At 72.7% G+C, this 57,671-nt stretch carries 44 protein-coding genes (1 of these 44 running past the window's edge); 25 read left to right on the top strand and 19 right to left on the bottom strand.

Translation table 11 applies throughout. The annotated features are described in order from the left end of the window. Positions 1 to 129 precede the first annotated feature (129 nt). Genes ACGFU6_RS33970 through ACGFU6_RS33980 form a run of 3 tightly spaced genes read right to left on the bottom strand, consistent with a single transcriptional unit; the run spans position 130 to position 2,836 of the window. Positions 130 to 891 carry an amino acid ABC transporter ATP-binding protein gene (locus tag ACGFU6_RS33970; protein WP_393616421.1) on the bottom strand — a complete coding sequence of 254 codons (762 nt, stop codon included), beginning with the start codon at positions 889 to 891 and terminating at the stop codon, positions 130 to 132. Further along, positions 888 to 1,841: an amino acid ABC transporter permease gene (locus ACGFU6_RS33975; protein WP_393616422.1), complete on the bottom strand. Its 954-nt coding sequence runs from the start codon at positions 1,839 to 1,841 to the stop codon at positions 888 to 890. The genes ACGFU6_RS33970 and ACGFU6_RS33975 overlap by 4 nt, the downstream gene beginning before the upstream one ends. Before the next feature lie 29 nt (positions 1,842 to 1,870). After that, positions 1,871 to 2,836, bottom strand: a complete 966-nt coding sequence (locus ACGFU6_RS33980; protein WP_393616423.1) for an ABC transporter substrate-binding protein — start codon at positions 2,834 to 2,836, stop codon at positions 1,871 to 1,873. A gap of 528 nt (positions 2,837 to 3,364) precedes the next feature. On the opposite strand from ACGFU6_RS33980, the gene ACGFU6_RS33985 reads away from it, so the two are divergent. The 4 genes from ACGFU6_RS33985 to ACGFU6_RS34000 all read left to right on the top strand — a co-directional run bounded on the left by ACGFU6_RS33985 (position 3,365) and on the right by ACGFU6_RS34000 (position 6,526). Then, positions 3,365 to 4,585 (top strand): NADP-dependent malic enzyme, encoded by a 1,221-nt coding sequence (locus ACGFU6_RS33985; protein ID WP_123523613.1) that lies wholly within the window; start codon positions 3,365 to 3,367, stop codon positions 4,583 to 4,585. Positions 4,586 to 4,739: 154 nt separating this feature from the next. Next, positions 4,740 to 5,711: a zinc-binding dehydrogenase gene (locus ACGFU6_RS33990; protein WP_393616424.1), complete on the top strand. Its 972-nt coding sequence runs from the start codon at positions 4,740 to 4,742 to the stop codon at positions 5,709 to 5,711. A 33-nt stretch (positions 5,712 to 5,744) separates the two neighbouring features. Beyond that, on the top strand, positions 5,745 to 5,954 hold the full coding sequence (locus ACGFU6_RS33995) for a sigma factor-like helix-turn-helix DNA-binding protein (RefSeq protein ID WP_123523611.1): 210 nt from the start codon (positions 5,745 to 5,747) through the stop codon (positions 5,952 to 5,954). Then, entirely contained in the window at positions 5,954 to 6,526 is a 573-nt protein-coding gene (locus ACGFU6_RS34000) for a Clp protease N-terminal domain-containing protein (protein ID WP_393616425.1), read from the top strand. Before ACGFU6_RS33995 ends, ACGFU6_RS34000 begins: the two co-directional genes overlap by 1 nt. 114 nt (positions 6,527 to 6,640) lie before the next feature. On the opposite strand, the gene ACGFU6_RS34005 is transcribed toward ACGFU6_RS34000, so the two are convergent. Together ACGFU6_RS34005 and ACGFU6_RS34010 are read right to left on the bottom strand one after the other, a co-directional pair. After that, entirely contained in the window at positions 6,641 to 7,657 is a 1,017-nt protein-coding gene (locus tag ACGFU6_RS34005) for a helix-turn-helix transcriptional regulator (RefSeq protein WP_393616426.1), read from the bottom strand. 1 nt (position 7,658) lies between these two features. Beyond that, a complete protein-coding gene (locus ACGFU6_RS34010; RefSeq protein WP_393616427.1) occupies positions 7,659 to 8,516 on the bottom strand; it encodes a DUF4097 domain-containing protein in 858 nt (285 codons plus the stop codon). 174 nt (positions 8,517 to 8,690) lie between these two features. Here ACGFU6_RS34010 and ACGFU6_RS34015 point away from each other — a divergent pair, with 174 nt between their 5' ends. After that, positions 8,691 to 9,536: a hypothetical protein gene (locus ACGFU6_RS34015; RefSeq protein WP_393616428.1), complete on the top strand. Its 846-nt coding sequence runs from the start codon at positions 8,691 to 8,693 to the stop codon at positions 9,534 to 9,536. Between the two features lie 14 nt (positions 9,537 to 9,550). On the opposite strand, the gene ACGFU6_RS34020 is transcribed toward ACGFU6_RS34015, so the two are convergent. Beyond that, the gene (locus tag ACGFU6_RS34020) at positions 9,551 to 9,736 is read right to left on the bottom strand and encodes a DUF6104 family protein (protein ID WP_064729792.1); all 186 of its coding nucleotides are present in this window, start codon (positions 9,734 to 9,736) and stop codon (positions 9,551 to 9,553) included. Between the two features lie 309 nt (positions 9,737 to 10,045). Between ACGFU6_RS34020 and ACGFU6_RS34025 the strand changes: the two genes are divergently transcribed. The 13 genes from ACGFU6_RS34025 (at position 10,046) to fxsT (ACGFU6_RS34085) (ending at position 31,704) form a co-directional block, all read left to right on the top strand. Continuing rightward, complete coding sequence (locus ACGFU6_RS34025) at positions 10,046 to 10,642, top strand: CU044_2847 family protein (RefSeq protein WP_393616429.1); 597 nt, start codon at positions 10,046 to 10,048, stop codon at positions 10,640 to 10,642. Positions 10,643 to 10,698: 56 nt separating this feature from the next. Next, positions 10,699 to 12,708, top strand: coding sequence for a trypsin-like peptidase domain-containing protein (locus tag ACGFU6_RS34030; RefSeq protein ID WP_393616430.1), 2,010 nt, complete (start codon positions 10,699 to 10,701; stop codon positions 12,706 to 12,708). A 147-nt stretch (positions 12,709 to 12,855) separates the two neighbouring features. After that, positions 12,856 to 13,878, top strand: a complete 1,023-nt coding sequence (locus ACGFU6_RS34035) for an AAA family ATPase (RefSeq protein ID WP_393616431.1) — start codon at positions 12,856 to 12,858, stop codon at positions 13,876 to 13,878. Between the two features lie 7 nt (positions 13,879 to 13,885). Continuing rightward, entirely contained in the window at positions 13,886 to 17,344 is a 3,459-nt protein-coding gene (locus tag ACGFU6_RS34040; protein WP_393616432.1) for an SAV_2336 N-terminal domain-related protein, read from the top strand. A 185-nt stretch (positions 17,345 to 17,529) separates the two neighbouring features. Further along, positions 17,530 to 17,745, top strand: coding sequence for an FxSxx-COOH cyclophane-containing RiPP peptide (gene fxsA, locus ACGFU6_RS34045; protein WP_393616433.1), 216 nt, complete (start codon positions 17,530 to 17,532; stop codon positions 17,743 to 17,745). A 186-nt stretch (positions 17,746 to 17,931) separates the two neighbouring features. Beyond that, positions 17,932 to 19,194, top strand: a complete 1,263-nt coding sequence (locus ACGFU6_RS34050) for an FxsB family cyclophane-forming radical SAM/SPASM peptide maturase (RefSeq protein WP_393616482.1) — start codon at positions 17,932 to 17,934, stop codon at positions 19,192 to 19,194. Then, positions 19,191 to 20,582, top strand: coding sequence for an aKG-HExxH-type peptide beta-hydroxylase (locus ACGFU6_RS34055; protein ID WP_393616434.1), 1,392 nt, complete (start codon positions 19,191 to 19,193; stop codon positions 20,580 to 20,582). Before ACGFU6_RS34050 ends, ACGFU6_RS34055 begins: the two co-directional genes overlap by 4 nt. A gap of 80 nt (positions 20,583 to 20,662) precedes the next feature. Then, positions 20,663 to 23,656 carry an FxSxx-COOH system tetratricopeptide repeat protein gene (gene fxsT / locus ACGFU6_RS34060; RefSeq protein WP_393616435.1) on the top strand — a complete coding sequence of 998 codons (2,994 nt, stop codon included), beginning with the start codon at positions 20,663 to 20,665 and terminating at the stop codon, positions 23,654 to 23,656. An 83-nt stretch (positions 23,657 to 23,739) separates the two neighbouring features. Beyond that, a complete protein-coding gene (locus tag ACGFU6_RS34065; RefSeq protein ID WP_393616436.1) occupies positions 23,740 to 24,153 on the top strand; it encodes a CU044_2847 family protein in 414 nt (137 codons plus the stop codon). Continuing rightward, positions 24,150 to 25,088 (top strand): AAA family ATPase, encoded by a 939-nt coding sequence (locus tag ACGFU6_RS34070; RefSeq protein ID WP_393616437.1) that lies wholly within the window; start codon positions 24,150 to 24,152, stop codon positions 25,086 to 25,088. Before ACGFU6_RS34065 ends, ACGFU6_RS34070 begins: the two co-directional genes overlap by 4 nt. A gap of 4 nt (positions 25,089 to 25,092) precedes the next feature. Next, positions 25,093 to 27,045, top strand: a complete 1,953-nt coding sequence (locus ACGFU6_RS34075) for a hypothetical protein (RefSeq protein WP_393616438.1) — start codon at positions 25,093 to 25,095, stop codon at positions 27,043 to 27,045. Continuing rightward, a complete protein-coding gene (locus tag ACGFU6_RS34080) occupies positions 27,038 to 28,333 on the top strand; it encodes a CHAT domain-containing protein (RefSeq protein ID WP_393616439.1) in 1,296 nt (431 codons plus the stop codon). Before ACGFU6_RS34075 ends, ACGFU6_RS34080 begins: the two co-directional genes overlap by 8 nt. Then, positions 28,330 to 31,704, top strand: coding sequence for an FxSxx-COOH system tetratricopeptide repeat protein (gene fxsT, locus ACGFU6_RS34085; RefSeq protein ID WP_393616440.1), 3,375 nt, complete (start codon positions 28,330 to 28,332; stop codon positions 31,702 to 31,704). The genes ACGFU6_RS34080 and fxsT (ACGFU6_RS34085) overlap by 4 nt, the downstream gene beginning before the upstream one ends. Before the next feature lie 81 nt (positions 31,705 to 31,785). Here fxsT (ACGFU6_RS34085) and ACGFU6_RS34090 read toward each other — a convergent pair whose 3' ends face one another. The 6 genes from ACGFU6_RS34090 to ACGFU6_RS34115 form a co-directional block, all read right to left on the bottom strand. Beyond that, positions 31,786 to 35,637, bottom strand: a complete 3,852-nt coding sequence (locus ACGFU6_RS34090) for a multifunctional oxoglutarate decarboxylase/oxoglutarate dehydrogenase thiamine pyrophosphate-binding subunit/dihydrolipoyllysine-residue succinyltransferase subunit (RefSeq protein WP_393616441.1) — start codon at positions 35,635 to 35,637, stop codon at positions 31,786 to 31,788. A gap of 257 nt (positions 35,638 to 35,894) precedes the next feature. Then, positions 35,895 to 36,971 carry an ATP-binding protein gene (locus ACGFU6_RS34095; protein WP_393616442.1) on the bottom strand — a complete coding sequence of 359 codons (1,077 nt, stop codon included), beginning with the start codon at positions 36,969 to 36,971 and terminating at the stop codon, positions 35,895 to 35,897. Beyond that, entirely contained in the window at positions 36,968 to 37,705 is a 738-nt protein-coding gene (locus ACGFU6_RS34100) for a response regulator transcription factor (RefSeq protein ID WP_014154105.1), read from the bottom strand. The genes ACGFU6_RS34095 and ACGFU6_RS34100 overlap by 4 nt, the downstream gene beginning before the upstream one ends. Before the next feature lie 234 nt (positions 37,706 to 37,939). Then, positions 37,940 to 38,632, bottom strand: a complete 693-nt coding sequence (locus tag ACGFU6_RS34105) for a spermidine synthase (RefSeq protein ID WP_393616483.1) — start codon at positions 38,630 to 38,632, stop codon at positions 37,940 to 37,942. A gap of 143 nt (positions 38,633 to 38,775) precedes the next feature. After that, the gene (locus ACGFU6_RS34110) at positions 38,776 to 39,594 is read right to left on the bottom strand and encodes a nucleotidyltransferase (RefSeq protein WP_393616443.1); all 819 of its coding nucleotides are present in this window, start codon (positions 39,592 to 39,594) and stop codon (positions 38,776 to 38,778) included. A 50-nt stretch (positions 39,595 to 39,644) separates the two neighbouring features. Beyond that, entirely contained in the window at positions 39,645 to 40,259 is a 615-nt protein-coding gene (locus tag ACGFU6_RS34115; protein WP_393616444.1) for an isochorismatase family protein, read from the bottom strand. Between the two features lie 207 nt (positions 40,260 to 40,466). Between ACGFU6_RS34115 and lon the strand changes: the two genes are divergently transcribed. Then, complete coding sequence (gene lon / locus ACGFU6_RS34120; protein WP_393616445.1) at positions 40,467 to 42,893, top strand: endopeptidase La; 2,427 nt, start codon at positions 40,467 to 40,469, stop codon at positions 42,891 to 42,893. A gap of 99 nt (positions 42,894 to 42,992) precedes the next feature. Here lon and ACGFU6_RS34125 read toward each other — a convergent pair whose 3' ends face one another. Both ACGFU6_RS34125 and ACGFU6_RS34130 read right to left on the bottom strand, forming a co-directional pair. Then, positions 42,993 to 43,673, bottom strand: a complete 681-nt coding sequence (locus ACGFU6_RS34125) for a polysaccharide deacetylase family protein (RefSeq protein ID WP_260255878.1) — start codon at positions 43,671 to 43,673, stop codon at positions 42,993 to 42,995. A gap of 383 nt (positions 43,674 to 44,056) precedes the next feature. Further along, positions 44,057 to 44,911: a lysozyme gene (locus ACGFU6_RS34130; protein ID WP_393616446.1), complete on the bottom strand. Its 855-nt coding sequence runs from the start codon at positions 44,909 to 44,911 to the stop codon at positions 44,057 to 44,059. A gap of 224 nt (positions 44,912 to 45,135) precedes the next feature. Between ACGFU6_RS34130 and ACGFU6_RS34135 the strand changes: the two genes are divergently transcribed. Continuing rightward, positions 45,136 to 45,633 carry a MarR family winged helix-turn-helix transcriptional regulator gene (locus ACGFU6_RS34135; RefSeq protein ID WP_393616447.1) on the top strand — a complete coding sequence of 166 codons (498 nt, stop codon included), beginning with the start codon at positions 45,136 to 45,138 and terminating at the stop codon, positions 45,631 to 45,633. A 68-nt stretch (positions 45,634 to 45,701) separates the two neighbouring features. On the opposite strand, the gene ACGFU6_RS34140 is transcribed toward ACGFU6_RS34135, so the two are convergent. Next, the gene (locus ACGFU6_RS34140; RefSeq protein WP_393616448.1) at positions 45,702 to 46,487 is read right to left on the bottom strand and encodes a hypothetical protein; all 786 of its coding nucleotides are present in this window, start codon (positions 46,485 to 46,487) and stop codon (positions 45,702 to 45,704) included. A 363-nt stretch (positions 46,488 to 46,850) separates the two neighbouring features. Here ACGFU6_RS34140 and ACGFU6_RS34145 point away from each other — a divergent pair, with 363 nt between their 5' ends. Genes ACGFU6_RS34145 through ACGFU6_RS34165 form a run of 5 tightly spaced genes read left to right on the top strand, consistent with a single transcriptional unit; the run spans position 46,851 to position 52,573 of the window. Next, on the top strand, positions 46,851 to 49,790 hold the full coding sequence (locus ACGFU6_RS34145) for a nitrate- and nitrite sensing domain-containing protein (protein WP_393616449.1): 2,940 nt from the start codon (positions 46,851 to 46,853) through the stop codon (positions 49,788 to 49,790). Continuing rightward, positions 49,787 to 50,266, top strand: coding sequence for a roadblock/LC7 domain-containing protein (locus ACGFU6_RS34150; protein ID WP_123523582.1), 480 nt, complete (start codon positions 49,787 to 49,789; stop codon positions 50,264 to 50,266). The genes ACGFU6_RS34145 and ACGFU6_RS34150 overlap by 4 nt, the downstream gene beginning before the upstream one ends. Next, on the top strand, positions 50,263 to 50,676 hold the full coding sequence (locus tag ACGFU6_RS34155; protein WP_393616450.1) for a DUF742 domain-containing protein: 414 nt from the start codon (positions 50,263 to 50,265) through the stop codon (positions 50,674 to 50,676). The genes ACGFU6_RS34150 and ACGFU6_RS34155 overlap by 4 nt, the downstream gene beginning before the upstream one ends. Further along, positions 50,657 to 51,307: an ATP/GTP-binding protein gene (locus ACGFU6_RS34160; protein ID WP_393616451.1), complete on the top strand. Its 651-nt coding sequence runs from the start codon at positions 50,657 to 50,659 to the stop codon at positions 51,305 to 51,307. Before ACGFU6_RS34155 ends, ACGFU6_RS34160 begins: the two co-directional genes overlap by 20 nt. A gap of 30 nt (positions 51,308 to 51,337) precedes the next feature. Then, positions 51,338 to 52,573 carry a styrene monooxygenase/indole monooxygenase family protein gene (locus ACGFU6_RS34165; RefSeq protein WP_393616452.1) on the top strand — a complete coding sequence of 412 codons (1,236 nt, stop codon included), beginning with the start codon at positions 51,338 to 51,340 and terminating at the stop codon, positions 52,571 to 52,573. A gap of 53 nt (positions 52,574 to 52,626) precedes the next feature. On the opposite strand, the gene ACGFU6_RS34170 is transcribed toward ACGFU6_RS34165, so the two are convergent. The 4 genes from ACGFU6_RS34170 to ACGFU6_RS34185 form a co-directional block, all read right to left on the bottom strand. Further along, a complete protein-coding gene (locus ACGFU6_RS34170; protein WP_393616453.1) occupies positions 52,627 to 53,817 on the bottom strand; it encodes an NlpC/P60 family protein in 1,191 nt (396 codons plus the stop codon). Between the two features lie 162 nt (positions 53,818 to 53,979). Continuing rightward, on the bottom strand, positions 53,980 to 56,739 hold the full coding sequence (locus tag ACGFU6_RS34175; RefSeq protein ID WP_393616454.1) for a PQQ-binding-like beta-propeller repeat protein: 2,760 nt from the start codon (positions 56,737 to 56,739) through the stop codon (positions 53,980 to 53,982). A gap of 122 nt (positions 56,740 to 56,861) precedes the next feature. Beyond that, positions 56,862 to 57,128, bottom strand: a complete 267-nt coding sequence (locus ACGFU6_RS34180) for a hypothetical protein (RefSeq protein ID WP_393616455.1) — start codon at positions 57,126 to 57,128, stop codon at positions 56,862 to 56,864. A 17-nt stretch (positions 57,129 to 57,145) separates the two neighbouring features. Further along, positions 57,146 to 57,671 carry the 3' portion of a TetR/AcrR family transcriptional regulator gene (locus tag ACGFU6_RS34185; protein WP_393616456.1) on the bottom strand. 227 nt of this gene lie beyond the right edge of the window, so only the last 526 of its 753 coding nucleotides appear in the window; its start codon lies beyond the right edge, outside the window — the gene reads right to left on this strand; its stop codon occupies positions 57,146 to 57,148.

The raw sequence follows: 57,671 nt of genomic DNA on the forward strand, positions 1-57,671 counted from the left end.
CGTTGGCCCCGCCGGCCGCTGCTCCCCAACACCGCCCCCCCCCCCGCCCGGGCGCCCCCCCCCCCCCCGGGGGGGGGGGGGGGGCCCCCCCCGGGCCCCCCCCCCCCCCCCTCCCCTCCTCGTACCGTCCTAGAGCACCTTGGACAGGAACGACTTCGTCCGGTCGTGCTGCGGGTTGGTCAGTACGTCGCGCGGGTGGCCCGATTCGACCACCACGCCGTCGTCCATGAAGACCAGCGCGTCCCCCACCTCGCGGGCGAAGCCCATCTCGTGGGTCACGACGATCATCGTCATGCCGTCCTCGGCGAGACCGCGCATGACGTCCAGGACATCGCCCACCAGCTCCGGGTCGAGCGCCGACGTGGGCTCGTCGAAGAGCATCAGCTTCGGCTCCATGGCCAGTGCGCGGGCGATGGCCACCCGCTGCTGCTGGCCGCCGGAGAGCTGCGAGGGGTAGCTGTTCGCCTTGTCGGACAGGCCGACCCGGTCCAGGAGCTGGGTCGCCCGCGCGCGGGCGACGGCCTTGGACTCGCGCCTGACCTGGACCGGGGCCTCCATGACGTTCTCGATCGCCGTCATGTGCGGGAACAGGTTGAAGCGCTGGAACACCATGCCGATGTCCCGGCGCTTCAGGGCGACCTCGCTGTCCTTGAGCTCGTAGAGCTTGTCGCCCTTCTGGCGGTAGCCCACCAGCTCGCCGTCGACGGACAGCCGGCCGGCGCTGACCTGTTCCAGGTGGTTGATGCACCGCAGGAACGTCGACTTGCCGGAACCGGACGGGCCGATCAGACAGAAGACCTCGCGCGGGGCGACCTCCAGGTCGATGCCCTTGAGGATGTGCGCTGCGCCGAAGGACTTGTGGACGCCCTCGGCCTTCACCATGGCGGTCATGCCATGCCTCCCTTCGGGCGGCCCAGCGACAGCAGGTTGGCCCGGATCTTCTGCATCGGGGTGGGCGGCAGGCTGCGGCTGGAGCCTCGGGCGTAGTACCGCTCCAGGTAGTACTGCCCGACGCTCAGCACCGAGGTCATGATCAGGTACCAGGCCGCGGCGAGGAAGTACATCTCCACGGGTGACCCCGAACCGGATCCGATGTCCTGGGCGTATTTGAAGAGTTCGTAGAACTGCACGGCGGCCACCAGTGAGGTGGTCTTGAGCATGTTGATGACCTCGTTGCCCGTCGGCGGCACGATCACCCGCATGGCCTGCGGGATCACGACGCGTCGCAGGGTCTTGGCGTGGCTCATGCCCAGCGCGTGGGACGCCTCCGTCTGGCCCTCGTCGACCGAGAGCAGGCCGGCCCGGCAGATCTCCGCCATGTACGCGGCCTCGTTGAGGCCGAGGCCGAGCAGCGCCGTCAGCAGCGGCGTCATGAAGCTCGACCAGTAGTCCTTGTAGATCGGCCCGAGGTTGATGTACTCGAAGACCAGCCCCAGGTTGAACCAGACGAACAGCTGGACCAGGACCGGGGTCCCGCGGAAGAACCAGATGTAGGACCACGCGATCGACGAGGTCACCGGGTTCTTCGACAGGCGCATGACGGCCAGCAGGATGCCGCCGACCACGCCGATCACCATGGACAGGGCGGTCAGCAGCAGGGTCTGGCCGACGCCCTTGATGATCCGGTCGTCGAAGAAGTAGTCCGGGATCGCGCCCCAGTTGATCTTGCCCTGGCTGAAGGCGTAGATGATCGCGGCCAGTGCGGCGATGGCGATGACCGCCGACACGTACCGGCCGTAGTGCCGGACCGGGATGGCTCTGATCGCCTCGGGCGCGGCCACCGGGGTGGGTGGAGTGGGCGGCTGCTCGTCGGCCGGGCCCGGCTTCTCGGTGTCAATCACGGCTGATGCCTCTCAGTGCCGTAGCCCGGTCACGATCCGCCGTTCAGCTTGGCCTCGGTGACCGCACCGGCCTCGACGCCCCACTTGGCGATGATCTTCTCGTACTCGCCGCTCTTGATGATCGCGTCCATGGCCGCCTTGACGGCCTTGGTGAGCTGGTCGTTGCCCTTGGCGATGGCGATGCCGTACGGGGCCGCCTCGACCTGGTCGCCGACGATCTGGAAGTCCTTGCCGCCGCCCGAGGTCTTCACCGCGTACGCGGCGACCGGGAAGTCGGAGGAGCCGGCGTCGGCGCCGCCGGAGCGCAGCCGGGTCTGGGCCTCCAGGTCGTTGTCGTACGGCTCGATGGCGATCTTCTTGCCACCGGTGCACTTCTTCGACTCGGACTTGGCCAGGTCGTGCGAGACGGTGTTGCGCTGGACGGCGATCTTCTTGCCGCAGAGGTCGGACCAGGCCTTGATCCCCTGGTCGTCACCCTTCTTGGTGTAGATCGAGACGCCGGCGGTGAAGTAGTCGATGAAGTCGACGCCCTCACCGACCTTCTTCTTCGTCTCGGGGTCGATGCCCTCCTGGCGCTCCTTGGTGTCGGTCATCGCCGACATGGCCAGGTCGTAGCGCTTGGAGCGCAGACCCGTGACCAGCGTGTCGAACGTGCCGTTCTCGAACTGGAACTCCACGCCCAGCTGCTTGCCGAGGGCCGCGGCGAGGTCCGGGTCGATGCCGACCGTCTTGCCGGACTTGTCCTTGAACTCGACCGGCGGGTACGCGATGTCCGAGCCGACCTTGATGACGCCCTTGGACTTGATCTCGGGCGGGAGGAGGTCGGCGGGGGAGGCGGCGGCGCCGTCGCTCGCCTTCGTGGAGGCGGAGTCGCTGGAGTTGTTCTTCGTCTGGTCGCCACAGGCGGTCAGCAGCATGGTGCCGGCGACCGCGATGGCGCCGACCGCTGCGATCCGGGACTTCGCGGTCGTACGACGAGTCTTGCTTGCGGTCATGATCGGGTTCCTCCGGCAGATGAGGGTGGTGTTGCCAGGCGGTGTGGCACACGTCGTCGGGTGTCGCCGCCGTGTGCGATTACGGCATCTTGCCATTCGGACCAGCGCAATCAGGGGGCCGGTCATGTCAAAATCGGGTAACGGGCGATCCCCGATCCTCACGAGGCCGGTACACCAAGGCCGGACCTTCTATGGGGTTTCTTTCCTGCGGCCGCAGAATCTGCGGTGCGTCTCGGTCGGTGGACACTCATTCTTCGCGAGGCGGGCTTTGTCCAGATATTGGGCTATGAGTCACGTCACCGAGCGGGTATGGACTCGTCCATGACCCGGTCCGTCCGGTATGAAAGACGTTTACACCCCTCATCCGGGGCTCAGGGCGCGTGTGCGGCGCGCCCGCGCGTACGTACCTCTCTCCCCCTGCCGTGGCGGGCCAACCGCCTGGCGCAGGGCACGTACGCGGTGCCCGCCCACCCCTCCTCAACCAGGAGTGGCCACCCTCAAACGATGAAGACTTAAGGGGTCAACACCATGGCAGCGGAGATCGTCAATCCTCGCAGCGACAGCAGTACGGACAGCACCGGCAGTGCGACCGACGAGCCGTTCGATCCGGCCTTCGCCCTCCACCGGGGCGGGAAGATGGCCGTGCAAGCCACCGTCCCGATCCGGGACAAGGACGACCTCTCCCTCGCGTACACGCCCGGTGTGGCGAAGGTGTGCAGCGCGATCGCGGAGAATCCCGAACTCGTCCACGACTACACCTGGAAGTCGCAGGTCGTCGCCGTCGTGACGGACGGCACCGCGGTGCTGGGGCTCGGGGACATCGGACCCGAGGCCTCCCTCCCGGTGATGGAGGGCAAGGCGATCCTGTTCAAGCAGTTCGGTGGCGTCGACGCGGTGCCGATCGCGCTCGCGACCACCGACGCGGACGAAATCGTCGAGACCGTCGTCAGGCTCGCCCCGTCCTTCGGCGGCGTGAACCTGGAGGACATCTCGGCCCCGCGCTGCTTCGAGATCGAGCGCAAGCTCCAGGAGCGGCTCGACATCCCGGTCTTCCACGACGACCAGCACGGCACCGCCGTGGTCACGCTCGCCGCTCTGCGCAACGCCGCGAAGCTGTCCGGGCGCAGCCTCGGGGATCTGCGCGCCGTCATCTCCGGCGCGGGCGCGGCCGGCGTGGCCATCGCCAAGTTCCTGCTGGAGGCGGGGCTCGGGGACGTCGCGGTCGCCGACCGCAAGGGCATCGTCAGCCGGGACCGCGAGGACCTGACCGACGTCAAGCGGGAGCTGGCCGCGCTCACGAACAAGGCCGGCATCTCCGGGCCGCTGGACACCGCCCTGGCCGGCGCGGACGTCTTCATCGGCGTCTCCGGCGGTACGGTCCCGGAGCCGGCCGTCGCCTCGATGGCACCCGGCGCGTTCGTCTTCGCCATGGCGAACCCGAACCCCGAGGTGCACCCCGACATCGCGCACAAGTACGCGGCCGTCGTGGCGACCGGGCGCTCCGACTACCCGAACCAGATCAACAACGTGCTGGCGTTCCCCGGTATCTTCGCCGGCGCGCTCCAGGTGCGGGCGTCCCGGATCACCGAGGGCATGAAGATCGCCGCGGCGAACGCGCTGGCGGACGTGGTGGGCGACGAGCTGGCCGCCGACTACGTGATCCCGTCGCCGTTCGACGAGCGGGTCGCCCCGGCGGTCACGGCGGCCGTCGCCGCGGCGGCCCGTGCGGAGGGTGTGGCCCGGCGCTGACGTTCTGAGGCGGGGGTCGGGGGGCGCCGCCCCTTTCGGGGGCGCGCCCCCCGGACCCCCGCTCCTCGATCGCCGGTGAGGCTTGTTTTTGCGCGGCGCGTGTCACACCCGCAGCCGGTTACACCGGACCGCCGCCCGGCCTATCGTCGGCCCCATGTTCGCCGCCTACGCATCCCGCCTCGACCGCGACCACCCCCTCAACGGCCTTGAGCTGGGCGAACGCCCCGCTCCTGGCGTCCGTCCGGGCTGGACCACCGTCAACGTCCGGGCCGCCTCCCTCAACCACCACGACCTCTGGTCCCTGCGCGGCGTCGGCCTCGCTGAGGACAAGCTGCCGATGATCCTCGGCTGCGACGCCGCCGGGACCGACCAGGACGGCAACGAGGTGGTCCTGCACTCCGTCATCGGCCAGACCGGACACGGGGTCGGGCCGGACGAGCCCCGCTCCATCCTCACCGAACGCCACCAGGGCACCTTCGCCGAGCAGGTCACCGTCCCCACGTGGAACGTGCTGCCCAAGCCGAAGGAGCTCACCTTCGAGCAGGCCGCCTGTCTGCCCACCGCCTGGCTGACCGCGTACCGGATGCTCTTCACCAACGCCGGGGTACGGCCCGGCGACTCCGTGCTCGTCCAGGGTGCCGGCGGCGGTGTCGCGACCGCCGCGATCGTGCTCGGCCGGGCCGCCGGACTGCGGATCTACGCCACCAGCCGCGACGAGGCCAGGCGCAAGCGGGCCGTCGAGCTCGGCGCCGTCGAGGCGTACGAGCCCGGCGCGCGACTGCCCCACCGCGTCGACGCCGTCATCGAGACGGTCGGCGCCGCGACCTGGTCCCACTCCGTCAAGTCCCTGCGCCCCGGCGGCACGCTGGTCATCTCGGGCGCCACCAGCGGCGACCGTCCCTCGCACGCCGAACTGACCCGGATCTTCTTCCTGGAGCTGAAGATCGTCGGCTCGACGATGGGGTCCAAGGACGAACTGGAGGACCTGCTGGCGTTCTGCGCGACCACCGGGGTGCGGCCCGTCATCGACGAGGTGCTGCCGCTGGACCGGGCCCGGGAGGGCTTCGAGCGCCTCGCCTCGGGTGACCAGTTCGGGAAGATCGTGCTGACCGTCAACCAGGATTGACGCGCGAGGGCGTGTCAATGTAAGTTGACAGCTATGACCGAAGCGACGGAACTCGCCGCACGCGCCGGCGACCACGACCCCCGGGTGGGGCTGCGGTCGGTCGCCGCGCTGCGACGACTGCTGGAACAACTCGAAGCCGTACAAGTCAGAAGCGCCCGGGTCCAGGGCTGGTCGTGGCAGGAGATCGCGGCCGAACTGGGCGTCAGCCGCCAGGCCGTGCACAAGAAGTACGGGAGGCATTGATGTTCGAGCGATTCACCAAGGGCGCCCGCGCCACCGTGACCGGTGCCGTCACCCGTGCCGACCGGACCGGGGCGGGCCCGGTCACCGAGGAGCATCTGCTGCTCGCGCTGCTGGACCAGGAGGGCGGCCGGGCCTCCTTCGCCGCCGCCTCGCTGGGTCTCGCGGACCGCAGGGCGTCGGTGGAGGCCGCACTGGCCGAAGCGCGCAGGCGGGGCGGCATGACGAAGGCCGACGCCGACGCCCTCGCGGGCATCGGCATCGACCTCACCGCGATCGTCTCCCGCGTCGAGGAGGCGCACGGCGAGGGGGCCCTGCGGGACGGGCAGGCGGACCGCCGCAGACGGATCGGCGGCCGGTTCACCCGCGGGTCCAAGACGATCCTGGAGAAGTCCCTGCGCATCGCGCTCGGCCGGGGCGACGGGTTCATCGGCGAGGAACACCTGCTCCTGGCCCTGGCCGCGTCCCCCGGTGTCGTCGCCGACGTGCTCGCCGAGCACGGTGCGAGCTACGCGGCGATCGAGCGCGCGCTCTACGGGGACGGCGGCGCGCGGCAGGACCGCAGGGCGGGCTGAGGGAGGGGCGGCCCGGGTTCTCCCCCGGCCGCCCCTCGCCTCCGCGTCCCCCCTCGCCTCCGCGTCCCCCCTCGCCTCGGCGTCCCCCTGTGTCGCCCCTCGCCTCCGCGTCCCCTACTTCGTGCCGCCGTCGGGGTCCTTCCGCAGCAGCGCCCCGATGTGGGCCGCCGCCGTCGACAGGTGGCGGCGGGCGTCCGTGAGCTGCTCCTCCGTCACCCCCCGGTCCCTGGCGGCGTCCCGGATGTCGTCGCGGAAGCGGTCGAGCAGGCGGTCCAGATCGCGTGCCGGGTCACCCGTACCGCCCGAGTCCTTGCCCCAGTCCGGGTCGGCGCCGGCGGGCTCGGGCTCGGTGCGGGGAGGCCGGCCACCGGTGCGGGCGAAGCCGCCCAGCTGGCCGGTGATCTCCGCCAGGCCCTCCCGTACTCCGGCCGGCCAGTCGCCCCGGGCGAAGTGCTCCTGGACCTGGCGGGCGGCGTTCTGCATCTGCTCGCGCGCCCGGTCCTGGGCCTCCTTGGCCTGGCGGCGGGCCTGCTGGGCGTCCTCGCGGGCGCGGCGCGACTCGTCCTTCGCCCGGCGGGCCTGCTCCTTCCACTCCTGTCTGGCCTTGCGCAGTTCCTCCTTCGCGGTCCGCCACGCCTCCTTGTCGCTGAGGTCGGACAGATCGCCGAGGCCGCCGAAGTCCCCGAATCCGCCGAAGGGGGACTCCTTGCCGGCCTTCCCGCCCGGACGGGAGCCGGTGGTGTGCCGGGACTCGTCGGCGGCGGCGCGCATGTCGCTGCGCAGCTTGCCGGCCGCCCCTCGCACGTCGTCGCGGATCTCGGCGGCCAGCTCGGAGACCGACTCCCGGATCTCCAGCTCCAGATCGGCGAGCTCGCCGGTGCGGCCCGCGAGTTCGGCGCGGCCGGCGTCGGTGATCGAGTAGACCTTGCGGCCGCCCTCGGTGGCGTGGGTGACCAGGCCCTCGGCCTCCAGCTTGGCCAGCCGCGGGTAGACCGTGCCGGCCGATGGTGCGTACAGCCCCTGGAAGCGCTCCTCCAGCAGCCGGATCACCTCGTAGCCGTGGCGGGGCGCCTCGTCGAGCAGCTTCAGCAGGTAGAGGCGCAGGCGGCCGTGGGCGAATACGGGGGGCATGTCAGAGCACCTTTCCGGTCGGCTCGGCGTCGTGCGCGTCGTCCTCCGCGGGTGGGCGGCGGAGGAGGGCGATGGATCCCGAGACCGTTGTCGCCTTCAGTGTCCCGGTCCCGGAGCCGAGCGTGCCGGTGATCCGCTTCGCGCCCCACTGGCCGTTGACCCGGAGGTCCTCGAAGCCGTTGGAGACGGAGCCGCTCGCGGTGTTCGCCTCCACCTTCGCGTCCGCCGGGTGCGGCAGCCGGATGGCGACCTCGCCGGAGACGGTGGTGAGCCGGATGTCCGTCGGCTGCCCGGTCGCGTCCAGGTCGAGCACCATGTCGCCGCTGACCGACTCGGCCTGTACGGAGGTGCCGGCGCCCTCGATGACCGTCAGATCGCCCGAGACCGAGTGGAAGCGCAGGTCACCGGTGACGGCCTGGGCCTCCACGTTGCCGGACACGGTCTCCGCGCCGACCGGGCCGGCGAGCCCGACGAGGGTGGTGTCGCCGGTGACGCCGCGTACGTCCGTACGGCCGCGGATTCCGGAGACGAACGCCCCGGCGCCGACCACGCCGACCTCCACGCGCGATCCGGCGGGGACGGCGAGGGAGACGGCCGCGTTGCGGTGCCAGCCCTTGCGGTCGAACCACTTGAGGAGGCCCTGCCAGGCCAGGTCCTCGTAGGTGACGGTGAGGACGCCGTCCTGCTGGGTCACGGTCAGCGGCGGTCCCTCGATCCCGGTGACCTCGAGCCGCGTGGTCGGTTCGTCGGTGCCGACGACATTGACCGTGCCGTTGACGATGCGCACCCTGAGTGCCGTCACGGGTTCGTCGAAGGTGAGTTTCTGAGGCTCGGCGATGGCCCACGTCGACTCAGGCATGGATCTGACCTCCCGGGAGCGCGAACGACGCAACATATCGCGTCTCTTGCGGAACACGATATATCGCGGATCGGGGAAGTCAAGGCCGGCCGGGCCGGACGGTGAGGTGAGGCTGGTAGGCCAAATCGCCTTAAAGAGTGATGAATCAAGCTGAACTGTCTTACGGTGTGACGCATGGACGCGACATCACCCGTGGGCGCACTGCTGCTGTGCCGGTCAGAACCCGATGCCGTACGGCCGGTCGCCCACCTGCTGCGCGAACGGATGCTGCTCGCGCCCGCCGGGGACGGGTGGAGCGTCCTCGTGCCCGAGGGAACGCCCTGGCAGGACCGGCGTGAACGGGGCGCGGGGGAGTCCGCCGAGCCCGTCGACCGGGTGCTGGGCGGCTGGGCCGCCGCACTCGCGGTCGGCTCCACCTGGCCGGTCCTCGCGCTCTGGTGGGACGGCGACCGGGCCGGGTACACCCTGGCGGGCGGCTTCCGCCGGCCGGTCGGCTACGTCTGGCTCGCGGACGGGACCCCGGTGGGCGAGGACGAGGCGATGCGTACGTTCGCCGAGCGGCTCGGCCTCGATCCCGTACCGGACGTCCAGGCGCTCGAAGCCCTCACCCGCCCCGACCCTCAGGCGGACGCCCGCACCCGGCTGCGCGGGCTGCTCGCCGTCCTCACCCGCATCGGGCTGACGCTCCCGGCCGGCCTGGACCCCGGCGAACCCGCCGCCGCGCTGACCGCCGGAGCGGGTGCCGGGCCCGAGGCCGAACGGATCGCGTGGGCCGGCTGGCGCGATGCGGTCAGGGTCGAGCTCGACGCGGTCGAGAACAGCCGCATGGGCCCCTGGATGCGCGGGCCCCGGGCCCGCGCCCTGGCCGGCGCCCAGCTGGCCGCCGGACTCCCGCTCGCCCTCTGGGGGGCCGGCCGGCGCAGCGGCGGCTGGGTCTTCGCCGGGGCGTTGCTGATGGCGCACGGCGCCCTCGGCCTCGCGTACGACCGGATCAGGGGCGAGGGGCCGGACGGGGCCTGAACGTCCGGTGCTGATCAGTCCTCGTCTTCGTCCTCGTCGTCCAGCCGGGCCAGCCAGGTGGCAAGGCGCTCGACAGGCACCTCGAAGTCGGGGTTCAGATCGACGAAGGTGCGCAGCTGCTCGGCGAGCCACTCGAAAGTGACCTCTTCCTCGCCTCGCCGCTTCTCCAGCTCCTCGATACCGCGGTCGGTGAAGTACATGGCGCAAGTTTAGTGAAGCGCGTTGGCCCCGCACGCCGCAGGTCGTCGTGAAGCCCGCCACGCGCCATGCCCCGAGAGGCCTCGTGGAGGACGCCACCGTACGCACCCGCCGCCCGGCGTCCGGGTGCGGCCTGACGGGTCCCTCCGGGCCCTTTCCCCGCTGGGCGGCCGACCCGAACGCAGGAGGGCGCTCCCGGCCGTGCGGACCGGCCGAGAACCGGCCCGCCGAGCATCTGCGTCATGTCCAACTACCTCGCATCGGCCGACTACGGCCGTTAACCTGCGGGTAGTTGGGGAACGGGGGGTGTCATGAGCGACAGTGTGGCCCGTATTACGCGCATTGAGATGCCGGACGGCACGCCGGTCTGGGCCCGGATCTCGGGAGCCGAGGAGCTGGACGGTCCGGCACCCGGGTCCGGTCCGACGTACACGGACACCGGGTTCGGTGACATCGCGGACCAGGTGCAGGCCCGGGTCGAGAGCCTGCAAGGCGTGGTGACCAGCGTCGCGCGTTCGCTCGCCGTGCCGCTGCGCGCCGTGCGGCCGGACGAGGTCAGCGTCGAGTTCGGGATCGAGCTCACCGCCAAGTCGGGCCGGATCGTCGGGCTCCTCGCGGACGGCGAGGCCAAGGGAGCCATCAAGGTCACGCTCACCTGGAACGGCGGCGGACCGCCCGTCGACCCGCCCCCGCCCGCGCCTGCCCCCGTACCCGCGCCTGCCCCCGTACCCGCGCAGGCCCCCGTGCCCGCCGGGACACCGGCGTACCCGCCACCGGTTCCGTTCGCGCCCCCGGGAGCCCCGCCGGTCGCACCGGCGCCCGCGCCCCCCGGCCCGCCCGCCGGTGCGTCCCCCGGCGCCCCGGCGCATCCGGACGGGGCGGACGACACCGACGGCGGCGGGGCATGAGCCCCGAGGGCGACGGGGGCGCAGAGGGGGGCCCGGGGCAGTCGGAGACTGCTCTCATGGGCCTCGTGCATGACGCGACCGTGCGCATCCATCGCGCCGGGGCCGGGTATGCCCATGACGGACCCGGCGGGGAGTTCCTGGGGAGCGGTTTCTTCATCGCCCCGAGCTGGATCCTCACGTGTGCGCACGTGGCGATGCGGGGGGAGGGGGGCGTGGTGAGCGTGTGGTTCAAGAAGGACCGCTACAGCACCGAACTGAGCGAGGTGCCGGGCAAGGTCGTCGTCGCGATGCCCGGCGCCCGCCCGCAGGGCCTCACCGGCTGGCCGGCTCCCGACCTCGCGCTCATCAAGCTCCAGCGGCCCGTCGATCACACCTGCGTGTACGTCACCGAGCGCTCCGAGGCCATGCTCCGCAGCCGGGAGATCCACTGCGTGGGCTGGGCGCCCTCGCAGGGCGGCGGGCTGCTGAAGCGCAGCGGCGTCTGCGTGGTGAAGGGGTCCTACGGCGCGTCGGACGACGCCGAACAGGTCGTCCGGCTCGACGGGGACTGGCTGGAGCCGGGCATGTCCGGCGGGCCCGTGGTCGATCTCGCCCGGGGGGAGGTGGTCGGGGTGATCAAGTCGCGGCTCGACAACCACCAGGGCGGAACGGCCGTGGGGATCGAGCGGCTGCGCACCCTGAAGGTGCTGTCCGCGCCCGTGGAGACCGAGGCCGACGACACCTACCAGTCCGTCTTCCACGCCCACGACCGCTACCACGCGGACCGGCACAAAAGCCCGGCCAGCACCGGGCGGACCTGGGCCGACGTGCAGAGCGAGCTGGCCTCCCCGCCCGGCGGCGTGCTCGGCCCCAAACGGCGGACCGTCCTGCTGGGGCGGCTCGCCGAGTTCCCGCCCCCGGTCAGCACCCGCGCCCTGCTCCTCATCCTGGACGCCCTGCCCGGCGTCCACTCCCGTGACCACCGCCCGGCCCCCCGCGGCTGGCGCGACGGTCTGGGCGCGCTGTACGACACCCGCGCCCGCGACCGGGACGCCCCGCTCGAACTGGTCCTGCGGTACTGCATGGGCGTCCTCGCGGCCGACCGGCCCTTCGACGTGCCCTCCACCAGGACCGCGGCCAAGTCGCTGTGGGAGTGGGTGAACCGGATCGCGGAGGAGGAGCTCTCCCGGGACTTCCGCCGGCAGCTCGCCATGGAGTGGGCGGCCGTCCGGCTCCGCCTGGAGGAGAACCGCCGCCGCGCCGCCGTCCGGACGGGCGAACCCGTCCGCCACGGCGAACGCCCCTGTGTCCTGCTGGCGCTGGAACCCCAGGGCTGGGCCCGGGACCGCTACGACTGGCGGATCGGCGTCGTCCGCCACACCGGAGAGATGCTGCCCGTCGACGAGGACAGCCAGGGCGCCGTGCTCGACCCGCTGCCGGACCGGCTCGCGGCCGCGCTGACCGAGGCCTTCCGGCAGTGCGACGAGCCGGGCAGTCCCGCCCTGCTGCAGGTCGCCGTCACCCCCGCGCTGTTCGGCCTCGATGTCGACCGCTGGGAGCTCCCCTCGGACGGGCTGCCGCTCGGCGTCCTGCGCCCGGTGGTCCTGCGCAGCTCGGTCCACGGGCCGGCCGAGGAGCGCCTGGCCCGCTGGAAGCTCACCCCGGGCGCCGCGACGCGGGCCGAAGTCGTCGACTGCGAGAACGAATTGCGGGTACGAGTACCGGAGGTCGCGCAGCTGCGCACCCTGGCCAATGACAGCGTGCCGGTGCTCTGCCGTTACGGCAGCCGGCCGGACCCCGAGATCACGGCCGGGGCGGTCCGGGTGCTGGAGACCGGCTTCGGAGTGGCCCTGCTGCAACGGCGGCCGACGGAGACCGACACGGTCTGCCGGGAATTCCACCGACGGGTGACCGAGGCCGTGTCCGACGCCCGGTCCCGTGACGGACTGCCTCTGAAAATGCTGGAGTTGAGAAAAGCAGTGAGTGCGGAACGTACCGAGACGTACTGGTCCGACGGAATCACCCTGTTCTATGACGATCCGCACCATCCGCTGCCCGGTTCGGACGAACTCCTGGAGGCGCCGTGACCGGACGCGCCGTTCATCACCCGAAGGACCACGCCGGTCCCCTTACGGGGGGTGCGCCTGATCGCTACGGTAAGGCACGTTCGACGGCTGCCGTCCCCGGCGGACCAGCTGCCGTCCCCGGCGGACGAGTGACACAAGGACCACGCTATGAGTGAACCCAGTGAGTGGCTCATCTACCGCGGAATCGGTGAACCGCACGACGGATTACCACAGTTGCCGCCCCCGCCGCCCTGGCGTGACTTCTCCGGCGGCCGGGGCGTCCCGGCGGACGGGAGTGACTCGGCCGACCGCCGGCTCGGCATCCCGGGGCGCGTCGCGGAGGAGCACCGGCCGGGCGCCGAGGAGCTCGAAATGATCAACGCCGCGCTGTATCTGCGGCGGCCGCTGCTCGTCACCGGGGACCCGGGGGCCGGGAAGAGCACCCTGGCCCACTCCGTCGCCCGCGAACTCGAATTCGGCAAGGTGCTGCGCTGGCCCATCGTCAGCCGCTCCACGCTGCTGGACGGCCTCTACCACTACGACGCGATCGCCCGGCTGCAGGACGTCCAGATCGCCTCGCACGCGGCTGCGGGCGGCGGCGCCGGATCCGACTCGGCCCAGAACGTGGGCAGTTACATCCGGCTCGGCCCTCTCGGCACCGCCCTGCTGCCCTCGGACCGGCCCCGGGTGCTGCTCATCGACGAGCTCGACAAGAGCGACATAGACCTGCCGAACGACCTGCTCAACGTGCTGGAGGAGGGCGAGTTCGCCATCCCCGAGCTGGAGCGGATCGTGGACCGGCTGCCCGACGGCGAGGCGGACGTGCTGGACCACGACGGCAACAAGGTGCGGATCAAGGGCGGCCGGGTGCAGTGCCGGGCGTTCCCGTTCGTCGTCCTCACCAGCAACGGCGAGCGGGACTTCCCGGCACCCCTGATGCGCCGCTGTATCCACCTGGAGCTCGACCGCCCCGACCACAAGCGCCTGGCCTCCTTCGTCAAGGCCCATCTGGGCGAGGAGGCGGCCCGCTCCAGCGAGGACCTCATCACCCGCTTCCTGGAACGATCGCGCAGTGAACTCCTCGCCACGGACCAGCTGTTGAACGCCATTCATCTCACCCAGGCCGCTGCGCCGGCCGGCCGCGACCGGCTGGCCGAACTGCTCATCCAGCGGCTCGACCGGCCGAGGTGAGGTACTGATGCCCGGGGCGGACGACGCCGTCGCACGGCCAGGCGCGGCCGGTGCCTCGGAGCCGTATGCCTCGGAGCCGTACGGCGCGGAGCCGCTGCAGGAGCTGGTGGCCCGGCTGCGCGGGGCCGGGCTCGACCCCGATGCCGAGCAGCTCTGCGACGCCCTCTGGCTGGCCCGGCTGACCGGTCCGCCCGGCGGCCCGGAGCAGGAGCCGGACGAGTCGGGGGCGCCGGCCGCGGACGTCCGGAGCCACCCGGAGCAGGACGGTCCGGGCGTCCGGGACCGGCCGGGCGCGAAGGGCGGCCGCGCCGCGGACACCGGCCGGCCCGGCGAGTACCGCGAGCCGGCCGACCCGCCGGCCCGGGACGGGCGCATCGCCCTGTACCCCGTCCCGGGCACCTCGGGATTCGGGGACGGGCAGGACGGGGGCGTCCCCCCGGCGGGCCGGAGACTCGCCGCGCCGGGCCGCGCCGCCGAACTCCCGCTCGGCGTTCCGGCCGCCCCCGCCCTGCCCGCACCCCTGGAACTCACCCGGGCACTGCGCCCGTTGCAGCGCTACCGCCCGGTCTCCGCCCCGCTGCGCCGCGCCCTGGACGAGACGGCGACCGCCGACCTCAGCGCCCGTGCGGGAGGCATGGTCATGCCGGTGTTCCGCGGCGTCGGCCGGGGGGACGCGATCCTCCAGTGCGTCATGGACGCCTCCTCCTCGATGCTGGTGTGGGACCGGATGTTCGCCGAACTGCAGCAGATCTTCAGCCGGTTGGGTGCCTTCCGGGATGTTCAGGTGCGATATCTGCACCAGGGCCCGGACGGCGGCTGCACGGTCAGCCGCAGCTCCGACCCGGCCAATGCCCCGCTGCACTCGGCCGACCGGCTCAGCGATCCGACCGGACGCCGGGTCACCGTGATGATCAGCGACTGCGCGGGGCCGCTCTGGCGCAGCGGACGCGCCCACCGGCTGCTGCACCAGCTCGCCCGGCAGGCCCCGGTCGCCGTGCTCCAGCCGCTGCCGCAGCGCATGTGGAACCGCACCCGGCTGCCGGTCACCTTCGGTTCGCTCTCACGCGGGGACGGACTCGCGGGAGCCACCCTGCTGAAGGTCACCGAGGACGCCGGAACCGGCACCGCCGTCCACCCCGGCGCCCTGGCCGTCCCGGTCCTCCCGCCGGTGCCGGGCGCGCTGGCGGCCTGGGCCAGGCTGCTCTCCGGCACCGGTGCGGCACGGATCTCCGGAGCGGTCGGCTGGGTGCGGGCCGACCAGCCGGCGGCGGCCGTCCAGCGCTCCGGCTCCACCCTGTCCTCGCTCCAGCTGGTCAGCCGCTTCCGCTCGGCCGCCTCGCCCGCCGCCGGGCAGCTGGCCGTCTACCTCGCGGCCGCGCCCCTCTACCTCCCGGTGATGCAGCTCGTGCAGCGCACCATGCTGCCCCAGTCGGGCCCGTCCGAACTGGCCGAGGTGCTGCTCAGCGGTCTGCTCCTGCGCGTCGAGGGCACCGGCGGCCGGTACGGCCAGTGGTACACGTTCGAGCCCGGCGTCCAGGAAGCGCTGCTCGGCCCGCTGGGCCGGGACGAGGCACTGCTCGTGCTCAAGCACTGTTCGCAGTACATCGAGACGCGGTTCGGCAAGGGCGGGCCCAACTTCCCGGCCCTCGCCTTCGCCCAGCTCGGGGACGCGGGGGCGGGCCCCTTCCCCCTCGACGCCCGCGACGCCGGCAGGGGCGCCACGCGCCCGGCGGCCGAGGAGAGCGACGACCAGGAAGAGAGCGAGGACAGCGAGGAGAACGAGGCGGACGAGGCGCCCGAGAGGGGCGACGGCCCCCGCGTGCCCCACGCCTTTGCCGAGGTCGCAGCCCGCGTACTGGAGCGATTCATGCCTGTGCCCAACAGATTCGTGATCCCGCCGAAGCTCCCCGCCGCCGGCGCCGCCTCGGCCGTGGAGCGGGCCCGCGAACTGATGCGGCAGTTCGAGGCCGACAAGATGGTGCAGCGCCTGATCGACGCGGTCCAGCTGCTGCGGGGCGCCGCCGAGAACGGTCCGCGCCCGTCCGCGGACCCCGAACTCTGGGCGCAGTACGCGCGCTGCGTCCTGCGCCTGTGGGAGGTGCGGGGCGGCGGCGAACTGCTCCGCGAGGCCGAGCGCGCCGCCGAGCGCGCCGCCTCGGCACCCGGCGCCGTACGCGAACGGGCGGTGCTGGCCAAGGTGCTGCACGCCGCGGCCGACGACCGGCGGCGGCGCGGTGACCGGCGCGGCGCCCTGGAGCTCCTGCGGCGCGCCGACCGCGAGTACACCGCCGCCTGCGCCGCCCCCGGTCTCCCGCCGGCTGAGGCCCTGGCGCTCACCCTGGAGCGGGTGCGGGCCCTGGAGGCGCAGTGGCGGCTCGACGGCGACAGCGCCCTGCTGCAGAGCGCCTGCGGGATGCTGGAGGCCTTCGCGGACTCCTGGCCCGACCAGGAGAACCGGCCGGCCGCACTCCCGCTCCAGCACGGCCGGACGCTGCTGAAACTGGCCGGCGCCACCGAGGACACCGAACAGTCCAGGGAGTTCGCCCGGCAGGCCGCCCGTTCGCTGCGCACGGCCTTCGCCCAGGGCGGCCGGCACACCATGGGCACCGAGGTCCGCATCGTGCTGGACCTGGTGGACGCGCTGCTGGCCTCCGGCGAGGAGCCGGACGAGGCCGCGGCCCTGACCGCCCAGGCCCTGGAGACCGTACGGGAGCAGCGCCAGCGCGCCCAGCTGCAGACCAGGGCCGGACGGGTCCGGGTCGCCCGCTACGAGCACACCGGCGACCCGGACGAACTCGTGGCGGCCGCGGACTGGTTCACCCGCGCGGCCCGCGGCATCCCCCGCGATTCCCGGGCCCACACCGACCTGCTGGCCGAATGGGGCGGCACCCTGCTGCGCCGCGCCGAACTCCCGGACGGCGGGCCGCACATCGGGGCCGCGGTGCGGGTGCTGCGCGACTGCCGCACCGAGACGCCGGCCGGCGGCGCGGACCAGTCGGAGCGGCTGCTGATGCTCGGCCGGGCCCTGATGCTGCGGCACCGGGCGACCGCGGACCGGGTCGACCTGCGGGAGGCCGAGTACCTCTTCGGGCTGGCCGCGCAGGAGGCCGCGGCCCCGCTGACCGCGGCGCGCTGCTGGCTGGCACTGGGCAGGGCGCTCCTGGAGGCCGCCGACGTACTGGTCAGGCCGACCCGGCGCGACGAGGCGGCGGAGGCCTTCCGCTCCGCCGCCGCCTGCGCCGCGACGGCCGAAGCGGAGCTGGAGAGTCCGCAACAGCTCGGGGAGTCAGTGGAGTTGGGTGCTACAGCCAACCACTGGCGGGGTATGACGTATGAGAGAGCGGGGCGCCCCCGGGCCGCGCGAGAGGCGTACCGGGCGGCCCGCCTGGAGTGGCGCAAGCTGCCGGACGGCGGCGGCGCGGCGGGCGACCGTACCGCCGAGCGGCTGGCCGAGCTGGAGCGCTGAGTGCTCAACGACGAGCACCCGGCACAGCCGCGCGCCCGGACGGGGTACGGGCACGACCGGCGCGCGACCGGCGCCGGCCGGGGCGCGGGCAGAGGGACGAAGCGGGTCAGGGACGCGGGACCGGCGGTGCGCGCTCAACGGCGAGCGCGGCGCGGGCGGCCCGCTGCTGAGTACGGGGAGGCGTGATGGACGAGTCGACACGTAACGAAGGGGCGGATGTGCCCGCGGGCACGGGCGGTGGTGAGTCCGCAGCCGCGGGCGCGCTGCCGGATCTGCTGGGTCTCGATCTGGAGACCCTGCGGACCCTGCGCCACCCGGTGCTGTCGGAGGTGGTCGCGGACCTGCGCGGCCGGGCCGAACAGCCCCGGGAGATGCTCTGGGGGTTCAACAACGCCTTCTGAGCCGGGCGGCCCCGCCGCGCCCCGCCCCGGACCCGCACGGTTTCGGCCCGGGGCGCGGCCGATCAGGACATCATCGACCGGGACGGGTCTGCCCGCGCCGGCGCCGGGGATACTCACCCCGGGCCGGTGCCGGTGACCGTCCCGGCAGACGACCAGCACGGGGGTGCCGGAGTGGCCCGACGGGCGATGCCACAGGGGGAGCGGCGGTACGCGGACGGGAGCGGCGAGCCGTTCCCGGGAGCCGGGCCGCGCCCGGAACCGGCCGACGGCCGCGCGGGCCCGTCCGCACCCGTACCGTTCGGGCAGTTCATCGTGAAGGTGCACGGCCGCTGCAACCTCGCCTGCCGCTACTGCTATCTGTACGAGGGCCCGGACCGCACCTGGCGGGACCGGCCGGCCGCCGCCGCGCCCGCCGTCCTGGAGCGCACCGCGGACCGGATCGCGGAACACGCGGCCGCCCACCGGCTGCTCCACGTCGCCCTGGTGCTGCACGGCGGCGAACCCCTGCTCGCCGGCCCGGACCGGCTGGCCGCACTCGCCGACCGGGTACGGGAGCGGGTGCCCGCGGGCTGCACCGTCCACGCCACCGTGCAGACCAACGCGACGCTGCTCACCGACGCGGGCGTCACTGTGCTCGCCCGGCACGGCATCAGCATCGGCATCAGCCTGGACGGCGGACTGGCCGCCCACAACACCCAGCGCACCGACCACGCGGGCCGCCCCTCCTGGCCCGCCGCCGCACGCGGCGCCCGGCTCCTCGCCGACCGGCACCCCGGCGCGTACGCGGGCATCCTCACCGTCGTCGACCCGCGCACCGACCCCGTCGAGATGTACGAATCGCTGCTCGCCCTGCGCCCGCCGGCCCTGGACCTGCTCCTGCCGCACGGCAACTGGACCAGCCCGCCGCCCGGACTGCCGGACCCGGCGGGCATCCCCACGGGCCACGGGTCGGGCCGCGCCACCCCGTACGGCGACTGGCTGTGCGCCGTCTTCGACCGCTGGTGGCCGGCGGCCCGGCGCGAGACCCGGATCCGGCTCTTCGAGGAGTGCGTCGCCCTGCTCCTCGGCCTGCCCGCCGCCACCGAATCCCTGGGGCTCGACCCCATCAACGCCGTCGTGGTCGAGACCGACGGGTCGATCGAGCAGGTCGACTCCCTCAAGTCCGCCTACGACACGGCCGCCGCCACCGGACTCGACGTGTTCCGCCACACCTTCGACGACGCCCTGCGCCACCCCGGCGTCGCCGCCCGCCAGGCCGGAGCCGGCGCGCTCGCCGCCGCCTGCCGGGCCTGCCCGCTGCTGACCGTCTGCGGCGGCGGCCACTACGCACACCGCTACCGCGCAGAGAACGGTTTCATCAACCCGTCCGTCTACTGCGCGGACCTCGAACGGCTGGTCCGCCACGTCGCGGACCGGCTCGCCGACGCAACCGCAGGAGACCCCCCATGAGCCCCGCCATCCCCGATCGCGTACTGCGCGAACTCGGCCGCACCGAGGGCGACACCGACTCCCTCGGCCTGCTCGTCCGCGACCAGGACACCCGCCGCCTCGTCCTCCTGCGGGCCCTGCTCGACGCCGCGGAGGCCGCCCCCACGACCGTGTGCCCGCCCGAAGCACTGGACCGGCTCCGCGAGGACTGGGCGCTGCTCGAAGCGGCCGAACGCGCCGGCCGGGCCGCCGTGCGCACCGTGCTGTTCCACCCCATGGCCGGCCCCTGGGCGCAGCGGCTGCTGGGCGGCCTCACCGCGACCACCGCCGCAGGACCGGAACTCCACACCGACCTCGCCCACCTCGGCGCCCTCGCCGCGGCCGCAGCGGTCCGGGCCGGGCTGCCCTGCACCACCCGGCTCACCGCCCGCGAAGGACTGCTCTCGCTGCCCACCCTGGGGGCGGTACGGGTGGGGCCCGGCCCGGTCGGACTCGGCTACGACGGAAGCGAGATGACGCTCCGCCCGGCCGGCGCCCCACCCCTGTCGGTACGGGCGCTGCCCGACGGCACCATGAGCTCGGCCGATCCGCGCTGGCTGCCGGTGCTCACCCTGCCTGCCGTACTGCCGGGCACCAGCCCCGTACCGCTGGACGACCTCGACCCGTACCGCACCCGAGGCACCGGCCTGGAACGCCACGGGCTGAGCGCCGCCACCCACATCGACGACCACGAACGCAAGGCCTGGACCGAGTCCTGGTCCGGGGTCGAACCGCTGCTGCGCGTGGGCGGCGAGCACCGGCTCACCGAGGCGGCCGTCCTGCTGCGCTGCCTCGTGCCGCTCGGACCGCCGCCGGGGTCCGGGCCGACCGGGCAGGGCGCGGCCCACTGCAGCGGCACCCGGCGCGAGGCGTTCGGCGCGGTCCTCAGCAGCAAGCCCGCCACGCCCGCCTACTTCGCCTCGACCCTCGTGCACGAACTCCAGCACACCAAGCTCGCCGCGCTCGGCGCACTCGTCAGGCTGCACCACGAGGACGCCACCCCACGCCACTTCGCACCGTGGCGCTCCGACCCCAGGCCCTTCGACGGACTGCTCCAGGGCGCCTACTCGCACCTGGCCCTCGCCGACTACTGGCAGCGGTTCGCGCTCGGAGCGCGGCGGGTCACCCACCGCGATCTGGCCTGGGCGGAACACGCGCGCTGCCGCCAACAGGTCGGCGCCGTAATGCCGGTGCTGGCCGGATCGGCCGCGCTGACCGCCGAGGGCCGGGTGCTCGTCAACGAGATGATCACCGTCTACCACCGTCTGGAGGATTCGCCGCCACCCACGGGTCACCTGGCTCGCGCGGAGGCCTATGTGAGCACCGCCAAGGTGATATGGCAGCAGAGGAACGGATCATCCGGGAGCTGAGCGGCCAGGTGATTCCGGCCGGAGCGAGCGGCTCCGGTGTATCTTGAAAGAGCTCGCAACGAGGTCAGGGAGACGGTTGAATGCCCGGAACGCGTAAGCAAGTTGGAGCAACCGGGGCGCGGACCGTCACCCTCAGTTTCGCCGGTTTCAACCGGGCCTGGGCGGCGTGGATCGCGGACCGGCTGGAGCGGCGCGGGGTGACGGTCGTCCAGCAGCGCTGGGACCCGCCGGTCGAGGTCCCGCTGGAGGACGCCCTGCGCGACCTGATGCTCTCCCGCGGCCGGATCCTGGTCCTGCTCAGCGACTGGTACTTCCAGGTCGGACCCCGCGGCCACGAGGAGTGGAACCGTGCCCTGCGCGAGGTCGTCGCCCCCGACCCGGACCGCTTCGCCGCCGCGTCCGTCACCACCTCGGCCCTGCCCGGCGCCACCTCCGTCTTCGGCGCCGCGGACCTGACGAACGTCGGCGCGGACGAGGCCGAGCGCCGGCTGCTCGTACGGCTGGGGCTGCCCACCGACCCGCTGCCCGAGGACGCCGAGGCGCGGCCCGGCCCGCGCTACCCGGCCGACACCCCCGAGGTGTGGGGCGGCGTGCCACGCCGCAACACCCGCTTCACCGGCCGCGAGGAACTGCTCAGCAAGGCCTACACGGCCCTCCAGGACGCCGGCGCCGGTGCGGGGGTCGTCACCCTGCACGGCATGTCGGGTGTGGGCAAGACGCAGCTGGCCGCCGAGTACGTCTACCGCTTCGGCTCCGAGTACGACGTGGTGTGGTGGGTGCCCGCCGACCGGCGCGCCCTCTACCGCCAGAAGCTCGCCGAACTCGCCCCGGAACTGGGCCTGTCCACCGGCGCCGAATACGGTGAACGGCTGCGCGCGGTACGCGACTCGCTGCGCCGCGGCGACCCGCACTCGCACTGGCTGCTGGTCCTGGACGGCGCGGACGAGCCCGAACAGATCTGGGACCTGGTGCCCACCGGCCCCGGCCATGTCCTGATCACCTCCCGCAACCCCGAGTGGGGCGAGCACAACAGCAACCTCGTCGAGGTACCGGTCTACGCCCGCGACGAATCGATCGCCTTCATCCTGCGCCGGGCCCCCCGCCTCACCCGCCCCGAGGCCGACCAGCTCGCCGAGGCGCTGGAGGACCTCCCGCTGCTGCTCGACCAGACCGCCGGCTGGCTGAACGACTCCGACATGTCGGTCGAGGAGTACATCGAGCTGCTCGGCGGCGGCATCGACCAGGACGTCGTCAAGGTCTCCGCCGACTTCCCGCTCGCCTTCCAGACCGCCTGGTCGATACTGCTGAACAAGCTCCGGGACACCGTCCCCGAGTCCGTCGACCTGCTGCGCCTGTGCAGCTTCTTCGCCCCCGGCTCCATCCCCGTACGGCTGCTCAAGGAAATGCCACCGGGCGAACTGCCCGAGCAGCTGTCCGGCCTGATGAACGACCCGCTGCTGTGGAACAAGGCGATCAGCCAGCTGCGCCAGTACTCCGTGGTCCGCCTGGAGTCGCACGAGTCGGTCATCGACGAGACGTCCTCCGGCGAGTCGGTCTACCTGCACCGCATGGTCCACCAGATCGTCCGCAAGGACATGCCGGAGCGCGACCGCGAGGAATTCATCGACGTGGTCCGCCGCGCCCTCGCCTCCGCGGACCCGGGCCGCCCCACCGACACCCGGCTGTGGCCCGCGTACGCCGAGATCGCCCCGCACCTGAAGTGGGCCGACGTGCTGCGCAGCACCGACCCCGCGGTGCACTCCCTGGTGCTCAACTGCCTGCGTTACATGTACCTCTCCGGCGAGTACCGGGCCGGCATCAAGCTGGGCTCCCGCGCCATGAAGGCCTGGGGCGAGCTGCTGGGCGAGAACCACCCCCGCGTCTGGGACCTCAGCTACAACTACGCCAACCTGCTGCGCGCGGTCGGTGACTACGCCGGTACCGAGGTGATCGAACGGGCCGCCGTCGACCACCTGCGCGCCGAGCGCGGCGCCGACGACCTGGAACACCTGCGCGCGGCCGGCGGTCTCGCGGCCGACCTGCGCGGCCTCGGGCAGTACGACGAGGCGCACGAGATGTCCGGCTGGATCCTGGCCTCGTACCGCGAACTGCTGGGCGACCAGGACTCGCGCACGCTCAGCGCGCAGAACAACCTCGGCACGTCCCTGCGCCTGCTCGGGCGGTACGAGGAGTCGCTGGAACTCAACCGGCGAACCCTGGAATCGCGCCGCCAGCTGCTGCGCCCGCGCCACAGCTGGACCCTCTACTCCGAGATCCACTACGCCACCGACCTCCGGCTGCTCGGGCGGTACACCGAGGCGGAGTCGATCCAGGGCCAGAGCGTTCGCGTGCACCGGCTCGTGATGGGCCAGGACAACCCGCAGACCCTGACCGCCGAGCACAACCTCGCGCTCTGCCAGTACCGCTCGGGCGAGCGGAACAAGGCGGCGGCGCTGTTCAGCCGGGTGCTGGAGCGGGGTGAGCGGGTGCTCGGTGAGGCCGCCCCGCTCACCATGATGTTCGCTGCCAGTCAGAGCTTCTTCGCCCGCGAGCACGCCGACATCGACCAGGCTCGCGCCATAAGCGAGAAGGTCGTCGAGGGCTACGTGGACATGCTGGGCGACCAGCACCCCTATGTGGCGGGCACCCGCGCCAACCACGCCCTGATCCTGCGCAGCGTCGGGGAGCGGGACCACGCCTACCACCTCCTGGAGGAGGCGCTCGTGGACATGGGCCGGGCGGTGGGCGAGAACCACCCCTGGACACTGGGCTGCGCGGTCAACGCCGCCGCTCTCCGTAATCTCGTCGGCGACCCCGAGTCCGCGGCAGCGCTGACGGACTCGGTCATCGCCCGTGCCACCGAGGTGCTCGGCAGGACCCACCCGCTGACCCTGACCGCCCGCATCGCCCACGCGGCCGATCTGCGCGCACTGCGCGAGCGGCAGCGGGCGGAGAAGGTCGAGTCGGAGGCGCTCGACGATCTGGTGACCACCCTGGGCGCGCAGCACGTCCACACCGTCTCGGCGCGCTCCCGCAACCGGCCGTTCTGGGACTTCGAGCCGCAGATCATCTGATCAGCCGGTCCGAACCCCAGCGGTGCATGAGGGTACGTCAGTAACCTTGCTGCATAGGCTGGTTGGTGATCCAGGGGGCGCGTATGGCTGTCGTTGTGGGTTCGGTGGCACCGGGGGAGGACGGCCCGATACCCGTTGTGGTGGACGCCGAGGCGTACACCGCGACCGGGGCGGCCGCCACTGACGTGGACTCCCTGTACGGCAGCGAGGAGACCCGGGACGCCGCGGCGGCGGCCAGGCGCGCGCTGGGGACGGCCGGTGATCTGTACGGGGACGGCCTCGACCTCGCCCGCCGGTGCGCCTCCCAGGCCATGCGCAGGCTCGGTGACCTGGGGCAGGGGCTGCGGCCCGACGAGATCGAGCTGCAGGTCGGCATCACCTTCGAAGCGGGGATGGCCGCCGTGGTGAAGGCAGGCGCCGAGGCGCAGATCCAGGTCACCTTCCGCTGGCAGCCGGGACGCGAGGAGCGCGCCACGGCCACGGTGACGCCCTCATGAGCGAGCCGGCGCGGGCGGTCCCGATCCTGCCGTACAGCCGCGTCGTCGGGCAGGACGAGCTCAAGCTCGCGCTGGAGCTGAACTTCGTCGCCCCGGGAATCGGCGGCGTCCTCATCGCGGGACAGCGCGGCACGGCCAAGTCCACCGTCGTACGCGCCTTCGCGCTGATGACCGGCGGCCGGCTGCCCGTCACCCTGCCGATCAACGCGACCGACGACCGGGTGCTCGGCGGCTGGGAGCTGGACGCGCTGATGCGCGGCGAGGCCAGGAGACAGGCCGGACTGCTCGAAGAGGCGCACGTAAAAGGTCTGTTGTACGTCGACGAGGTCAACCTGCTGGACGACCACATCGTCAACATCATCCTGGACGTGGTCTCCACGGGGGTGCTGTCCGTCCAGCGCGAGGGCATCGACACCGAGACCCACGTCTCCTTCGGGCTCGTCGGCACCATGAACCCGGAGGAGGGCAGCCTGCGCGCCCAGCTGCTCGACCGGTTCGGACTGATGGTCACGGCGGCCGAGCTCGACATCGAGCAGCGGCACCGGATGATCACCACCGTGCTCACCTTCGAGGAAGAACTCGAAACGGACGGCTCGGCCTGGCTGCTGGCCGCGCACGAGGAGAACGGGCGGCTGCGCGAACAACTGCTGGCCGCCCGCGACCGGCTCACCGAGGTCCGCCTGGAGGACGACATCAGCAGGCTCTGCGCCGAGGCGGCCGCCCGGTCCGGCGCCGTCGGGCAACGCGGCGACCTCCTGGTGGCCAAGGCCGCCCGCGCGCTGGCGGCCTTGGAGGGCGCGGGGCGGGTGGAGCCCCGGCACGTGCACCGGGTGCTGCCGCTCGCACTGCGCCACCGCAGGCCCGAATCCGCCCACGGCGCGGAGTTCGCCTGGGGGCCCGACGAGTACGGCGCCCTCGCCGGTCTGTTCGGCTGACCGCGTGTCCGGCCGGCCGCAGAACCAGGACCCGGAGGAGCGTGACGACGCCGCGCACCGGCTGCTGACCGCGCTCGTCTGTTCCGCCCTGGAGCCGGCCCTGACCGGTGTGCTGCTCTTCGACCTGCCGCCCGAGCAGGTCCCGGCCGTGGCCCGGGTGTTCGCCGAGGTGCTCGGCCCGGCCTGCGGCCGGCCGTCGGGGGCCGTGCCCCGCACGACGCTCGACGCCGCGACCGCCGACGAGGACCTGTGGTCGCGGCCCCTGGTGCGGCGGGGCGCGGGCGGCATCGAATTCGCTCTGGGGCCCGGACCCCTGGCCGAGACGGGGGACGTCCCGCCGCTCGTCGTCGTGCCCGACCTGGCCCGGCTGAGCGTTCCGGGGATGCGGGCCGCCGTCCAGCTCCTCGGCGCGGACACCGCCACCCTCGAACACTCCGGCATCCGGCGCCGGTGGACGCCCCGCGCCCGGTGGCTGGCCTTCTGCCGTGCCGAGGACGCCGCACACATCTCGCCGCACCTCCTGGACCGCTTCGCCGTCCGCCTCGGCGTCCCCGGCCTGCGGTTGCGGCCGGGCCCCGACCTCCTCGGCCCACTGCCCGCCGCCTGGGCCGCCGCGCTGCGCCCGCGCACGCCGCGACAGCCCGCCACGTTCGCGGACGGGTTCGCCTCGTCGGTGCTGGAGCACCTGGACGACCGGGAGGGCCCCGGCCACCGCAGAGCCCTCGCGCTGGGCCGCATCGCGCGCGCCCTGGCCCGCCTGGACGCTGAGCCGGAGCCGCAGCCGGAGCAGGAGGAGCCGCCCGGTGCTCCCGCCCACGGCACCCCGGCCCCTGAGGCGACCGATCCCGTCCACGTCACCCCCGCCCACGTGGACCGGGCCGCCCGGCTGATCCGTCTGCGCACCGGCCGCCGCCCGCCGGCACCGCCACCGGCCGCCGCCCCCGCCCCCGAGCCGCCACGGGCTCCAAGGCCCGGCCCGGACCGCACGCTTCCGGACCACCCGGCCGGACCCGAACCACCGCCTGGGACCGGCCCGTTCGTGCGGGAGCCGGAGGCCGCGGTCTCCCTCGGTCCGGCCCCGGCCCCGGCCCCGGTCCGGGGCGAGGCGCCCGGCCCCCTCTCCCCGTACCCGGAGGACGGCGCGGGGCCGGGGTCCGACGGAGCGACGCTGCGGATACCGGCCCGCCGGACGGCGGGCACCCGGGCCTCGCGGGGTGCCGTCGTCGGGGTGCGGCGCGCCCGCGACCTGTGGGACCTCGCCCCGGTCCGTACCGCGATGGAGGCCGCCAAGTACCGGGCGATACGCGGCGGCCAGGGGGCGCTGGTGATCCTCCCGCAGGACCTGCGCGGCTATGTCCGGGCACCCGAACCCGTCCGGATGCTCACCCTCGTCCTCGACCACACCTGCCGGGGGGACTGGGACTGGCACCCGGCGCTCGAACCGTTCCTGCAGTGGGCCTACGTCACCCGGGCCGCCGTCCACGTCGTGGAGGTCGGCGCCCGGGGAGCGGCCAACGAACTGCGGGCCGGCTCGTTCTCCGCCCGGTCCACCCGGGACCCGAGGATCGCCGCCGCACTCGCCCGGCCGGCCGGCCGCGCCACCCCGCTCGCGCACGGTCTCGACCAGGCCGGCAGCGCCCTGCGCCGGGCCTTTCGGCACCATCGCGCCGGACTCGTCGAGGCGCTGCTCGTGGTCGTGACCGACGGGCGGGGCAACGTGCCGCTGACCGAGGGCCGTACCGGACGCCGGGAGCGCGGCCCGGCCGGGCGCACCGGGACGACGGACGCGATGCGGGCAGCCGAACGGATCGGCGCCCTGGGCGGCACCCGGCTGCACAGTGTGGTCATCGACCCCGGGCGGCGGCCGTACACCGCACTGCCCGCCGAACTCGCCGACGCGCTCGGCGCCGACGTCATCGCGGCGCGGGAGGACGACGAGGGGGCCGGCCGTGCGTGATGACCCCCGCAACGTGATCCGGCGCCTGGGCCGGCTGGCCGGACAGGCGCTGCCCGCCCCACGGGCCGTCGTGCCGGCCAGGGCGCGTACCGCCGAACCGCTGGGGCTCGGCGCGGTGGCCGTCGACGCCCGGCAGGCACCCGACACCCAGTACGCCCGGGTGCGGGTGCGGCGCCGGCACTCCTCGCCCGGACTGCCCCAGGCGTACGGCTTCGAGGCCTGGTGCCCCGGCGTCGCGCCGCTCCCGTACACCTCGGGCGACGGCCAGCGGCGCCCGGCGGCGATCAGCCTCGGCAACGCCCGGCCCGGCGGCGAGCCGCCGTCCGAACTGCTCCGTTCCATCCGCCGCTGGTCGGGCAACCAGGGCCCGCTGACCGGCTGGATCAACCGGTGCCGGCAGGTCCACGGCGACAGCCTGCAGCTCGTGATACTCGACCAGACCGGCTTCGACCTGCCCTGGGAGGCGCTCGCCCTGCCACCGGAGCCGGCGGCGGGACTCTCCGGCGGAATGCTCGGGACGCTCGTCGACCTGGCGCGCTGGTTCGACGCGGTCCGGGGCGGCGACGACTTCCCGACCGCCGTCGCGGCCCCGGCCGGTGCCGTCCTCGGCTACTTCCACCCGGACATGCGCTCCGACCGGGAGGCCTTCCGCGGCTACGAGCACCGGCCGCATTCCGGCATCGTGTCCTTCCTGAGGAGCCTGGACGAACACACCGCCGACCCCACAGGACTGGTCTACATGGGCTGCCACGGAACCTTCGACCAGGAGCTCAGCAAACTCACCCTGGCCGACGTGACCTGGGCGGAGTACCACGACCACGGCATGCGCCTGCTCGGCCGGGACGGTTCGCTGGTCTGCCTCAACGCCTGCCACTCCGGCCGGTTCCTGGACCACGACGGGGACGGCAGACAGTATCTGCGGGGCTTCACGGAGGTCTTCCTCGGCAACGGGGCGGGCGGCTGCATCGTCACCGCGGGGAAGGTCGGTGACGCCGAGGCCCGTGAGCTGATCCGCCGCCTCGTCGAGACGGTGACGGCCGACCCGGACCGGCCGGTGGCACGGGCCCTGCGGGCCTTCCGGACCGGGGCGTACGAGAGGTTTCTCGCGGAGGGCGGGGTTCCGCTGATGGTCCGGGACGACGGCACGTTCGACGAGCGGGGGCAGCGCAACGCCCTGCGGCTGCTGTACAGCCTGATGTTCCAGTACTACGGGCACCCGCTCAGCACCCTGCACCTCACCGGCCGGTACGCGGACGACGGCCCGCACACGGGCGGGGGCCGGGAGTGAACGGTGACGAGTGGCCGCTGCTGATCGAGCCCGTCGTGGGCTGGCTGCCCGAGGTCGGACCCGGCGTGGTCCAGTGCGTCGGCGTCGATCTGCGCGGCCCGCTGAACGCCCGCGACGAGGAGGACAGCGAGGCCTGGCCGTACGAGGAGGAGGAGGAGCTGGCCTTCAGCGTCTCCCTGGACGGCGCCCCGCACTTCGTCTGCGAGGTGCTCGACGACCCGGGACTCGTACTGCACCGCTTCGGCGGTACGTACGGCCCGGCCAGATTCCTCGTCACCGCCGGCACCGCGACCGGGCCCGCGGTGCTGAGGCTGACCATCTCCAACCAGTGGGGCGCCCCGGTCCGCAGGGCCGAACTGCCCTGCCGCATCACGGAGTCCGCCGATCCGCACGGGAGGCCGGGCGACCGGTGGCTGCCTGGGCCCGGGGGCTCCGGGGCGCCCCTGAGCGCCGCACCGCCCGCCGGGGCGCTCCCCAGGGTGACCGCGTCCCGGCCGGACACCGCCGCCCCGCTCGCCCCACAACCCCCCGCGCCCGGTACCGACATCACCCTCAGCTACGCCGACTCCGACCGGGCCTGGGCGGCATGGACCGCCGACCGGCTGGAGCGGCGCGGGGTGACGGTCCGCCGGCAGTGCCGGGATGCCCGGGCGGGCGATTCACCGGCGGACACGCTGCGCGGGCTGGCCCGCTCCGGCGGCCGGGTCCTGCTCCTGCTCAGCCCCCGGTACGTCCAGCTCGCCGGCCACGGGCGCGCGGAGTGGGACCGGGCCCTGCGCGAGGTCGTCGGGCCCCGGCGGGAGCGGTTCGCGGCGATCTGGTTCACCCACACCGCCCCGCTGGGCGGCGCGGTCTCCCTGCTGGACCCGCTGGAGCTGCACGGCGTCGGCGAGCAGGACGCCGAGCGCCGGCTGCTCGTGCGCCTCGGCCTCCCCACCGGCCCGCTGCCCGGCGACGTCGCCGCCAGACCGGGCCCGCACCACCCGGCCCACACCCCCGAGGTGTGGGGCGGGGTGCCGCGCCGCAACACCCGCTTCACCGGCCGTGAGGAACTGCTCGCCGGCATCGGCGAGGCCTTCCACACGGGAGGACCCGGCGGGGCCACCGTCACCCTGAGCGGGATGCCGGGGGTCGGCAAGACACAGCTGGCCGCCGAGTACGTCCACCGGTTCGCCTTCGAGTACGACGTGGTGTGGTGGGTGCCGGCCGACCGGCGGACCCCGATCCGCCAGAAGCTCGCCGAACTCGCCCCCGAACTCGGCCTGCCCACCGGCCCGGAGTACGGGGAGCGGTTGCGCGCCGTGCACGAGTCGCTGCGGCGCGGCGAACCGTACGAGCGGTGGCTGGTCGTGCTGGACGGCGCCGACGAACCGGAACAGATCCGGGACCTGGTACCCGCCGGCACGGGACACGTACTGATCACCTCCCGCAGCACCGGCGAGGGGCAGGGGCGGGACGCACCGGTCGAGGTACCCGCCTACCGGCGCGAGGAGTCGCTCTCCTTCATCCGGCGCCGAGCTCCCCGGCTGACCAGCGCGGAGGCGGACCGGCTGGCCGGGGCACTGGAGGACCTGCCGCTGCTGCTCGACCAGACCGCCGGCTGGCTCACCGATTCCGGCCTGCCGGTCGAGGAGTACCTCGAACTCCTGGAACACCCCCGGCAGCAGGACGTCGTCAAGGTCTCGGTCGACTACCCGCTCGCCTTCCGCACCGGCTGGTCGGTCCAGCTGGCCCAGCTCCGCGAGAGCGCCCCGGAATCCTACGAACTGCTGCGACTCTGCGCCTTCTTCGCGCCGGGCTCCATCCCCGTACGCCTGCTGGACGGTGCCGCCCTGCCCGGTCCGCCGGCGGACGACGCCGGGCGCGCGCGTGCGGTGCGTCATCTGGTGGACCGCTCCGCCGTGCGTCTGGAGGCCGACCCGGACCCGCTCGCCGCCGTGGACGGCGAGGCGCTCCAGATTCACCGCATGGTCCACCAGTTCGTCCGAGGCGGCATCGCCGCGAGCGACCGCCCCGTCTACCGGGAAGCCGCCCGGCGCGCCCTCGCCGCCGCCGACCCCGGCGACCCCGCCGACATCGGCCACTGGCCCGCCTACGCCGCACTCACCCCCCACCTCAAATGGGCCGAGGTCCTGGAGAGCGAGGACCCGCCGGTGCAGCGGCTGGTCCTCAACTGCCTTCGCTACATGTACCTTTCGGGCGAGTACGGCAGCGGCGTCCGGTTCGCCGCCCCCGCGATGGAGTCCTGGCAGACGCTGCTGGGCCCGGCCCACCCCCGGATCTGGGACCTGCGCCACCACTACGCAAACCTGCTGCGGGCCCTCGGCGACTACCGCACCAGCGAGGCCGTGGAGCGCACCACCGCCGAGTACCTGGCGGCCGAGCGCGGCGAACTGGACCCGGACCACCTGCGGGCCGCCGGCGGGCTCGCCGCGGATCTGCGGGGCCTGGGCCGCTACCGGGAGGCGCTGGAACTGTCCGCCTCGATCAGGGACCGCGACCGGGAGCTGCTGGGGCCGGACGACCCCCGGACCCTCAACGCGGAGAACAACCTCGCCGTGTCGCTGCGCCTGCTCGGCCAGTACCGACAGGCCCTGGAGGCGGACCAGTACACCCTGGAGCGGCGGCGGGCCGTGCTGCCGCCGCAGGCATCCGCCACGCTGTACTCGGAGATCAACCTCGCCATGGACCTGCGACTGCTGGGCCGGCACCGGGAGGCGGAGGTCGCGCTGCGGGAGACGGCCGGACGCCATCTGCGCCGGATGGGCGGCAACAATCCGCAGACGCTGCGCGCCCAGTACCACCTGACGCTCTGCCAGTACGCCCTGGAGGGTGCCGGCTCCGCCCTTCCGGCGCTCGCCGCGATCAGGGACAGCTCGCTGCGCCTGCTGGGCGAGCACGACCCCCTCACCCTGCTGATCAGCACGGCCGCCGCCGGCGCGGAACGGGAGGCGGGCGATCCGCAACGGGCGCTGCGGCTGCACGAACAGGTGGTGGAGGGCTACCGGCGGATGCTGGGCGACCGGCATCCGTACACCATCGGAGTCGAGGGCAACCTGGGGCTGATGCGGTGGGCCCTGGGGGACCGGGACCACGGCCACGACGAGATCGAGCGGGCCCGTACCCGGATGTCCTGGGCCGTCGGCGAGAACCACCCGTGGACGATCGGCTGCGCGCTCAACGCGGTGCTCATGCGGGCCCGGACGGGGCGGCCCGGTGCCGCCGTCGAGCTGGGACGGGCCACCTGCGAGCGGTCGAATGCCGAACTTGGCAGTCGCCACCCACTGTCCGTGGGCTGCTATGCGGCGATCGCGACCGTCCCGACTGACGCCGACCCGGACTTCTGGCCCTTCGAACCGCTCATCATCTGAACCCGGCGGCCCGACGCAACGCCGGGGGCCCGGCACCGCGACGGTCTCGCGGTACCGGGCCCCCGGTTCGTACTGTGCCGGTCAGGCCTCGAAGACCTCGTCCAGCAGCTGGGTCTGCTCGGCCTGGTGACGCTTGGCCGAGCCGACCGCGGGGGAGGAGCCGCGCGGCCGCGAGATGCGGCGCAGGCGCTCACCGTGCGGGACGTCGGCGCCGACGGCCAGATCCAGGTGGTCGATCAGGTTCAGGGCGATGAACGGCCATGCGCCCTGGTTGGCCGGCTCCTCCTGGGTCCACAGGTACTTCTCGGCGTTCGGGTACTTGGCGATCTCGGCCTGGAGCTCGGCACCCGGCAGCGGGTACAGGCGCTCGAGGCGGATGATCGCGGTGTCCGTCACGCCACGCTTCTCGCGCTCGGCTTCCAGGTCGTAGTAGACCTTGCCGGCGCAGAAGACGACCTTGCGGACCGCGTTCGGGTCGACCGACTCGTCGCCGATCACCGGACGGAAGCCACCGGTGGTGAACTCCTCCGCCTTCGACGCGGCCGCCTTCAGCCGGAGCATCGACTTCGGGGTGAAGACGATCAGCGGCTTGTGGTGCGGGTTGTGGACCTGCCACCGCAGGAGGTGGAAGTAGTTCGACGGCAGCGTCGGCATGGCGACCGTCATGTTGTCCTGCGCGCACATCTGGAGGAAGCGCTCCGGGCGGGCGGACGAGTGGTCCGGGCCCTGGCCCTCGTAGCCGTGCGGCAGCAGCAGCGTGACGCCGGAGGTCTGGCCCCACTTCTGCTCGGCCGAGGAGATGAACTCGTCCACGACGGTCTGCGCGCCGTTGACGAAGTCACCGAACTGGGCCTCCCAGATGACCAGCGACTCCGGGCGGGCCAGCGAGTAGCCGTACTCGAAGCCCATCGCCGCGTACTCGCTGAGCAGCGAGTCGTAGACGTTGTAACGGGCCTGGTCCTCGGAGAGGTAGAGCAGCGGGGTGTAGTCCTCGCCGGTCTTCTGGTCGACGAGCACCGCGTGCCGCTGGCCGAAGGTGCCGCGGCGGGTGTCCTGGCCGGCGAGCCGGACCGGGGTGCCCTCCATCAGCAGCGAACCGATGGCGAGCGTCTCGCCCATGCCCCAGTCGATGGTGCCGTTGTCCACCGAGGCGGCCCGGCGCTGCATCTGCGGCATCAGGCGCGGGTGGACGGTGACCGAGTCGGGGATGTTGACCTGCGACTCGGCGATCAGCTTCACGACCTCCGAGGAGACCGCGGTGGTCACGGCCACCGGGAACTCGGCCTGGACGTCCGGGACGTGCGGCTGGGACGGCGCGGAGGTGGCCTCGCGGACCTCCGCGAAGACCTTCTCCAGCTGGCCCTGGAAGTCCTGGAGCGCCTGCTCGGCCTCCTCCAGCGTGATGTCGCCGCGACCGATGAGGGACTCGGTGTAGAGCTTGCGCACCGAGCGCTTCTTGTCGATCAGCGTGTACATCTGCGGGTTGGTGAACTCCGGGTTGTCGCCCTCGTTGTGACCGCGGCGGCGGTAGCAGATGAGGTCGATGACGACGTCCTTGTTGAACGTCTGCCGGTACTCGAAGGCGAGCCGCGCGACGCGGACCACGGCCTCCGGGTCGTCGCCGTTGACGTGGATGATCGGCGCCTCGATCATGCGCGCGACGTCCGTCGCGTACATCGAGGAGCGCGAGGACTCCGGGGCGGCGGTGAAGCCGACCTGGTTGTTGATCACCACGTGCACGGTGCCGCCGGTGCGGTAGCCGCGCAGCTGCGACATGTTGAGCGTCTCGGCGACGACGCCCTGGCCCGCGAAGGCCGCGTCGCCGTGGAGCGCGACGGGCAGGACGGTGAAGTCCGTGCCGCCCTTGTTGATGATGTCCTGCTTGGCGCGGGCGATGCCCTCCAGGACCGGGTCGACCGCCTCCAGGTGCGAGGGGTTGGCGGCCAGCGAGACCTTGATCTGCTCGCCGTCCAGACCGGTGAAGGTGCCCTCGGCGCCCAGGTGGTACTTCACGTCACCGGAGCCGTGCATCGACCGGGGGTCGAGGTTGCCCTCGAACTCACGGAAGATCTGCGCGTACGACTTGCCGACGATGTTCGCCAGGACGTTCAGCCGGCCGCGGTGGGCCATGCCGATGACGACCTCGTCGAGGCGCGCCTCGGCCGCGGAGTCGATGACCGCGTCGAGCAGCGGGATGACGGACTCGCCGCCCTCCAGCGAGAACCGCTTCTGGCCGACGTACTTGGTCTGCAGGAACGTCTCGAACGCCTCGGCGGCGTTGAGGCGGCGCAGGATCCGCAGCTGCTCCTCGCGCTCCGGCGCGGGGCGCGGACGCTCCACCCGGTCCTGGAGCCACTTGCGCTCCTTCGGGTCCTGGATGTGCATGAACTCGATGCCGGTGGTGCGGCAGTACGACTCACGCAGCACACCGAGGATGTCGCGGAGCTTCATCAGGGTCTGCCCGGCGAAGCCGCCGACGGCGAAGTCCCGCTCCAGGTCCCACAGGGTGAGGCCGTGCTCGGTGATGTCCAGGTCGGGGTGCTTGCGCTGGCGGTACTCCAGCGGGTCGGTGTCGGCCATGACGTGGCCGCGGACCCGGTAGGAGTGGATCAGCTCGAAGACCCGCGCGGCCTTGGTGACGTCGTCGTCGTGCGAGGCGTCGATGTCCTTGAGCCAGCGGACCGGCTCGTAGGGGATGCGCAGCGCCTTGAAGATCTCGTCGTAGAAGTCGTTCTCGCCGAGCAGCAGCTGGGACAGGATCCGCAGGAACTCGCCGGAGGCGGCGCCCTGGATGACCCGGTGGTCGTACGTCGAGGTCAGGGTCATGACCTTCGAGATGCCCAGCTTGTTCAGGGTGTCCTGCGAGGTGCCCTGGAACTCGGCCGGGTAGTCCATCGCGCCGACACCCATGATGAGGCCCTGTCCGGGCATCAGGCGGGGCACCGAGTGGACGGTGCCGATGCCGCCGGGGTTGGTCAGCGAGGCGGTGACTCCGGAGAAGTCGTCCATGCCGAGCTTGCCGTTGCGGGCCCGGCGGACGATGTCCTCGTAGGCCTGCCAGAACTCGAAGAAGTTGAGCGTCTCGGCCTTCTTGATGGCCGCGACGACCAGCTGGCGGTCGCCGTTCGGCTTCACCAGGTCGATGGCCAGGCCGAGGTTGACGTGCTCCGGCTTGACCAGGGTCGGCTTGCCGTCTTTGGTGGCGAAGGAGTAGTTCATCGCCGGCATGGCCTTGAGGGCCTGCACCATCGCGTACCCGATGAGGTGCGTGAAGGAGATCTTCCCGCCCCGGGCGCGCTTGAGGTGGTTGTTGATGACGATGCGGTTGTCGAAGAGCAGCTTCACCGGGACGGCGCGCACGGACGTGGCCGTCGGCAGCTCCAGCGAGGCGTTCATGTTCTTCGCGACCGCGGCGGAGGGGCCGCGCAGCGTCACGTACTCCGGCCCGGCAGGGGCCTCGGCGGCCGGTTCGGCGGCGGCCTTGGCGGCCGGGGCCGGAGCGGCCTTGGCCGGAGCCGGAGCCGGAGCCGGAGCCGCCTTCGCCGGAGCGGCCGGAGCCGCCGGAGCGGCAGGCGCGGGCGCCGGGGCAGCGGGTGCTGCCGGGGCCGGGGCGGCCTGGGCAGCGGGCTGCGCCGGAGCGGCCGGGGCGGTGTGGTCGGTGGCGGTCGGCGCGGTCACGGCCGGAGCCGTGGGCGCCGCAGCCCCCGCGGCTGCGGCGCCGGGAACGGGCTTGTCCGCCGTGCCGGACGTACCCGGCTTGTAGTCGGCGAAGAAGTCCCACCAGGCGCGATCGACCGAATTGGGATCCTGGAGGTACTGCTGGTAGATCTCGTCGACGAGCCACTCATTGGGGCCGAACGCAGCAGCCGGGTTCGAACCCGGGCTGGCTTGGTCGGTCGAGATGCTCGAGTTACTGGGGGACTGAGACGACACGGCGGCAACCGCCCTCTTCCGCTTCACAAGGTGGTGGACAGCGGAAATCAAGGCTACGCCTCCCGGACCGTTCCATGCGGACCGGGCCGGTCTTCGTCGTGCAAGTCACATCGAAAGTCGGGTTTCGGCGCAGGAAATGGCGGGAAACAAGCTTGGTTCCGCATTGCTCCGGGTACGCGAGACCGCTGTTACGGCCCCTTGGACCGTACCCCTTGAACAGAACACGCAGAACGTGCCCTTCCGGTTCGAACCCTATGTCAACCTCGCGGTTGATGAATCCCCGGAAGAGTGACGCGGATGCGGCATCCGCGAGCCGATTCGGCCACACCGATCCGTCCGCCGTGCAGATCCACCGCCCAGCGGGCGATCGCCAGACCCAGCCCCGTACCGCCGTCGCTGCCCGGCCCGTGCGGGGACGTCACGTCGCCACGGTTGAAACGCTCGAAGACCCGGTGCCGCTCGGACTCCGGAATACCGGGGCCCTCGTCCACGACCTCCAGGTGCAGCGACTCGGGCTGGGCGCCGCGCCGGGCGCGCACCGTGACCCGGCCGTGCGGGGGGCTGTGCTTCACCGCGTTGTCGATCAGGTTCGCCACCACCTGGTGCAGCCGCTCGGCGTCCGCGTGCGCGGTCAGCTCGGGCGGGGACACGTCCAGATGCAGGTGGACGTCCTTACGGGTGGAGTTCCCGGAGCCCGAGGACAGCCGGCGGTGCCCGGCGGCCAGGTTCGCCTCCTTCAGCACCCCCGACAGATACGGCCACACCTCGAAACGGCGGGCCTTCAGCGTGACGACGCCGTTGTCCAGCCGCGACAGGTCCAGCAGCGTCTCCACCAGCCTGCCGAGCCGCTCGGTCTGTTTGAGGGCGGTGCGCATCGTCTCCGGATCGGGCGAGGACACCCCGTCCACGACGTTCTCCAGCACGGCTCTCAGTGCCGCGATGGGGGTGCGCAGCTCATGTGAGACATTCGCCACCAGCTCCTTGCGGTGCCGGTCCACGGCCGCCAGGTCGTCCGCCATCAGGTTGATCGTCTGGGCCAGATCGCCCAGCTCGTCACGCCGGTCGGCGCCGCTCACCCGTCTGGTGTAGTCGCCGTGCGAGATCGACCGGGCCACGGCCCGCATCTCGTCCAGCGGCGCGGTCAGGCCGTGCGCCACGAACTGGGTGATCAGCAGGGTCGCGATGACCGAGAACACCGTGATGAACCGCAGCTCGGTGCGCGTACGCAGGGCCACCATCAGCAGCCCGGTCGTGATGAAGACCGAGACCACGACGAGCGTGCCCAGCTTGGCCTTGATCGAGAACGGCCGCAGCCCCGGTCCGGGCGCGGTCATGGTGCCGGGGTCTCCAGGGCGTAGCCGACGCCGTGCACGGTACGGATGCGCTCCGCGCCGATCTTCCGGCGCAGCGCCTTGATGTGGCTGTCGACGGTCCGGGTGCCCGAGGCGTCCGCCCAGTCCCAGACCTCGGCCAGCAGCTGCTCCCGGGAGAGCACCGCACGCGGGGTGTTGGCCAGGCAGACCAGCAGGTCGAACTCGGTCGGCGTCAGGTGGACGTCGTCCGCCCGCACCCGCACCCGGCGCTGCGCGTGGTCGATCTCCAGCTCGCCGAGGCGCAGTATGCCGCTGCGCGGCGTCACGGCGGCCAGCGCGGCCCGCTCGACGCGGCGCAGCAGTACGTGCACCCGGGCCGCCAGCTCACGCATGGAGAACGGCTTGGTCATGTAGTCGTCGGCGCCGACCCCGAGGCCGACGAGCATGTCGGTCTCGTCGTCCCGGGCGGTCAGCATCAGGACCGGCACCGGGCGCTGGGCCTGCACGCGGCGGCAGACCTCCAGCCCGTCGAAGCCGGGCAGCATGATGTCGAGCACCATCAGATCCGGCTGCCAGGCCTCGGCCGCGTCGACGGCCGCGGGGCCGTCGAGCGCGGTCTGCACCAGGAAGCCCTCGGCCCGCAGCCGGGCGGAAATGGCGTCGACGATCGTCGCGTCGTCCTCGACCACCAGCACGCGGCGCTGAGCGCCCGGGGTGGCCGCGACACCGTTGTGGGTGGTGTGTGTCTGTTCCATCGCCCCGCCCCTGCCCGTTCTCGCGGGGGCCATTCCCCCGGACGCACGGTTATCGCTTGTGAATTTCGCGGGAGATCCCGTTATCGGTCAGCAGCGTAAAGGCAGCGGACGGTTTTCGGCTACGCAGGGTGCAAGGGCATGAGGGCGTACCGGCCATGCGAAGGAGGCGGAGTGTCGCTCTTGTGGCGCTTGGCCCCCGGGCGTCCCAGGGGCCCGGATACCCGGCGGGGGGTCTCAGTCGGTGCGAATTGCGAGATGGACCACGTCGGGCACACCTCGGGCAACCCCTACCTCTTCGGTCCGAACCCCCTGGAACCCGGCATCGCGCAGGGCCGCCTCGAACTCCGCGGACGGCTGCGCGGACCACACCGCGAGTACTCCGCCGGAGGTGAGGCAGCGAAGGCAGTCGGCCAGCCCGGCGGGGGAGTAGAGGTTGCCGTTGTCCTCGGTGACGGTCCAGTCCGGCCCGTTGTCGATGTCCAGACACAGTGCGTCGTAACGTTCCGTAGTGGTACGGAGGTGGGCTACGAGATCGGCGGTCAGGATCGCGGTCCGCGGATCGGCCAGCGCCTCCCCCGAGATCCCGGCCAGCGGCCCGCCCAGGTGCCAGTCCACGATGGCCGGCTCCCGCTCCACCACCGCGATCCGCCCCCACCGCGGCTCCTCGGCGGCCCGTACGAGCGAGAACCCGACGCCGAGTCCGCCGATGAGCACCGCCGGGGCGGTCCGGCCGGCGGGCAGCGCGGCGAGCGCGGCGTCGATCAGCAGCCGCTCGGAGCGCCCGTCCGAGGTGTCCATCAGGAAGCACCCGTTGGCGATGATCTCGAAGTCGTCGCCCCGCCTGCGCAGGACGGCCTCCCCGTACGGCCCCTCGCGGCGGTCGAGGGTGACGGGGGCGAGGGCGTCGGGGCCGTAGGCGTGGTGCATGGCGGGGGTCTCCGGTGGGTTGGTCGACGGGTGGGTCACCGCCGGTCGGTATCGCGTACATACTCGCCCGCCCGGGAGCCGCCGGGCCAGCGGATTGCCCGTTCGGGCGGCGGCCGGCGCCCTCCTGCCGAGGCCCGTCCGGGTCAGGGGCGCGGGGTCTTCTCGCCGTGCACCGCGACGTGCTCGGCCGCCAGCCACGGGGCCAGGTCGTCGACGAGCACCGACAGGACGGCCGGGTCGGCGGTCGGGGTGCGGCCCGTGCGGGCGGCGAGCCGCATCTGTTCCGCCCGTGCGGGCACGTGGGGGTAGTAACGGGCGAAGAGTTCGGCGCACTCGGTCAGATCGCTGGTCCAGCCGCCCCACCTCGGCATCACCAGCGTGAAGCCCGTCCGCACGATCCGGCGGGCGACGCCTCGGTTCATGGCGCGGCGTTCGGTGTCCGTCATGGCCCCGGCCGCCCGTTCGTGCCAGCGCGGCAGCAGCAGGCACAGGTCGCCGTTGGTCTCCCGGGCGAGCAGCGAGGTCGGGCGGTAGCGCGGCAGCAGTTCGGCGAGGTCGGCGCCGAGCAGCGGGGTGCACAGGCAGGAGATGAAGAAGCCCATGTCGTGGCGTTCGAGCTCGCTGAGCAGGGTGTCCCTGCCGGACAGCAGGATGCCGACGCCGTCGATCTCGTCGAACGACGCGTCGAGCCCGGCTTCGAGGGCGTCGGCGTCGGCCCGGTCCGCCCTGGTGGGTCCGGCGCGCAGGGAGAGCTGGATGTCCAGATCGGAGACGCCGGGGACGGCGGTGCCGCGCGGGATGCTGCCGTAGATGTACGCGCTGTCCAGCCGGTCGGGGCCGAACACCTCGGAGATCCGGGCACGGGCCGCCGCCACGACCGGTGCGAACCGCTCCGGCACGCGGTTCAGCGATCCCTCCCGGGCGATCGTGCCGTCCGGTTCCAGCCCTCTGTCCTCGTTCATACGGGCACTCTGCCCTGCCGGTGGGCCCGCGCCGAACCCATTTACCGTCGTCAGGGGCTTGCCGGGCGCTCTCCGGCGGGCTCCCGCGGTGTCCCCGGCGGCGCGGTGAACGTGACGTCCGCGGTCCGGGCGGTGACCTCCGCGTCGGCGCTGATCGCCCACGCCGCGACCCGGGACACCACGGCGGCCGGGACCGCGGCGCTGATGCCGGGGGCGGCCGGGATGTCCTGCGTCGCGTGGGCGTCGTACGGCAGGACGACCCGGTAGCCCAGGGCCAGGGCGGTGCGGGCGGTGGCCTGGACGCACATCTCCGACATCACCCCGCACACGACGAGCGACTCGGCCCCCGCGCCGGCCAGCAGCTCTCCCAGGCCGGTGTCCGCGAAGCCGTCGTCCCTCGTCTTGCGGATCACCGCCTCCGCAGGGCCGTCCCCGACGGGAAGGTGCAGCTCCCAGCCCGGGGTGTGCGGCTCGTCGCCCGAGCCGGGGGCGCCGTCGTTCTGTAGGTGGACGACCAGCGCACCGGCGTCGCGGGCGCCGGCGATCAGGTCCGCGACCCGCTCCAGGAGTCCGGCCGCGCCGGGCACCGCCCGCTCGCCCGTCACCCCCGCCTTCTGGACGTCCACGACCAGCAGGGCCTGCGAGGGGGGAGCGAATTCGTTCATGGCGTCATCCTGTCCGGCGTGGCCCGCGCCTTCCATGGGATTTCACGGGATTTCGCGAGCGCCTCCCGGTGTTGCACGAAGAGCACACGGAGGCAGTCGTCCCCTGGTCACCCGCTGATCGCTCACAGCGAACACCTCCCGGGGAACATTGAAAGGCTCAGGAGCATTGAGTCTGCATAGCTCAACTTGACTGCCGAAGGGGAGATCATGGCTACTGAGTCCAATGCGGTCACACCGCTCACCCTGCCTGTGCTGCCGCTCGACGACGAGGTCGTGCTGCCCGGAATGGTGGTACCTCTGGACCTGTCCGACACCGACGTACGCGCCGCCGTGGAGTCCGCGCAGTCCGTCGCCCGCGAGGACGGCGGCAAGCCCGAGGTGCTGCTCGTCCCGCGCATCGACGGCACCTACACCGGCATCGGTGTCATCGGCACCGTCGAACAGGTCGGACGGCTCTCCGACGGGGACCTCGGCGCGCTGATCCGAGGGCGCGGCCGGGTACGGATCGGCGCCGGGACCAACGGACCGGGCTCCGCGCTCTGGGTGGAGGGCACCCGGGTCGACGCTTCGGCCCCCGACCCCCTTCCCGGGGCCGCCGCCGAGCTGGCCAAGGAGTACAAGGCGCTCGCCACCAGCTGGCTGAAGCAGCGCGGTGCCTGGCAGGTCGTGGACCGGGTCCAGCAGATCGAGGACATCTCCACGCTCGCCGACAACTCCGGATACTCCCCCTTCCTGACCACCGCCCAGAAGGTGCGGCTGCTGGAGACCGCCGACCCGGTCGCCAGGCTGAAGCTCGCCATCCAGTGGCTCGGTGAACACCTCGCGGAACAGGACGTCGCGGAGTCCATCGCCAAGGACGTCCAGGAGGGCGTCGACAAGCAGCAGCGCGAGTTCCTGCTGCGGCGCCAGCTCGACGCCGTGCGCAAGGAACTCTCCGAACTGAACGGCGACTCCGGCTCCGGCGACGAGTCCGACGACTACCGGGCCCGCGTCGAGGCCGCCGACCTTCCCGAGCACGTCCGCGAGGCCGCGCTCAAGGAGGTCGACAAGCTGGAGCGCTCCTCCGACCAGAGCCCCGAGGGCTCCTGGATCAGGACCTGGCTCGACACCGTCCTCGAACTCCCGTGGACCGAGCGGACCGAGGACGCCTACGACATCCGCGGCGCCCAGGAGATCCTCGACGCCGAACACGCGGGTCTCCAGGACGTGAAGGAGCGCATCACCGAGTACCTCGCGGTGCGCAAGCGGCGCGCGGACCGAGGTCTGGGCGTCGTCGGCGGGCGGCGCGGCGGTGCCGTACTGGCTCTGGTGGGCCCGCCCGGCGTGGGCAAGACCTCGCTGGGGGAGTCCGTGGCACACGCCATGGGCCGCAAGTTCGTCCGCGTCGCGCTCGGCGGTGTCCGGGACGAGGCGGAGATCCGGGGCCACCGGCGCACCTACGTCGGCGCGCTCCCCGGGCGCATCGTCCGCGCCATCAAGGAGGCCGGTTCGATGAACCCGGTCGTCCTGCTCGACGAGATCGACAAGGTCGGCTCCGACTACCGGGGCGACCCGGCCGCCGCCCTGCTCGAAGTACTCGACCCGGCCCAGAACCACACCTTCCGCGACCACTACCTGGAGGTCGAACTCGACCTCAGCGACGTCGTCTTCCTGGCCACCGCGAACGTCCTGGAAGCCATCCCGGAGGCCCTGCTCGACCGGATGGAGCTGGTCAGGCTCGACGGCTACACCGAGGACGAGAAGGTCGTCATCGCCCGCGACCACCTGCTCCCGCGCCAGCTGGAACGGGCCGGTCTGGAGAAGGACGAGGTCACCCTCGACGAGTCGGCGCTGCGCAAGCTGGCCGGCGAGTACACCCGTGAGGCAGGGGTACGGAACCTGGAGCGGTCCGTGGCCCGGCTGCTGCGCAAGGTCGCGGCCCAGCACGAACTGGGCGACCGGGAGCTGCCGTTCACGGTGGCCGACGAGCACCTGCGCGCGCTCATCGGGCGGCCGCACCACGTCCCGGAGTCCGCGCAGGACCCGGCCGAGCGCCGCACCGCGGTGCCCGGTGTGGCCACCGGACTCGCGGTGACCGGGGCCGGCGGCGACGTCCTCTTCGTGGAGGCGTCCCTCGCCGACCCGGAGACCGGCGCCTCCGGACTGACCCTCACCGGCCAGCTCGGCGACGTCATGAAGGAGTCCGCGCAGATCGCGCTCAGCTTCCTGCGCTCGCACGGCGCGGAGCTGGAACTGCCGGTCGCGGACCTGAAGGACCGGGGCGTGCACATCCACTTCCCGGCGGGCGCCGTGCCCAAGGACGGCCCGAGCGCGGGCATCACCCTGACGACCGCCCTGGCCTCGCTGCTCTCCGGACGCCTCGTCCGCACCGATGTGGCGATGACCGGTGAGGTGTCGCTGACCGGACGGGTGCTGCCGATCGGCGGCCTGAAGCAGAAGCTGCTCGCCGCCCACCGCGCGGGCATCACCACCGTGGTGATCCCGCAGCGCAACGAGGCGGATCTGGACGACGTCCCCGCCGAGGTGCTGGACACCCTGGAGGTCCACCCGGTCACCGACGTCCGCCAGGTGCTGGAGATCGCGCTCGCCCCGGCGTCGGCTCCGGCGGAGCGCAGGATCCCGGCCGCCGCGTAGGCGCCGCGCAGTGACGGGCGCGGCACCACGGGCGCGGCCGGTACGGACGGCCCGTCCTCCCCTCGCGGGGAGGCGGGCCGTTTCGCGTGCCCGGGAGGCTCAGGGGCGGTAGATCGTGCCCGGCACCGGCTCGGCGGGCGCCATCAGCTGGGGGACCGTCACGAAGGTGTAGCCCTGCTTCTTCAGCGCGTCGATGATGCCGGGCACCGCGGGCACGGAGCCCTTGTAGATGTCGTGCAGCAGGATGATGCCGTCCTTGCTCGCCTGGTCCAGGATCCGCTTCTTGATCAGTGCGGAGTCCGTCGTCGAGTAGTCCTTGGCGGTGGCGCTCCACAGGATCTGGGAGAGCCCGAGGTCCTTGCTGATGTTGGAGACGGTGTCGTCCGTGCGGCCCTGCGGCGGGCGCATCAGCCTCGGCTTCTTGCCGGTGATCGCCGCTATCGCGTCCTGCGTCTTCTCCAGCTCGGCCCGTATCTCGGCGGGCTTCTTGTCCGTCAGGATCTCGTGCGACCAGGTGTGGTTGGCCACCTCGTGACCCTCGGCCTCGATCCGGCGGACGGTGTCGGGGTGCTTCTTCACGTGGTTCTTGCCCAGCAGGAAGAAGGTCGCGTGGACCTTCTCCTTCTTGAGTATGTCCAGCAGGTGGGGGGTGTCCTCGGCCGGGCCCGCGTCGAAGGTCAGGGCTATGCACTTGGCCTTGCGGCAGTCCACCGGGCCGAACGACCCCTTGGAGTCCGAGGCGGCGTCGGCGCGTGCGGAGCCGGGGGCGGTGGTCTCCATCGAGCAGCCGCTGAGCGTGAGGGTGAGGGCCGTCACAAGGGCGACGGCCAACCCCGTACCGATCGACTTCGTCCTACTGGGCAAGGCAGGTCACTCCCTCGTGGCTGAACGGCGCACACGGCGTGCGTCCGGACGGACTATACACACCGCGTATACATGGCGTGTATAGCGGGGCGTCCGCCTCCCTGTGAGAGGGAATGCCTGGTCAGGCGGGGCATCCGGGTCCGAGGCACGGTGGCGCGCGTTCGGTGAGCGGCGCGTCCTGGCCGTCACGTATCCCCGGGGCGGCGAAGGCGGCGCAGCCGCAGGAACCCGGCGACGGGGTGCGTCGCCGGGTTCTCGTGCGGGGAGGGTGCGCCGGGTGGAGACCGGCGCGTGGTGGCTCAGCCGTTGGCCAGCGCCTGTACGCGGTCGAGGGCGCCGTTGAAGTGGCTGTGGTCGCCGACGGTGGGGCCGGTCGAGGTGTACTGCCACATCGTGTAGAAGCCCCAGCCGGCCGGGAGCGCGCCGACCGTGGTGTTGTAACGGGCCACCCAGAGCGGGTTGGTGGTACCGAAGCCCGCGTTGTTGCCCGTGCAGGTCTGCCACCAGCTCGTCGCGGTGTAGATGACCGCGTCGCGTCCGGTGCGCGCCTTGTAGGTGTTCACGAAGTCGCGGATCCAGGAGACCATCGCGGCCGGGGACTTGCCGTAGCACTGGTCGCCGTACGGATTCCACTCGATGTCGAGGGCGCCCGGCAGCGTCCGGCCGTCCTTGGACCAGCCGCCGCCGTGGTCCACGAAGTAGTTGGCCTGGACGGCGCCGCTCGTCGTGTCCGGAGTGGCGAAGTGGTACGAGCCCCGGATCATGCCGACGTTGTACGAACCGTTGTACTGCTGGGTGAAGTCCTCGTTCGTGTAGTACGTGCCCTCGCTGGCCTTGACGTAGGCCCACTTGACGCCGCTGCTCCAGAGGGCGGCCCAGTTCACGGCGTTCTGGTGGCCGCTGACGTCCACGCCCTCGGTCTGGACGGCGCGGGTGTCGGCCGGCGGTCCGCCCCGGCCGTCGTGGGCGGCGACGCCCATGCCCATGGTGGCCGAGCCCCGGGCGGGCTTCGTGGGGTCGCCGGTGGCAGGGTTGCCCGCGGCGCCCGCGGCGCCCGGCAGGGTGATGAGGAGGGAGAGTGCTGCGAGCAGAGTTCCCGCGGCTGCGAAGCGCGAGCGGCGGGTGGTCATTGAGCCGGATCTGTGCACGGGCATTGCGTGCCTCCGAGGCCTCAGTGGGGGGATCTGCTGACTCAGGGACCGGCGGGCGCACCCCTGGTGACACGTCATGGTGTGAACATGCCATGCATGACGCTACGCACGTAGACCCGTGCGGCGGAAGAGGGCCAGGGCGGTGCCGTTGGTCTACTCCTGCGAAATACTGACGGAGCTGCGGCGATGACCAGCGGTGAAAGAAACTTTCAGCGGCAGGAAAGCTCATGAGGGGTGTTGACGTGCACGGGAGCGAAAGAGGGAGTGAACCCGGCGCAGCCGGGGCGAGTGGTGTGGACCACGAATTCCTTGCCCTGGAGCTGGAGTTGGCGGTGTTCCTGCGCCGGGCGCGGGCGAATTCGGGCGAGATGGCGCGTGAGGTCCACCCGGAGCTGGAGGCCGCCGCCTACGGACTCTTCGTGCGCCTGGAGTCGGCGGGGCGGCAGCGGGCCACGGACCTCGCCTCGTACTTCGGGGTCGGCAAGGCCACCATGAGCCGTCAACTGCGCGCCCTCGAGAACCTCGGACTGGTGGCGCGCGAGCCCGATCCGGCCGACGGCCGGGCCTTCCTCGTCCGCCTCACCGACGAGGGCCTCGACCGCTTCCGGCGCGTCCGCGACGCCCGCCGGGACCAGTACGTGCGCAAGTTCGCGGACTGGGACCGGGCGGAGGTCGCGGAACTGGCCCGGTTGCTGCATCACTTGAACGCCCGCGCGGAGGACTGAGAGCGGTACGTACCCGGCGCGGCGGGCGACCGGCCGCCTCACCTCTTACGGAAGCGCCCCGGGCCCGCTCACAGCTCCGCGTAGACCGCCGTCGCGTCGTCGTGCGTCTTGCTCCGCCGCAGCCGCGTACGGTCGGTGTCCGCGTCCTCCAGGGCCCGGACCCGGTCGATCAGCCCCTGGGGCCCCTCCTTGCGCAGCACCCCGAGGCAGGCCGTCCAGTCGCCCTCGCCGAACATCTCCGTCCAGCGGCTCGCGCCGTCCGTCATCGCGGCCACCGCCCGGACCTCGGCGCGGGGCGTACGCCCCGTCACCGCACGCTGCGCGACGGCCGGATCGGCTGCGGCGGTGAAGAAGCCGCCCTCCTTGTTCCGGACCTGCGCGTCGGCGATCGCGTCGGAGACGAGCGAGCCGGGCGGCAGCCGGTCGAGCCGGTCGTCCAGCAGGGCGCGCACGGCCCCGTCGGGTGATTCGAGGAGCAGCACGGAATCGGACAGGACCAGGTGTTCGATCCCGGTCGAGTCCCAACGCACCATGACGACGGTTGCCTGCGGTGTGCGTACGTGAGAAAGGTCACACAGGGAGCGGTGTGTGTCGGCGGTGCGCCGGATGGACTCCGCCAGGATCTCCCGGAGGGTCAGATCCCGCCGCGAACCCGACAGTTCGACCAGCGCGCCGCCGAGCCGTGCGGTGAACCACGGCACCGAGTGCACACAACCGTCCTCGCCCGGGGGCGGGGTGACCCCGTCGAGCAGGACGAGCCCTCCGCCCTGGCCGGCAGCGGGCAGCACGGTGGCCGCCCAGTCCTCGTTCGAGCGCCCGGGAATGCCGGCGGCGGTGGCGAGCTCCATACGCATCCGGTCAGTCTGCACGACGCCTTCACGAGGCGTGCACGGACCCGGGCCGACTCGTACTGCCAGGTCAGGCGGGCGGCTGGAGCGGAGGTAATCCCTCCGCCAAGTGTGCGGGCGGGCATCCTGCCAAAGCCTGCCCGGAAGTTCCAGCCCGGCGTCCAGGTGTGCCGCTGGGGCCCCGTGGGGAGAGTTGTTCGGCAACTCTTGATTGTTGTTCACTCGTTCGAGTGGCGGAGCGGTTGATGCGCGCCCCCCTCTCAAAAGCACTGGAATGGTCAGAAGCCGTACCAGGGGGCGGGGCGCTCGTTCATGTGGCCGTGCGTCACCTCTGCTTCAAGGGCGGACGAGTCAAGATTGCGAGCACCGGTGCAGAAGAAGCGGCCTCGGAGCAAGGGCGGCAAGAACAGCGGTTCCGAGGTGGCGTCTTCGGCGCCGGCCGAAGGCGGGCGCACCGTGCGCGTACGCAGTCGGCTGGTCGCGGGAGTCGCGGTCGTCGGGATCACCGTCATAGCCGCGGGGGCCCCGGCCGCCCTCGGCGCCTCGTCCGATCTGAACGACTCACAGCGGCTGGTCACCCTCGCGGAGCTGAACCAGCAGGCCATCGCGCTGGCGCACTCCCTCGCTGACGAGCGCGACGAGGTCACCGCGTACATCGCCGCCGGCCGGGAGGGCAAGCCCGGCACGACCGGCACCGCCGGGAGCCGGAGCGCCCGCGTGGACCAGCAGGTCGACGAGATCCGCGACGCGGCCCCCGAAGTCCTGCGCCGCGACCTCTCCACCATCCCCTCGCTGCGCCGCGACGCCATCAGCGGCAAGGGCTCGGCGCTGGAGGCCCATCAGTCGTACTCCGAGGTCATCGCCAAGCTCCACGGCCTCGCCGACGAACTCGCGGAGAAGACCCCGCCGCGCGCCGCCGGACCGGGCCGCGCCCCGCTCGCCCTCGGCCAGGCCACCGAACACGCCTCGGCCACCCGGGGGCTGCTGCTCGCCGCGCTCGCCGTTCCCCGCAGGGAACCGGTGACGCGGACCGACCCGTTCACCGGGCTGCCCGTCCAGACGCAGGACGAGGGCGGGACGAAGGACGACCGCACCCGTGACGAGCTGAGCGCCGCCGCCCAGCAGGCCAGGGTCGGGGAGCTCTCCTCACTGGCCGACTTCGACCAGGCGGCCGGCGCCACCGCCCGCGACAAGCTCGCGTCCACCGTCACCGGCCCCGAGGTCAACAACGCGGAGAAGTACCTCGCCGAGCTCACCGACCGCCCCGAGCTCTCCGACTCCGACCGGAAGACCGACAGCAAGAAGGCCGGGGCGGCGCTCTCCGCCCGGATCGACCGGATGCGCAGCGTCGAGTCGGCGCTCGGTACCGCCCAGGTCCAGCGGCTGGAGCAGCTCCGCGACGACGACGTCACCGCGCTCGAACTGCGCATCGCGCTGCTCGGCGGCTGCTTCCTGATCGCCGTCGGCGTCTCCACCGCCGTGGCCCGCACCCTCACCCAGCCGCTCGCCGTGCTGCGGATCGGCGCCGCCCGTCTGGCGGCGGAGCCCGAGACCGCCGAACCGGTCCGCTACACCGGCCGCAACGACGAGTTCGCCCAGGTCGTCCGGTCCATCAACGCCCTGCACGGCAGGCTGCACGGACTGCTCCACGAGTTCAACGGGCGGTTCGGAAAGCTGGAGAGCGAGCGCGCCGAGCTGATCGCCGGCCGCGAGGCGCTCACCATCCAGCGAGCCGAACTCCAGGTCCACACCGCCGACCTGACCGCCCAGCTGGAGAAGCTGAAGAACACCGTCCACCACACCTTCGTCAACCTCTCGCTGCGCAACCTCGGCCTCGTCGAGCGCCAGCTCGGGGTCGTCGAGTCGATGGAGGAGCGCGAGCAGGACCCGGACCGGCTCGCCACCCTCTTCAAGCTCGACCACATGGCCACGGTCATGCGTCGCCACAGCGAGAACATGCTGGTCCTCGCGGGCGCCGAGCACGGGCACACGCACCCCGGCCCGATTCCGCTGGTCGACGTTCTGCGCGCGGCGGTCAGCGAGATCGAGCGGTACGAGCGGGTCACCATCCAGTCCCTGCCGCCGCACGCCCAGATCGCCGGATTCGCCGCCGACGACCTCAGCCACCTGGTCGCGGAACTCCTGGAGAACGCGACCTCGTTCTCGCCGCCCGACTCCCAGGTCCAGCTCTCCGGCTGGCTGCTGGAGAGCGGCGAGGTGATGCTCTCCGTGCAGGACGAGGGCATCGGCATGTCGGCCGTGCGGATGGGCGAGCTCAACACCCGGCTGGCCGACCCGTCGCTCTTCGAGGCGGGCGAACAGAACGCGGACGGAGCCGGCCTCGGCCTCCAGGTGACCTCGCTGCTGGCCGCGCGCCACGCGGTACGGGTGCAGCTGCGCGAGCAGAAGGGCAACGGGGTGGCGGCGGTCGTCGTACTGCCCACGGCCCTGCTGCCGAAGGCGCCGCCGGCCGCCACCCCGCCGCCGGTCACCGCGCCCGGCGACGCGCCCACGCTGAACCTGCCGGGCTCGGTCGCGGAGGCCAACTCCAACGCACTGCCCAGCCGCACACTGGCGCTGCCCGGTGACCCGCTGATCGCGGCGGCAGAACAGACGATCGCCGAGTCCGAGTCCGAGTCCGAGTCCGTGGCCGACGCCGGGCCCGCGCCGGAGCAGGCCGTGGCCGCCCCCCAGCCGCAGCCCGCACCCGTGCCGCAGCCCGCACCCGTGCCCGCCCCGGAGTCCGAGTCCGAGTCCGAGTCCACGATGCAGGTCCGGCTCCCCAGGGTGCCCGAGTTCGACGACGTACCCGAGTTCACCCACGCCCCGGCCTTCGGGGACGGGCCCGAGCCCACGCTCGCGTCCGGCCCCTACGCCATCGGCCCCGACGCCCACGAGCGCGCCGCCGACGAGGGCCCGCAGCCGGGGAACACCCCCGCCCCGGTCCCCGCACCCGTCGCCACCTCCGTGGCCGACGCCGTGCCCGGCCCGCGCCACCCGGAGCCCGACCCGGTCACCGACAAGGGGCTGCCCAAGCGCACCCCCAAGGTCGTCTCGCCCGCAGCCGCTCCCGCCGCCGACCGCAAGGGCAGCGTGGACAAGGACGCCCTGCGCCGCCGGCTGGGCGGCTTCCACCAGGGCGCGAAGGACGGCCGCAGGGACGTCGAGGCGGAGATCGCCGGTTCCGCCACGCCGGGGACGGCCGTTCCGGACGGTCGCACCGCACGTACAGGCCACACTGAGGCGGCCGACCGTACCGACGGTCGAACCGACGAGACGGGGGACACAGTCGAGGAGGCACGCAGTTGACTGCGCCCAGCACATTCGGGCTGAGTACCGAGGCCCGGAACCTTCAGTGGTTGCTGAGCAATCTGGTGGAGGAGGTGCCAGGGGTCCACTCGGTCACCGTCGTCTCGTCGGACGGTCTGATGCTGCTCTCCTCCGACCCCGGCCACCAGGCCGCCCAGGCGGCAGGCAAACAGGACGGCCCCCGCGGCTCCAGCGCCGACCTGGCGACCATCGTCTCCGGTATCGGCAGCCTCACCATCGGCGCCGCGAAGCTGATGGAGGGCGGTGGCGTCAAGCAGACCATGGTCGCCATGGAGGAAGGCAGCGTCTTCGTCATGTCGATCAGCGACGGCTCGCTGCTCGGGGTGCACGCCACCCCCGACTGCGACATGAGCGTCATCGCCTACCACATGGCGCTCTTCGTCGGCCGTGCCGGCCACGTACTCACCCCCGAACTCCGCAGTGAGCTGCGCAAATCGATGGAGAGCGCCCAGTGACCCCCGCCGCCGAACCCGCCCGCAGGCTCCCCGTCCGGAAGGCCGACAAACGCCCCGCCCGGGTCCGCCCGTACTCGCTGACCGGTGGCCGCACCCGGTTCGGCCACGTCCTGCTCGTCGAGACGTTCGTGGCCGCGCTCGAAGCGCCCGACGAGCGACGCGAACTGACCAACGGCAACCTCGCCTCGCGCGTCATGCCGGAGCTCCGGGCCATCGTCGAGCTCTGCCGCCGGATGCGTACCGTCGCGGAGATCTCCGCGCTGCTGAAGATGCCGCTCGGCGTGGTCCGGGTACTGCTCAGCGACTTGGCCGACCAGGGAAAGATCCGCGTGTACGGGACCGGGCACGGCACCGGCCAGCCCGACCGCGCACTGCTCGAAAGGGTGCTCAATGGACTCCGTCGTCTCTGAGTCGCCGCTGTTCGCCCCGCGTCAGCCGGGGCCGAAGAGCCGGGCCGACGAAGGTCTGCAGGCCTGGCAGCTGGACCACACCAGGGCCCCGGTCGCCACGAAGATAGTGGTCGCGGGCGGCTTCGGCGTCGGAAAGACCACCTTCGTGGGCTCGGTCTCCGAGATCACCCCGCTGAAGACCGAAGCGATGATGACCCGGGCCAGCGAGGAGACCGACGACCTCAGCGCCACGCCCGACAAGGTCACCACGACCGTCGCGATGGACTTCGGCCGTCTCACGCTCGACGACGACCTCGTGCTGTACGTCTTCGGCACCCCGGGCCAGCAGCGCTTCTGGTTCATGTGGGACGACCTGGTGCGCGGCGCGATCGGCGCGGTCGTGATGGCCGACACCCGCCGGCTCGCCGACTGCTTCCCGGCCCTCGACTACTTCGAGAGCTGCGGGCTGCCCTACATCGTGGCCGTCAACCACTTCGAGGGAACCCCCGGGTTCGAGGCCGAGGACGTCAGGGAGGCCCTGACCGTGCCTCCGCACGTACCTGTTGTGATCATGGACGCGCGTAACAAGATCAATGTCGTCGAGGCCCTGCTGGCCCTGGTGGGCCACGCCCTCGAGGTAACCCCCGATTAGCTCGCACGTCACACACAACGGAGAACCGCGATGCGGAAGATACTCATAGTCGGAGCCGGCCAGTCCGGGCTCCAGCTCGCCCTGGGACTGCAGTCCAGAGGGTACGAAGTCACCCTCATGTCCAACCGCACCGCTGACGAGATCCGTTCGGGGCGGGTCATGTCGACGCAGTGCATGTTCCACACCGCGCTCCAGCACGAGCGGGACTACCAGCTCAACTTCTGGGAGTCCCAGGCCCCGCGCATCGAGGGCCTCGGGGTCTCGGTCGCCGCGCCCGACTCCTCGCGCGCCGTCGACTGGGTGGGCAAGCTGGACGGCTTCGCCCAGTCCGTGGACCAGCGCGTGAAGATGGCCGGCTGGATGGACACCTTCGCCCAGCGCGGCGGACAGCTCGTCATCCACGGCGCGGCCGTCTCGGACCTGGACTACTTCTCCCGCACCTACGACCTGGTCATGGTCTCGGCGGGCAAGGGCGAGCTGGTCTCCATGTTCGGCCGGGACGCGTCCCGCTCCCCGTTCGACGCCCCGCAGCGCGCCCTGGCCGTCGCGTACGTCCACGGCATGGGCCCGCGCCCCGAGCACCCCGAGTTCGACGCGGTCCGCTGCAACCTGGTCCCGGGCGTCGGCGAGCTGTTCGTGATGCCGACCCTGACCACGTCCGGCCGCGCCGACATCCTGTTCTGGGAGGGTGTGCCGGGCGGACCGCTCGACGTCTTCCAGGGCATCAAGGACCCCTCGGAGCACCTGGCCAAGACGCTGGAGCTGATGGAGCGGTTCACGCCGTGGGAGTACGCCCGCGCCACGAAGGTCGAACTGACCGACGCCAACGGCACCCTGGCGGGCCGCTACGCCCCGACCGTCCGCAAGCCGATCGGCCGGCTGCCCGGCGGCGGCCTGGTGCTCGGTGTCGGGGACGTGGTCGTCGCCAACGACCCGATCACCGGCCAGGGCTCCAACTCGGCGTCCAAGTGCGCGAACGCCTACCTGGACTCGATCATCGAGCGCGGCGACCGTGAGTTCGACGCGGAGTGGATGCAGTCCACGTTCGACCGCTACTGGGACACCGCCCAGCACGTCGTGAAGTGGACGAACGCGATGCTCGGCGTCCCGCCGGAGCACGTGCTGAACCTGATCGGCGCCGGCGGCCGGCTCCAGCCGGTCGCGGACCGCTTCGCCAACGGGTTCAACGACCCGGCGGACTTCGACAACTTCTTCTTCGAGCCGGAGAAGACGAACGCCTACCTCGCCTCGGTGTCCGGGGCCTGAGCGCTCTCCACCCGCTGGACGGACCCTGCCCGGCCCGTCCAGCGGGTGCGCTGTCATCCGGTGGGCGCGGTGGAGACGCTGTACCCCTCGTCCGAGCCTCCGGAGGCTCCCTGGGGCAGCTCCGGCGCCTTGTACGTGGCCTGCGGGGCGCTTTCCGGGTCCGGCCGGACCGCGCCCAGCAGCGGATTCGACGCCAGCGGCGAGACCTTCACCAGGGAGCCCGGCCGGGGCGCCTGCACCACCAGCCCGTTGCCGATGTACAGCGCCACGTGTGTGGCCTTCGGGAAGTAGATCACCAGGTCCCCCGGGCGCAGCGCGCTCACCGACACCTTCCGCAGCTGCCGCCACTGCTCCTGCGACGTACGCGGAATGGTGCGGCCGGCGCTCGCCCAGGCCTGCGAGGTGAGCCCGGAGCAGTCGAACGAGGAGGGCCCCTCGGCGCCCCACACGTACGGCTTGCCGATCTGCCGGACCGCGTACCGGACCGCCTCGCCGCCCTCCTCGGACGGCGGCCGGGTCGAGGACAGGGCGCCCGAGGTGACCAGCTTCTCCTGGGCCTTCGCGGTGCCCTGCTCCTCAAGGCCCGACAGTTCGGTGAGCTGGTCCGCCGAGAGCGTGGCGAGCATGCCCTCGACCTCCTTGAGGCGGCCGCGCACCGAGTCGCGTTCCTTCTTCTGCCGTGCGGCCAGCACCTGTTGCCGGTCGAGCACCTTGCGGGATTCCTTCGCCAGCTCGTCGGCGCGCTTCTCCGCCCCGGTGAGCCGCTTCACGGCCGCCACCCGCCCGGCGGCCAGCCGCTGGATGACCTGCCCCTGGTCCAGGGCCTGCGCGGGGTCGCGGGACAGCAGCAGCCGCAGGTACGAGGAGAAGTCGGAACGGCCCTGGTACTGCTCGCGGGCCAGGCGCCCGGTGGCGTCGCGGCCGCGCGACAGCGAGAGGCGGGCGGTGACGAGGGCGGCGTCCAGCTTCTTCGCCTCCGCGGTCCGCTTCTTCAGTTCGGCCGCCGTCCCGTTGTAGGTCTCGGTGGCCTCCTCGGCCTGCTGGTACAGCTTCTGCAGTTCCACCAGCAGCGCGGCGGCGCCGGCGGGCGGTTCAGCCGCTTCCGGGGCGGGGCCGGCCGCCGCGTCGGCCGCCGGGGAGGGGGCGGGCGAGGGGGAGGGTGCGGCCAGCGCGGCGGCCGGAGAGGTCACGACGACGGCCGCGAGCGCCGCCGTGCAGACGGAGCGCAGAACACTGCCCGGCACGACATCACCTCCGATAGCGGGGTGAATCGTGGGACTACCCCATAAGTGAGCGCAATGCCTCTATACGCTCACCTGCCGTCAGGTGATTCAAGAACCGAGGTGCGTGGCGGCGGTCCGGTCCCCCGGAAGGCGGCGGTCGCGTGCCGCCTTCCGGCCCTGCGGTCAGTCGACCGGGAACGCGTAGACCGCCCGGCCGCGCCGGACGAGGGCGGTCTTCCCGTAGGGCAGTACCTGGTAGGCGGCGGTGACCGTGGCGCCCTTCGGGTCCTGGTCCCCGATGTCCTGGAACTTCCACAGCCGCCGCCCGTCGGCGGCCGCGAACGCGGTGACCTGTCCGGAGGTCGCGGCGAACAGTGTCGCCCCGCCGCCGCTGACGGTGACGGTGGGCGCCCGGCCGGGGCCCGTACCCTCCGTCGACCGCTGCCAGCGCAGCCGGCCCGTCTCCCGGTCGACCGCTCCCACCTCCAGCTTGCTGTTGGTGGTGTGCAGCAGCTTGCCTGCCTCGACCGGGGTCCCGAAGCGGGAGCCGCCCGAGCCGTTGAGGGTCCACCTGGGCTTGCGGTCGGACAGGCCGAAGGCGCGGAGATCGTCCCCGACCGCCGCGTACAGCACGCCGTCCTCGTCGCCCACGGCCGCCGCGTCGGGGGTGACGCCGCCGAACGCCTCGGTCGACCTGGACTTCCCGGTCTTCCGGTCGAAGCTGCGGAAGATCCCCTTGCCCTTGGCGGCCTTCACGTCCGCCGGGGTGAGCGACAGGTGGTCCTGGCGTACGACGAGGTCGTCCGGCCCCGCCGCGATCAGCCGGTACACCGGCGCCGCCGGGCCGCGACCGGTGGGTACCGCCGTGCGCCACAGCTCCTTGCGCTGCTCGATGTCGTACCCGAACAGGTAGGACTTGACGACCACCTTGTCCTTGCCGCGCTTCTTGCCCTTCTTGGGCTTGGGCGCCTTCACGGTGGACTGGGTGGAGCCGGTGAGCCAGACGGTCGATCCGGACGCGCCGACGAGCGTGCGCACCTTCAGGCCCGGAGCGCCTTCGAAGCCGTCGGCGTACGCCAGGCGGTGGGCGACCTTGCCGTCCTTCGCCGACAGCCACAGGAACTCGTCCGGACCGGCGATGAAGCAGAGGTCCTTTCCGGCGGGCAGGGCGGCCTGGCCCTTGGCGGCGTCCGCGTTCTGCCAGACCCGGCGGCCGGTGCCCAGGTCGATGGCGGTGGCGTGGGCCGCGTCGGTGAGCACCAGCAGCCGGTCGTTCCAGAGCGCGGCGGTCAGCGGGACCGGCTCGGACGCCGGGTGCGCGTGGACCCAGCGCGGCTGCGGCGGCAGTCCGGCGACGGTGGCCCCGCTGCGGCTCGGGGCGGGCTTGGCGTCGTCCGTGGTCTTCGAATCGTCGCCGGAACCGAGCGCGGCCACCGCGCCACCGCCGACGAGGAGCCCGACGACCCCGGCCGCCGCCCCGATCAGCAGGTTCCGGCGGCCGGGCGAGGGGCGCTCGGGAGCGGCCTGGAGCGGGAAGGGAGCGGGGAGGGGCGCGGGCTGGGGAGCGTAGGGCACCGGGAGGGCCGTGCTGGGGAAGGGCGCCGAGGGGCCCGAGTAGGGCTGGGGCTGGGCGTTCTGGGGCGCCTGGGGCGAATGAGGGGGCTGCTGCTGGGGCGCCTGACCGGCCGGCGGTCCGGCGGGGCCGGGCAGCTCACGGTTGAGCGAGAGCTGGGCCGTAGCCAGATCGGGCCGCAGGGAACGGGGGTCGATGATCCCGAACTGGGCGGTCCGGGTGTCCCGGTGGGGCGCGGACTCCTCGGCCCCGTTGCCGGCGGGCAGCGCCGGCGGCACGGCGTCCTGGATATCGGGGACATCGGTGGCCGCGGGGACGTCGGTGGCCGCGGGGACGTCGGTGGCCGCGGGGACATCGGTGGCCGCGGGGACCTCCGGGGCGTCCGGGGCCGCCTGGGCTTGTGCGCCGGCCGTCCCCGCCGCGTCCGTCACCGGCACGGTGTCCTCGATGACGGGCGGCGCCGTCTCCAGCGCCCGCGCCCGCACGCCCTGTTCCGTCACGGCCGCCGAGAGCGTGGCCGGCAGCCAGTCCCCGCCCTTCGCGAGCCCGGCCGCGCCCTCCAGGGCCAGTTCCGCGGCCACCGCACCCGCGGTCGGCCGGTCCGCCGGGTCCTTCGCCAGGCAGCGGCCGATCAGCTCGCGCAACGCGTCCGGCACGGAGGCCAGTTCGGGGTCGGTGTGGGCGATCCGCTCGGCGGCCTCCGTCGCGGGGCCGTCCGCCAGCGGGGTGCTGCCGGTCGCCGCGTACGCGAGCAGCAGGCCCAGCACGAAGAGGTCGGAGGCCGGACCGGCTTCCTCGCCCTCGATCTGCTCCGGGGTCAGGTACCCGAGCCGGACGGAGAGCTGTCCGCCCGGCCGCGCCTCGGCGTCGGCCGCCGCGCCCAGCGGGCCGAAGGCGGTGAGCCGAGGCCCGTCCTCGGCCAGCAGCACCGTCCTGGGGGCGAGCCCCTGCAGCACGGCTCCGGTGGCGTGCACCCGGGAGAGGGTCTCGGCGACGCCCGCGCCCAGTATCCGCACGGCCCGCTCGGGCAGCGGCCCGGCGGTCTCGATCGCCTCGGCGAGCGTCAGCGCCGGCACGTACTCCGCGGCCGTCCACAGCAGCTCGTCGTCCTGGTCCCCGTCCGTGCGGGTCTCGAGCTGCGCGGCCACCCAGCCGCCGGCCAGCCGGTCCGCGGTCCCGGCCTCCGCCTGGAAGTGCCGCCGGAAGGCGGGCAGAGCGGCCAGCTCGGGCCGCGCGGCCGTGATCACGGCGAGGTCCTGCGGGGTCGCCCCGCGGGCGAGGTACTGCACCGCCGCGGCCGTCTCACGCAGCCGCACCAGCGCCGTGTACGGGCCGAAGCGGTGTGGATCGTCCTGACGCAGCGCCTCCATGGCGCACCCCCTATGTGACCGTCCTCGGACCTGACCGTCGATCTTAGACCGCCCGGCACCTGCTCGGTCCGGCCGGTACACGGGCCGCCCGAACCGTTCCACCCCTGCTCACCCGGTACCGCTCAGCCAGGCTTCGACCAGGGCCACTTGGGTCCGCTGCGCTCACGGCCGCCGGGGGCGTACTCGTAGACCCAGCCGCGCTGGATGCCCAGCCGTTTGGTGTACCCGGCCGGGACCCGCCGGTAGGAGTGCACGGTGGCGGGTCCGCCCTCGGCGTCCGGGACCGGGACCTCGTACCACTTGGGCGGGTGGCCGGTGGCGCCGACGAGCACGGGCAGGGCCCGCCCGTCCAGCGGGCCGCCGGTGAAGGGGACGTTCTCGCTTCTCACCGCCCCAGTCTGACCGATCAGCCCGGGGGCAGCAGATGCGCCGCCTCGCCGACCACCGGGATCAGCCGCTCCGCCAGCCGGCCGGCCGGTCCCGCCGCCGTTTCCAGGGGCAGCAGCTCGGCCACGGCGGCCGCGGTGGCCGGGTCGGTGGCCGCGGTCACCGCGAGGAGTGCGATGAACTGGTCGACGAGCCAGTCACGCAGCTCGGACGCGGCCGGCTGCTTCTTCTCGTCCAGCCAGATCAGCGAGGCCGCCTCGACGGCCGCGATCCAGGTGCGCACCATCATCCGCAGCCGAGGTCCGGGCTCGCTGCCCGCGCCCCGGCCCAGGTGCAGGAGGATCTGGTCGGCGGCCGCCCGCCGTACCTCGTCGACGATCGTGCCGGTACGGGACGTCTCGGCGACGCTGCCGCCGCGCAGCAGCGCGCTGAACCCGGCGTCGTGCTGGTCGACGAAGGCGAGGTAGCGGTCCAAGACGCGCGTCACCCGCTCCGTGGGCGGGCCCACGGGCGGTTCGGCGAAGCACAGGATCAGTTCCTCCGCG

The organism is Streptomyces sp. NPDC048462 (assembly GCF_043200175.1).
GTDB lineage: Bacteria > Actinomycetota > Actinomycetes > Streptomycetales > Streptomycetaceae > Streptomyces.

Excerpts from the sequence above, each read along its gene's own strand:
- ACGFU6_RS34010 (WP_393616427.1), bottom strand. The coding sequence starts at position 8,516 with ATGCCTGAGTCGACGTGGGCCATCGCCGAGCCTCAGAAACTCACCTTC.
- ACGFU6_RS34100 (WP_014154105.1), bottom strand. The coding sequence starts at position 37,705 with ATGGAACAGACACACACCACCCACAACGGTGTCGCGGCCACCCCGGGC.
- ACGFU6_RS34040 (WP_393616432.1), top strand. The coding sequence starts at position 13,886 with ATGCCCGGGGCGGACGACGCCGTCGCACGGCCAGGCGCGGCCGGTGCC.
- ACGFU6_RS34005 (WP_393616426.1), bottom strand. The coding sequence starts at position 7,657 with ATGCCCCCCGTATTCGCCCACGGCCGCCTGCGCCTCTACCTGCTGAAG.
- ACGFU6_RS34095 (WP_393616442.1), bottom strand. The coding sequence starts at position 36,971 with ATGACCGCGCCCGGACCGGGGCTGCGGCCGTTCTCGATCAAGGCCAAG.
- ACGFU6_RS33995 (WP_123523611.1), top strand. The coding sequence starts at position 5,745 with ATGACCGAAGCGACGGAACTCGCCGCACGCGCCGGCGACCACGACCCC.
- ACGFU6_RS33985 (WP_123523613.1), top strand. The coding sequence starts at position 3,365 with ATGGCAGCGGAGATCGTCAATCCTCGCAGCGACAGCAGTACGGACAGC.
- ACGFU6_RS34025 (WP_393616429.1), top strand. The coding sequence starts at position 10,046 with ATGAGCGACAGTGTGGCCCGTATTACGCGCATTGAGATGCCGGACGGC.
- ACGFU6_RS34015 (WP_393616428.1), top strand. The coding sequence starts at position 8,691 with ATGGACGCGACATCACCCGTGGGCGCACTGCTGCTGTGCCGGTCAGAA.
- ACGFU6_RS34020 (WP_064729792.1), bottom strand. The coding sequence starts at position 9,736 with ATGTACTTCACCGACCGCGGTATCGAGGAGCTGGAGAAGCGGCGAGGC.
- fxsT (WP_393616435.1), top strand. The coding sequence starts at position 20,663 with ATGCCCGGAACGCGTAAGCAAGTTGGAGCAACCGGGGCGCGGACCGTC.
- ACGFU6_RS34050 (WP_393616482.1), top strand. The coding sequence starts at position 17,932 with ATGCCACAGGGGGAGCGGCGGTACGCGGACGGGAGCGGCGAGCCGTTC.
- ACGFU6_RS34130 (WP_393616446.1), bottom strand. The coding sequence starts at position 44,911 with ATGCCCGTGCACAGATCCGGCTCAATGACCACCCGCCGCTCGCGCTTC.
- ACGFU6_RS34030 (WP_393616430.1), top strand. The coding sequence starts at position 10,699 with ATGGGCCTCGTGCATGACGCGACCGTGCGCATCCATCGCGCCGGGGCC.
- ACGFU6_RS33990 (WP_393616424.1), top strand. The coding sequence starts at position 4,740 with ATGTTCGCCGCCTACGCATCCCGCCTCGACCGCGACCACCCCCTCAAC.
- ACGFU6_RS33970 (WP_393616421.1), bottom strand. The coding sequence starts at position 891 with ATGACCGCCATGGTGAAGGCCGAGGGCGTCCACAAGTCCTTCGGCGCA.
- ACGFU6_RS34070 (WP_393616437.1), top strand. The coding sequence starts at position 24,150 with ATGAGCGAGCCGGCGCGGGCGGTCCCGATCCTGCCGTACAGCCGCGTC.
- ACGFU6_RS34105 (WP_393616483.1), bottom strand. The coding sequence starts at position 38,632 with ATGCACCACGCCTACGGCCCCGACGCCCTCGCCCCCGTCACCCTCGAC.
- ACGFU6_RS34035 (WP_393616431.1), top strand. The coding sequence starts at position 12,856 with ATGAGTGAACCCAGTGAGTGGCTCATCTACCGCGGAATCGGTGAACCG.
- fxsA (WP_393616433.1), top strand. The coding sequence starts at position 17,530 with ATGGACGAGTCGACACGTAACGAAGGGGCGGATGTGCCCGCGGGCACG.
- ACGFU6_RS34115 (WP_393616444.1), bottom strand. The coding sequence starts at position 40,259 with ATGAACGAATTCGCTCCCCCCTCGCAGGCCCTGCTGGTCGTGGACGTC.
- lon (WP_393616445.1), top strand. The coding sequence starts at position 40,467 with ATGGCTACTGAGTCCAATGCGGTCACACCGCTCACCCTGCCTGTGCTG.
- ACGFU6_RS34140 (WP_393616448.1), bottom strand. The coding sequence starts at position 46,487 with ATGCGTATGGAGCTCGCCACCGCCGCCGGCATTCCCGGGCGCTCGAAC.
- ACGFU6_RS34125 (WP_260255878.1), bottom strand. The coding sequence starts at position 43,673 with ATGGAGACCACCGCCCCCGGCTCCGCACGCGCCGACGCCGCCTCGGAC.
- ACGFU6_RS34160 (WP_393616451.1), top strand. The coding sequence starts at position 50,657 with ATGGACTCCGTCGTCTCTGAGTCGCCGCTGTTCGCCCCGCGTCAGCCG.
- ACGFU6_RS34110 (WP_393616443.1), bottom strand. The coding sequence starts at position 39,594 with ATGAACGAGGACAGAGGGCTGGAACCGGACGGCACGATCGCCCGGGAG.
- ACGFU6_RS34175 (WP_393616454.1), bottom strand. The coding sequence starts at position 56,739 with ATGGAGGCGCTGCGTCAGGACGATCCACACCGCTTCGGCCCGTACACG.
- ACGFU6_RS34055 (WP_393616434.1), top strand. The coding sequence starts at position 19,191 with ATGAGCCCCGCCATCCCCGATCGCGTACTGCGCGAACTCGGCCGCACC.
- ACGFU6_RS33980 (WP_393616423.1), bottom strand. The coding sequence starts at position 2,836 with ATGACCGCAAGCAAGACTCGTCGTACGACCGCGAAGTCCCGGATCGCA.
- ACGFU6_RS34065 (WP_393616436.1), top strand. The coding sequence starts at position 23,740 with ATGGCTGTCGTTGTGGGTTCGGTGGCACCGGGGGAGGACGGCCCGATA.
- ACGFU6_RS34000 (WP_393616425.1), top strand. The coding sequence starts at position 5,954 with ATGTTCGAGCGATTCACCAAGGGCGCCCGCGCCACCGTGACCGGTGCC.
- ACGFU6_RS34165 (WP_393616452.1), top strand. The coding sequence starts at position 51,338 with ATGCGGAAGATACTCATAGTCGGAGCCGGCCAGTCCGGGCTCCAGCTC.
- ACGFU6_RS34135 (WP_393616447.1), top strand. The coding sequence starts at position 45,136 with ATGAGGGGTGTTGACGTGCACGGGAGCGAAAGAGGGAGTGAACCCGGC.